The organism is Halorubrum alkaliphilum (assembly GCF_017873815.1).
In the GTDB taxonomy this organism is placed as follows: Archaea; Halobacteriota; Halobacteria; order Halobacteriales; family Haloferacaceae; genus Halorubrum; species Halorubrum alkaliphilum.
The window spans coordinates 1-56,851 of the sequence record NZ_JAGGKQ010000009.1 but is presented as its reverse complement, the minus strand read 5'-3'; the positions used below and the strand labels follow the sequence as shown (position 1 = coordinate 56,851).

Here is a 56,851-nt window from a genome sequence, read left to right as displayed (position 1 = left end):
TTCGGCGCGAGGTCCTCCGAGGTCATCAAGACGCGCTCGGAGCCGTTGACGATGAAGTAGCCGCCCGGATCGACTGGGTCCTCGCCGATGTCGATCAGCTCCTCGTCGGAGAAGTCAGCCATGTTACACTTGTTCGATCCGACCATGATCGGCATTCGGCCGACCTTCGTTTCGGTCGTGTCGACGACGGTCTCCGGCTCGTCCTCGCCGCCGCGCACGATGGACATCTCCATGAACACGGGCGCCGAGTAGGTGATGTTGCGCAGGCGGGCCTCCTGCGGGTACAGTAGTTCTTCGGAACCGTCGGCCTCTCGGACGCGGGGAGTGACCATCCGAACGTCGCCGAGTTCGACGTAAACGGGCTCTTGACCCTCCTTATCGCCGATGTCGGTCTCGATGGTCTCCTTCTCGTCGACGACCTCCTGCATGCCGCGGTCGAGGAAGTTGTTGAACGATCGGAAGTGGTGTTCGGCGAGCCGTTCATCGGAGAAATACTCGCGTGACACGGCGCGTCGGTCTTGTCTGTTCATGAGACGACTAGTCGGTACACGACCGCTTGATCGGTCGTGCGGGAGTTTCGGATGATCTTCACCACGTCCCCGACTTCGGCGTCGTCCGGGGTCGCGGGATCGGTGCGTTTGATCTTGGGCAGGTTCGTCTTTGTCACGTCGTACTCGTCGAGGACCGCATCGATCGCTTCCAGGTCGTCGATCAGAACGTGGTCCGGGACGAGTTCGTGTTGGCTTACGTCTACCATGGGTGCTGGTGGTGGGGAGAAGCTATCACGAGATACTACAGGCTGTTACTCGTTCCACTCGGATAAGACTTGTTAAGTACACGCCGTGCGCGGCTCACGGCGACCGAACGTCCCTTGTTCGCACGGTCGGGAGTGACACACAAAAACGTACCGCCTATCCATTGTCACGGCTCCCCATCCTCGTCGGCGATGACAAGCCTTATTTGCCAGACAGGGGTACGAACTGATGCGACGTGCCCGGATGGTGTAGTGGCCCATCATATGACCCTGTCACGGTCGTGACGCGGGTTCAAATCCCGCTCCGGGCGTTCCCGTTTTCGGGAACCGTCGCCAATGTTTGCCCGGATGGTGTAGTGGCCCATCATATGACCCTGTCACGGTCGTGACGCGGGTTCAAATCCCGCTCCGGGCGCTTCTGTCGACGCCGACTACAAGCGAGGAGCGGCAGCGACGAGCGAGTCCGGCGTCGACGAACGCAGATAAAGGGATTTGAACCAGGGAGTGAAGTGAGCGGAGCGAACGAAACGACCGAGGTTCAAATCCCGCTCCGGGCGTTTCGTTCCGATCAACGGTAGCAGTGAGCATCGTCAGTTACCCACGACTGAAGCCGTGGGCTTCCTCCTTGATTCCGTGTGACTGATACTCGACCCGGGTTCCGTCGTTCAGAGATCGAGCGCAGCTCGCAGCTCGGACACCAACTGTTCCGTCTGGGGATCAGGACGTTCGTCCTCGTCGAGGCTCACCGGGGAGCGACCGTCGTACGTCTCGTGGACCATCGACACGCCCTCGGCAAGCGTATCGAGACCGTATCCGCCCTCAAGAACGTACGCGGCCGCCGCGTCAAGCCGGTCGACGGCGTCGCGGAGCCGATCGGTCAACAACGCATATCCCTCAGATGAGACGCGCATCCGCGAGATTGGGTCGTGTCGGTGCGCGTCAAACCCCGCAGAGACGATGAGTAGGTCCGGATCGAACCGTTCGATCGCGGGCGCTATCGCCTCGTCGACCGCATGGAGGTAGTCCGCGTCACCGGCACCGGCCGCAAGCGGAAGGTTCGCCGTCGTTCCCTCACCCTCGCCGTGACCGGTCTCGCTCAGGTCCCCGGTGTCCGGATACAGGCCGTCCTCGTGGATCGACGCGTAGAACACGTCACCACGGTCATAAAAGACGTCCTGCGTCCCGTTCCCGTGGTGGACGTCCCAGTCGAAGATCGCCACTCGGTCGGCGAGCTCGTCATCGATCACGGACTGTGCCGCGACGGCCGCGTTGTTGAAGAAACAGAACCCCATCGCGTCGTCGGGGACGGCGTGATGTCCTGGCGGCCGCCCGATCGCGAACGGGGTCCGGCGGCCGTTCTCCCCGTCGAGTGCGACTTCAGCTGCCCACTGTGCGAGCCCCGCGGACGCCAGCGCAGCGTCCCACGTCTTCTCTCCGGCGACGGTGTCGGGATCCCAGTTGCCGCCGCCGTCCGCACAGAACGACTCGAGCTCGTCGACGTATCCCTCGTCGTGAACGGCGGTTACGGCGTCACGTTCGGCGGGCGAGGCATCGGTGTACTCGACGCCGTGCCGCTTTGCGAGTCCGCGACGGATCGCTCGGAGGCGGTCCGGGTTCTCCGGATGGCGCTCGCCCGTGTCGTGGGCGAGACACCGTTCGCTGTAGCCGAAGCGCATCTACTCGAACAACGCGAAGTACGTCTCGATGTCCTCGGCCTGTACCGTCCGTCGATCCGCATGCCGCGCGAGCGTCGCGGCGGCGCTCGCCACGTTGTCGGCGTAGTCCTCGAGGACGTCGGCCAACGCGATCCGCGCGTCGACGCCGACTCGATACCGGTCGTCGATGCGGAGCCGCGCGATCCGGTCGATTGGGGCGACGGGAAGGGACAGCTCCTCACGGGGGATCACCTGTCCGACGCCGAAATCCGAGGCCATCAGCGTCTTTCGACCGTCTTCGGTCGCGCGTTCGGCCGCATCGATCGCCAGTTCCGCGCCGTGTGACTGGATCCGTCGGGCCAGCTCCTCGGCGGCGTCAGCGCTGACGCGGAGCTCCTCGGCGTTCCGCCGGATGATCTGGTCGACGGGCGCGAACGGCAACTCGACGCTCATACACACAGACGCGTTCGTCCACCGTATAACGCTTTCCGTTACCGACGTTTGCGGGGAGAAACGACGGCCTCGTGGCGGCTCAACGGCTCGTTTGGCCGAGCAAACCGCGGGTTTTGCCCTACGGACTCGTGGACCGTGAGTGGGGAAGGCAGCGAGGGCGGGATGGCTAGAACACGTCGTCGGCGTGGATCGCTCCGTCTCGCTCCGCTCCGCGAACCGTCACTTCCTCCCCGAGCCGGAGGCTTTCGTCGGTCTCGACGCTCTTCGTTCGCTGTCCGTCGTCCAGCACGACCGGATCGCCGGTCTGAACGACCGTCCCGGTGAACTCGATGTCTTCGGTGGCCGCAGAGTCGGCCGTCACGGCCGCCGCGGGCCCGGCTCCCGCCTCGCCGGCGTCCACACTGCTGCTTCCGGAACCCGTGTCGGAACCGGTTTCCGAACCGGTCCCGTCGGAGAACGCTCCAAGTCCGCTTTCATCGGAGCTCCCTCCGGCGCTCGATCCGCTCCCGGGGCCGCCAGTCGAGCCGTCGGACGCCCCGCCGTTTCCGGCGGATTCGGCGTCCAGCACGGAGACCGTCGATCGCCAGTTGGCCGAGGCCTCGAGGTCGTCCTGCCAGCCGTCCTGTATCTCGACGTCAGTGAAGACGACGCGGTCGGCCAGCTCTATCTCCGTGTCCGCCTTGTCGCCCCACAAGGCGACTCGGATCTCCCCGGTGTCGTCCTTGATCCGGACGTTTCGCACCTGTCCCTCGGAGCCGTCGTCGCGATCGAAGGTGCGTATCGGGTCCGTCTCGATGACGCCGCCCGTGATATCGACCGTCCGGTCGATCTCCAGATCGCCGATGTCGGTTGTTTCCGGGACGTATTCGACGTCCTCGTCGACGCGCTCCAGCGTTCCGCGGTCGCCGACGTGCAACTCGAGGTCGCCGTCGCGCTCGCGGACGTAGCCGTCGCCGACCTCGACGACCTCGCCGGCCGCGAACTCCTCGGCGAGCTCGGCCTTCTCGTCCCACATCGTGACGCGGACGCGGCCGGTCTCGTCGCCGACCGTGAGGTTCGACACCTGCCCCTCCGAGCCGTCATCGCGGTCGAACGTGCGGACGGAGTCCGTATCGAGCACCTTGCCGACCAGATCGACATCGGACGCGCCCAGCGAGAGGTCCTCCACGCGATAGGTGTCAAGCACTTGAACGTCGATCTCGGCGTCGTCGTCCGTCTCGACCTTGTTCGCGCTCACTTCCAGTCCGCTGTACCCCTCTTTGGGGCGTCCCATGACCCGGATGACGTCGCCGACTTCGAGTTCTTCCGCGGCACCGACGGCCATCTCGTCCCAGAGGGCGACCCGAACGGAGCCGGACGCGTCCGCGACGTCGACGTTACACACCCGTCCCTCGCCGTCCTCGTCGTCGCGCTCGAACGTGCGGACGTCGCCGATGGAGGTGACCTTCCCCATGAACTTCACGTCGTTCATCCCGGGCTCGATATCGGCGATGGTGTCCGCCTCCTCGTCGCGCAGTTCGTGGGCGATGAGCATCGCCGCGGTCTCCTCGTCGGCGAGCCCGCCCATCTGCTCGACTTTGTCCTCGACTGCCGCCGCGAACTCCTCGAACTCGACGTCGGTATCGAGGTCCTCGTAAACGTCCTCTATAGCTCCCATACGCGTACCTCGTGGGTGGTCGACTTCGCGGATAAGCGTTGTCCTTGCGCCGTTTTCACGCCGTCAGCAGTCGGGGGGTCGGCCGGCGGCGACCTCGGTGGTTCTCCCGGTAGAGGCTCCGTTGATTCCCTCGGCATACCGCTCAGTGGGACCGGTTCAATATAAAAGCGTTCGCGCCGGGCCCGGGTCACTCGTCGGTGTCGGACGAGTCGGTGGCGACGACTTCACGGCCGTCCGCGTCGTCGTGGACGACCGTCACGGACTCCGGGAGACCCTCCGCGAACTCGGCGTCCACCTCGTAGCCGATGTCGGTCAGCGCCTGCGTACACATCTCGGTGGAGCCCGCGTCGTCGACTGCGGCGACGACGACTCGGAGCGCACCCTCGTCGGTCGTCGCCGTGCTCGCCAGTTCGACGCCGTGACAGCCGGTTTCGCCGAGAACCGTCCCCTCGACGTGAACTCCATCAGTCACGAACTCGATCGACGCCTCGCCCGCTGCTCCCGTTGCCCCCGGATCGGCCGCAGAAACCTCGACGTTCGTGATATCCGGGTCGCTCGCGGCGTCAACGCTCGATCCACCGTCTGCTCCGTCGTTCGACCCGTCCCCGTCCGAGCCCGTGTCGTCCGAGCCCGTATCGTCCGAGTCCGTGTCGTCGATCGGATCGGCGTCGGCGACACAGCCGGCGACCGACGCGACGGCGACGGCTGCGGTCGTGGCGAGGACGGCGCGCCTATACATACGGTCGATGACGGGTCAAGAGTATATAAGATAGGAGTGACACGAGCCGACACCCGTCGTTCCGGCCGGTCGTCGTAGAGGGGGATCGACCCCATGCGAGCCCCGAACACGGAGCCGCCGGACCGTAACCGTCTTAAGTATCTCCGAGATACACGTAGATGAGTCCTGGTAGGGTAGTGGACTATCCTCTTGGCTTGCGGAGCCAGGGACCGGAGTTCAAATCTCCGTCAGGACGTTTTCGGACACATCAAACGACGAGCGTCGCGAGTCGTGCGTGTGTCCGAAAACTCCGCGGAGATTTGAGCAAAAAAGTCGCAGCCGGGAGCGAACGCAGTGAGCGACCGGATCGTCTTTTCGAGTTCAAATCTCCGTCAGGACGCTCACTTCGCGGCTGTCTCACTTCGTTCGACAGCCGCGGCGTTCATGCCCTGACGTGCCCCACGCTCGCTTCGCTCGCGTGGGACTCCGTCAGGACGTTTTCGGACACACCAAACGACGAGCGTCGCGAGTCGCGCGCCCGTATTCATTTAAAAGAAATCCCGTTGCGATACGGAGTGGGGTTGTTTATAAGCGATCGAGCGCTGTTGCTGGCGTCAATTTATAAGTGCGCTCTTCTGTAGGAGATTGTTGATACAGCTCCATCCGTTGTAGTTTAACGCCTCACGCCAGCGCAGTCTCCTGATCTGAATATCGTTGGGACTACCTGTCAGAGAAACCCGGTGGCTACTGTGAGTTACCAACCACCGGATTCAGTGATTGTCGACCGGATCAAAAGAGCGTTTCCCTCTGATGAGTTGCGCGAGCGCGCTCGCGCAACGAATCTCGTCCAACGAGAGCGCAAGTTCGACACTGTTGCGTTGTTCTACACCCTCTCACTGGGTTTCGCTGCTGGATCGGATCGCTCTATTCAGACATTTCTCGAACGCTTCGTCGAAATGGCTGACTGTGACGAACTTGCTTATCCAACCTTCCACGGCTGGTTTTCACCCGCGTTCGTTGCACTCCTGCGAGAGATTCTCGATGACGCCATCGAGAATCTCGAACCGGGACAAACCGACCTCAGCGGACGTCTCGAACGCTTTCGAGACGTCCTTATTGTTGACGCCTCTATCGTCTCACTCTACCAAGACGCTACAGACGTCTACGCAGCGACTGGCGAAGATCAAGCTGGCGTGAAGCTCCACCTCACAGAATCACTCTCAACCGGACTTCCTACGCGTTTTCAAACGACTGACGCCAAAACGCAGGAACGGAGCCAGCTACCCACCGGCGAGTGGGTAGCTGGCGCACTCGTCTTACTCGATCTCGGCTTCTACGACTTCTGGTTGTTCGACCGTATCGACCAAAACGACGGCTGGTTCGTCTCACGTGTCAAAGATGATGCGAACTTCGAGATCGTCGAAGAGCTTCGCACATGGCGGGGAAACAGTATTCCACTCGAAGGCGAGTCGCTGCAGGACGTCCTCGACGACCTGCAGCGACAGGAGATCGACGCTCGGATCACCCTCTCATTCGACCGCAAGCGAGGGTCGGGCGTCAGCACGACCCGAACGTTCCGACTTGTCGGTGTGCTCAACGAGGACAGCAATGAGTACCATCTCTACCTAACGAATCTTGCCAGAGACAACTACCACGCGCCCGATATCGCACAGCTCTATCGGGCGCGCTGGGAGATTGAGCTGCTGTTCAAGGAACTCAAATCGCGCTTCGGTCTTGATGAGATCAATACGACGGATCCCTACATCATCGAAGCGCTGATCATCGTAGCGGCGCTCTCGCTGCTGATGAGCCGCGTTATTGTGGATGAACTCCGCAAATTAGACGCAAAGCGGCAGGGGAGCGACGACGACGCGACCGCGTCGTCGACGCGTCTCCCACGTCGTCGGTGTTCTCACGCGCTCGAACGTCACGCACACTTGGTCCAGCTGTACCTGATGCTGGATCTCGGGTATGAACTGCCAAATCTCGACGAATTGCTGTTGTGGTCGTCACGGGATCCAAATCCACATCGACCAAGATTACGTGAGCAGGTTGAGTCAGGCGAGTTCTGGTAGAAACTCGCCTGACAAGGCGGTCAGCCCAGACGTAAGTAGTAGCGACAGCTCTGGATCGGCGACGCACTCACCGGAGTGAGTGCGCCGCCTTCAGAGAGTGCCACAGATCTCATCATCCGAGACAGAAGAACATCCGTTCAGTTCCCCGATCACGCTTCATCAGCGATTCGACTCAACACCGTCTCGCTCAACTATCCGCATAAACACCGCCTTGACGCGCCGCTAAACTACAACAGATGGATACAGCTCAGTCGAACTCGAAGTGAGTGCTAAACCCCACGAAGATCGGTTTATGAGATGATTCTTGAACCGAAGACAAATCCGTCAAACCGCAAGAAGGCAGACCATCAACAATCATCTACACATGAGCGTATAAGTGATCAACGCCGTGGTGACGCGTTCACGACGCTGGTCGTTCGTTTATAAGTAGCTGAGTGTGGAACGACGGTGAGCACCTCCAAAGCCCGCCCGACCGCAACCGCACCGCACCTCACGCCGCCCCAGCCTCGTCACCGGCGGCTTTGCCGCCGGTTGCTAGCGAGAGCTCCGCTCTCGCCCTGTCGCTGGCGGTGACGCCACGGCTTCGCTCACTTATAAACGATCGTCGCCGCCGCTCACAGCTTTTAAACACGATCTCGTCGCCGTCGGCGATCTCGAACGATCGACTACAGAACGGTGAGTCCGCCAAGCAGGACCGCGAACCCGACGATCGCGATCCCGGTGATCGCGGTTCGGCGTGCTACCCGGTGGAGCCGATCGGCACGCTCCTCGAGGTCGCCGACGGCGGCGAGCATCGGGACGTCCTCGGTTCCGCGGAGCACCAGGTCGTCCCCCGTCTCGTCGAGCTCGCCGCGCACGAGCAGTTCGTCGCCGTCGCGGACGACGGTCGCCTGGTAGCGGTCCGGCGTCATCGTCCGCCGGCCGCTACTAAGAGTGACCTCGAAGCCGCTCAAGATCCCGTCCTCGCCGATCAGTCCCCACCGTTCGAGGCGGGCGTTGATCGGGTCGAGATCGCCGAGCCGAACGTCGAACGCCGGGTCCCCGAGATACAGGTTCGATGCCTCGAACGGGTCCGACTCGCTTCGCAGGAGGCCGGTCCCCTCGTCCGTGAGCGCGTCGGCGTCCACGTGGACCTCGTTCCAGTCCTGTGCGATCGAGAACGCTCCGGCCGCCAGCCCGCTCTCCGTGGTACGCCACGTCGATCCGCCCCGGTTCTTCGATCGCTTCTCGCGGACGCGCCACGCCCACAGCGCCGGGTCGCCGTCGGTCGTGTCTGCCTGCGCGGGCGGCGTCCGGTCGGGAAGCCCCGGGGCCGTCACCGAGACCGGTCCGCGGACCGTTGTCCCGACCCCGTCGTCGTCGAGCCGCTCGGCGTGTGTCGCGAGCTCGGTCGCGGTCCGTGCTCGATGGCGAGTGTTCCGAGCCCGTCGGATGAGGAGGAGCCCGAACGCCGCGACTATCGCCGCGAGGAGGAGTCCGCCTAGCGGCATCGTTCCTCGTTGCGAATCCCGTCGGTGGTCAGTGGAGGGCGCGTCATCGACGGTATCTGTCGGCGAGAGCTTCATAAACCTACTGACCGGACCGGGTCGAGCGACGCGATGACGACCGCGACGACCGGCCCATGACATTGTCACGCATAACCGGGGAATGATTAAGTCGGATACACGAATGTCGTAGAACACGTCCCGGCGGGACACCCGCCGGACACCGACCGATGACCGACCCGAACTCCATCCCCACCCCGACGCTCGCTCGTTGGCGGAACCTCGGGGATCGGGTGCTCGAGCCGGTCGTCGATCGCTCCGACACCCTCAACGCGTAACCCCCGGACGTGGGGGCGGAAGGGTCGCCCGTCGGAGCGGTCACGCCTTTCTCTCCCCCGAGTCCGTCACAGGCCCGGTAGCTCAAGCGGCAGAGCCTCGGGTGAGGAATCGACTCCCTCCCGGGCCCGTATGGCAGCAACACACTGCCGCGCGACCGACGTCACGCTCCGGCTTGAAATCCCCCGCGACGCCGCGGGCGATCTCCACGCCGGCGTCCGATCCAGACTCGCGCGCCACGACGACATCGAGATCCTCGACATCGACGTCGTCGGACTCCAACCCCGCCTCAACGACCTCACCGTGGAGGCCGAGGCATCGATCCGGCTCACACCGGACGCGGAGATCGCGGATCTCACCGGGATCGTCGGGATCCACGAAGCACAGCCGATAGAGACGGGCGGACCGTCCCGATAGCCACCGCTGACGCATCGACCCTTCGACGGTCTCGTCCGTTCGGGTTCGAGCGCCGCGGTCCTCACCGCTTATGTATCGCCGTCATCGACGGAACGACATGCCGGATAACGACGACGATCGCGGCGACTACGACCTTTCCGAGAACCGGGAGGCACTCGGAGCGCCCACCGATGTCGCCGTGGCGCTCCATGCGGGCTCGGCTCTGTTCAACGAGGGGTTCGTCCTCGCCGCCCACGACCCGTGGGAGGCCGCGTGGCTCCCGCTCGACGCGAACGGTGCCGTCGACGCCGGTGAGTACGGAGACGACGAGCGACTCCTCCACGGACTGATCGCGACCGCGGCGGCGACCCATCACGCGACCGACCGGAACTGGGCCGGTGCGGTCGGCTGTGCGGAGAACGCGGTCGACTATCTGACGCCGATCGAACCGCAGTACCGGGGTCTCGCGCTCGACCCTGTCCGCGAATGGTGCCGACGGCTCGCGGCCGACCCGGAAACCGTCGAGCGACGAGGGCGGCCGGATATCCGGATCGACGAGAGGGTCGTCGGCTTCGCCGATCTGGATCTGGCGGCGACGACGGTCGCCGCACCGGTCGTGGCCGAGACGGTCACGTCGGGTGAGAAGGGGGTCGTGTCGGCCGCGGCCGATCTCGCACGTGAGGAGTACGGAACTGGCCGGTCGACGATCGCGGAGCTCTTGTTTAGCTTTCTCCAGCACCCGGATTCTCGTCCGCAGATCGCCGCGAGACTCGCCGATCGGGTCGAACGTGCGGAGCGGAAACGCCGGGATGTCGACGATCTGTTCGAGTGAAATGGAGTGTACAAGAGAGGACTGGTGGCGCTACGACTCGTCGGTCGGCGGGTCCTCGACTCTCGGCTCGGTTTCGGCTCCCGACTCGGTTTCGGCTCGCGGCTCGCCCTCGAAGGTGTAGTCGGCGGAGTTGTCCTGCGGGTCGTAGCCGAGGACTTCCCGAGCACGCTCGATCGAGTAGTAGCGTCGGTCGTTGTTCGAGATCCCGTAGACGATCTCGAAGCCGTAGTCGGCCCGCAGACACCGGTCGAACAGATGGGCACAATCACCGTGTGAGAGCCACATCGCCTGCCCGCGCTCGTACTCGCGGGGCGGGTGATCCTTGGTGAGATTGCCGATCCGGACGCAGACGACGGACATCTCGTGTTCGTCGTGGTAGAGCCGCCCGAGCGCCTCGCCGGTCGCCTTCGAGACGCCGTAGAGGTTGCCGGGGCGGGGGATCTCGGTTCCGTCGAGCCGGTAGTCGTCGTCGGTCCGATAGAGGTCCGGCGTCCGATCCTCGGTCTCGTAGCCGCCGACGGCGTGGTTCGAGGATGCGAACGCGAACCTGTCGACTCCCTCCTCGGCGGCGACACGCATCACGACCTGCGTGCCGTCGATGTTGTTCCGGAGCACGGACTCCCACGGCGCGGTCTTCCGCGGGTCGCCGGCGAGGTGGATCACGGAGCCGACGCCCCGCATCGCGTCGCGGACGGCGTGTTCGTCGGTGATGTCGGCGACGTAACGGTCCGCCTCGGGCACCCCGTTTGGGACTTTCGCGGCCGGCAACGGCTCGCGGTCGAGCAGCCGCCAGTCGTACGTCTCACCGATACCGTTCAGGATAGCCTGACCGACCCGCCCGCCCGCGCCAGTGAGGAGGACCGGCTCGTCCATTCACCCTAACGTGGGCGTGAGGAGGGCATATATGACACGGTTCGGCCGAGAAGACGACATCGACCCGTTTCAGCCCTCGATCCGACCGTTTCGGGGTCGTCCGCCGTCGAGCGTTGATCGTCGAGTGCGACTAGGAGAGTTTCTGCCGCGAGACGGTTACGCCGGTCGGAGTTAAGACGATCTGGTCGTCGCCCTTCTGGACGATGTCGCCGTCGACCTCCTCGGCCACCTGACGCAGCTCGTCGATGATGTGTTCGACCGTGCGATCCGAGGTGGAGTGACGCGTGATGTCGGCGATGACGAAATCGCCGTCGTAGACGGCGTCTTTGATCGGGATGACGTCGCTCTGGTCGCCGATCTCTGCGATGTGTACCTGCATTCCCGTCTCCGCGCTCGCGTCGGCGAAGTCGTCCATATCGAGTTCGACGTAATCATCGACGGACCGGTTACCGCCCCCGCCGAGGATCTTCGTCATGATTCCCATGACACACACACGGTGAGGTCACACATTAGTTCTTACGTCAGACACGACCGATCCGGCCCGGCGCTACTCCAACTGCTCCTGCCACTCTCGGACACGCGCGAGCAGGTCGACCGGGGTCGTCTCCGCGAGGTCGACATCGTTCACCGCCTCGATCACCTCGCGAGCCGTTGGGTCGAGGGCGGCCTCCGAGCGCGCCGAGGGCGCTCCGTCGGCGGCCGCACGCGACTCCTCCGCGTTGCGGTCGCCGTTTCGCGCCGGGCGTCCGGTTCCGCTGTCTGATACGGTGCCGTCGGGATCGTCGCGTCCGCTCTCGAACGACCCTGATGAGAGGTCGAAGACGGCCTGCGTGGTCCCACCGTCGCCTCCGCCACCCGACCCCTTCGCTTCGATTGCCTTCTCCTCGCGAAGCCGGTCAAGCACCTCGTCCGCCCGCCCCACGACCGGCTCGGGGACCCCCGCCAGATCCGCGACGTGGACGCCGTATGAGCGGTTCGTCGGGCCCTCGCGCACCGTTCGGAGGAACGTCACCTCGTCGTCGCGCTCGTCGACGGCGACGTGGACGTTCGCGACCCGCGGGAGGTGGTCCGCCAGCGTCGTCAACTCGTGGTAGTGGGTCGCAAACAGCGTCCGCGCGCGCACCTCGTTGTGGAGGTACTCGGTCGCGGCCCACGCGATGGAGATGCCGTCGTAGGTGGCGGTGCCGCGGCCGACCTCGTCGAGGATGACCAAGGAATCCTCAGTCGCCGAGTGGAGGATGTTCGACAGCTCCTGCATCTCCACCATGAACGTCGACCGACCCTGCGCCAGCTCGTCGAGCGCCCCGACCCGGGTGTAGATGCCGTCGGCGAGTCCGACCGTGGCCGCCCGCGCCGGGACGAACGAGCCGGCCTGCGCGAGCAGCTGGATTAGCGCTGCCTGCCGCATGTACGTCGACTTCCCGCTCATGTTCGGGCCAGTGACGATCAGGAAGCCGCGCTCCGCGTCGAGTTCGAGGTCGTTCGGGACGAAGTCGGTCGTCCGCTCGACGACCGGATGCCGCCCGGCGTCGACGGAGAGCCGGCGCTCGTCCGTCAGCTCCGGACGTGTCCAGTCGTTACCGGCGGCGTGGGTCGCCAGCGAGGCGAGCGCGTCGATCTCGGCGAGCGCTCTGCCGGCGTCCTGTAGTAACTCGGCGTCCGCGGCGACGCGCTCGCGGAGCGCCTCGAATAGCTCGTACTCCAGCTCGCCGCGAGCCTCCTCCAACCGCATGACTTCGCGCTCACGCTCTTCCAACTCGTCAGTGACGAACCGCTTCGAGTTCTTCAGCGTCTTGATCTCGCGGTAGTGTTCGGGCACCCCGTCCGCGACCGACTTGCCGACTTGGATGTAGTAGCCGTCCGTCTTGTTGCGGTCGACGGTGACGTGGCTGAGCCCGTGTCGCCGCTTCTCGCGGTCGGCGAGCCCGTCGAGCCACTCGGTCACCTCCTCGTGGCGGGAGATCAGCTCGTCGAGCTCGTCGTCGTACCCCTTTTGTAACAGCCCGCCCTGTGTCTTCGTCTTCGGCGGGTCCTCGGCGAGCGCCTCCGCGAGCTCGTCGTAGCGGTCGCGAGCGCGCTCGCGGTCGACATCTCTAAGCGCCGTCGCGACCGGCGAGTCCGCGAGCGGCGTCCCGTCGATCGCATCGGCGAGCGCCGGCAGCAACGCGAGCGTGTCCCGCACGGAGAGGAGTTCGTGTGCGCCCGCGCTCCCGCTCGTCGCTCGCGCGGCGAGCCGTTCGAGGTCGTACGCGTCACCCAGCACCTCCCGGAGTCGGTCGCGCGCGAGCGTCGCACCGGCGAGCGCCTCGACCGAGTCGAGCCGGCGGTCGAGCGCGTCGCGGTCGCGTCGAGGGCGCGTGAGCCACTCGCGGAGGAGTCGCCCGCCTGCGGCGGTGACGGTGTGATCGATCGTCTCGAACAGCGATCCCTCGGTGTCGCCGCGCATCGTCTCCGTGAGTTCGAGGTTCCGCTGGGTCGTCGCGTCGACGTCGACGTGATCGGTGTTCTCGTAGGCGGTGAGCCGCGTCATCGACGCGAGCACGCCCGCGCCCGTCTCGTCGACGTACGAGAGCGCAGCACCCGCGGCCCGCGTCGCCAGCTCGGAGTCGAGTCCGACGCTGTCTGCCGTCTCGCTGCCGAACCGCTCGCGGACCGCGTGAGCCGCCCGGCCGGGGGCGAACGCCTCCGCGTCGAAGACGGAGACGGACCCGGAGAGGTCGTCGCGGACGGTCGCTAGAAAGTCGTCGTCGTTGCGGAGCGCCGGACCGGGGAGTATTTCGGCGGGATCGAACCGGTACAACTCGGCCCGGAGGTCGCTCCCGTCGGCGATATCCGTGACGAGGAACCGGCCTGTAGTGACGTCCGCGAACGCGACGCCGTAGGGGCCGTCGAAGCCGAGGGCGCCGCCTCCCCCGTCATCATCGTCGCGAACGACCGTCGCCAGATATCTGGCGTCGTCGTCGCTCGTCTCTAGGAGCGTTCCGGGCGTGACGACGCGGGTCACCTCCCGCGCGTGGCCGCCGTCGTCGGTCTCGTACTGGTCGGCGACGGCGACGCGGTAGCCGCGCTCGACGAGCGACTTCAGGTACGGCGTCAGCTCCGAGAGCGGGACGCCCGCCATCGGATACGACGACCCGTGCGAGGACTTCTTCGAGACCTTGAGATCGAGCTCGTCGGCGACGGTCTCGGCGTCCTCGGCGAAGAACTCGTAGAAGTCGCCACACTGCATCGCGAGCAGGTCCGCGTCGGTCTCCGCCTTGAGATCGAGGAACTCCCCGACGATCCCCGTAGCCATACCCGTACTCCCGCCGTCGGCGGCTAAAACCCTGCGGGTCGACTGGCGGGCGAGGTCGCAGCAGTCACGTGTCCATCGTCGTAGGGTTCACCGCACCGGGGCCCGATCCGACGTCGTACCCGCGTCGGATCGCCTCACCCATGTCGTCGACCGCAGCCGCGACTGCCTCCCCGAGGGGTTCGCCGTGTGCGAGTCTGGCGACGATCGCGCTGGAGAGGCTACAGCCGGAGCCGTGGGTCGCGTCGGTGTCGACGCGGGGGTTTCTCAGCCGATGAACGGTCGGTTCCGCCCCGTCGTCACCGGCGATCACGAGGGTGTCGACCACGTCGTCGGCGTCGCCCGCATCGTTGACTTCCCCCACGTTGCCCGCGTCGAGATGGCCGCCCTTGACGAGCGCGGCCGAGGCTCCACGGGCGACCAGTTCCCGGCCGGCGGCCGCCGCGTCCGCCGGAGTTTCGACCGGGCCGTCGACGAGCACCGCCGCTTCGTCAGCGTTCGGCGTGACGAGCGTTGCCTCGGCGATCAGGTCGTCGTAGGCAGCCTCCGCCGCGGGCGGGAGCAGGCGGTCCCCGGTCGCGGCCACCAGTACCGGGTCGACGACGACCGGCCCGTCGAACTCTGCGAGTCGACCGGTGACCGTTTCGACGGTCTCCGCGGTCGCAAGCATCCCGGTTTTGACCGCGCCGACGGGGTAGTCGTCGACGACCGCGTCGTACTGGTTCGCGACGTGGTCGGGCGGGATCGGGTGAACGTCGTGGACGCCGCGGCTGTTCTGGGCGGTCGTCGCCGTGACGACCGAGGTGCCGAAAACGCCGTGGGTCGTCATGGTCTTCAGGTCGGCCTGGATCCCTGCGCCGCCGCCGCTATCGCTGCCGGCGACGGTTACGGCGACGGGGGGCGTCACCGGATCGTATCGGCGTGACATACCCGGTGATGTTCGCCGATCATTATAAGCGATGTCGGTCGTCCGACTCTCCGTCCGCGTCGACGACGCGATACGACAGATAGACGCAGCCGAACGCGAGGACGATCCCGCCGATCACGTCGAGCAGCCAATGGATGCCGAGGTACATCGTCGACACGACGACCGACGCCGCCAACACCCCTGCGATCGGCGTCCAAGCGCGATACCGGTCACGGGTAAGGACGGCGAAGACGGCGGCCGTCACCGACAGCGACGTGTGGAGCGACGGAAAGACGTTCGTGGGTTCGTTGACTTCTCCCGTGAGGGACTGGATGTGCGGGTCGAACGTGTACAGAAGCGAGGTCACGAGTTCCGGCATCACGTTTCGGGGGCCGTGAGCGAACACGAGCGTGTAGACGAGGAGTCCGATCGCGTAGTTGAGCGTGTACGCGAGTATGAGCCGCTTCAGCATCGTCGACGACGGAAGCGCCGCGTACGCGAGGAACGGAAACGCGAGCAGGAACACGTAGCCGTACACGTACACCCACGAGAAGTACAGCGTCAGCTCCGGGACTGCGAAGGTCTGAAGCCACGCGACGAACTCGCCTTCGACCGCGTAGATGAACCCGGTCAACTGGAGTCCAACGAGCTCGGAGACGGACTGGAGCGGCCCTCGACCGACGGCACTGGCGACGAGTACGAGTAGCAGCGCGGCGACGTAAGACCGGGCGTCCCGAAGATGTCGAATCAGGTCCTTCGGGACATCGTAGAGCTGCCGGGGGCCGATGATGGCGACGCCCGCGACGAGCAGCATTGCGAACACCCAAACGAGAAGACGGAGCGCAACCGAGACGAGCGGGTCCATCAGCTTCGAGTTACCAGTTCGCCGCGTTCGTTGAACCAGTACCCCGCGTCCCGAAGCGCTTGTCGGACGCGCTCGGTGTCGAGCCCACCGTCCTCGCCGTCCCCACGGTAAAACGGATGGACGGGGTCATGACCGTCCGTCCACGTCAGATCGTCCGGGACCCACTCCGGCGACGCGTTCAGTACGGAGGCCGCCGGGCGAGCGTATCCGGTAAACGCGTCGTCGACGAGCGTCGCCTTGTCCACCAGCGAGGCGAGTATCTGGCGGAACTGGAAGTTCGAGAGCGGTGCCTGTCGAGTGTTGTATCCCACGTGATAGAACGCGGCAGATGGACCCGAAATGAGGGTAGCGTCCGCTTCGCGACCGATCCGAGGGACCGCGTCCGGACCGAGTTTCGATGCGGTACCGTCCGCGAAGCCGTCCCCGACCAACTGGACTGCGGCGACGTCGGACCCGACGACCTCGATCTCCAGACGGTCGAACACCGGTTTCCCGTGATACACGTCCGGGATCCCCTCGGTAGGATTCGGCGACGATCCGCCCGAGTCCTCGATCGAATCGGATCCGCCGTCCCCGTCGGATGTCTCCGCCTCCGTCTCGACCGCCGTCGCGTGCGGTTCGTCCCCACGAACGAGGAAGTGGTCGGGGTTCCGCTCGAAGGAGACGGACGCCTCGGCCGTCGAGTCGACGAACCGCATCGGTCCGCTCCCCACGGGGTCCTCGTTGTTCGACACCAGTGCCTCCGTCGTTCCCTCGTCGAACTCGAACCCGGCGACCGTCGCCGGGTCCGTCAGCTCGCTCCACACGTGCTCGGGAAGGACGGGGATCTGGAGCGCACGCTCGGCGACCGCCCGGTTCACGTTCTCGATCGATAGGTCGACCGTTACGTCGTCGACGACCGTCGAGTCGACGACCGTCGCGCTGCGGCCGCGGAACTGCGGTGCCGGGACGGCGGTTTCGGTCCCCCCCATCGACGTGTCTCGGAGGAACGCGTAGGTGAACGCGACATCGGACGCGGTTATCGGCGTTCCGTCGTGCCACGTCGAGTCACGGAGCGTGACCCGGAACGTCTCCTCGTCGACCCGCTCCCAGTCCCGGGCGAGCCACGGGACGACCTCGTCACCGTGGGTCTCGGCCAGACGGTCGTACAGAAGCGACGTGAACGTTCCGTGTCGGCGGTGTTCCGCCGCAATGGGGTTCCAATTGGTGGTGATCCGTTCGTCGGTCGTCGCGAGCTGAAGGGTCGGCGGGTCGTCGGACTCCTCCGAGTCCGCCTGCTCCAAGGAGAGGAGCCCGCCGAGCGAGACCGGACGCTCCGTGTCCCACCCGGTGAACGTCTCGGTTCGGACCGCACTGAGCGCGTCCGGAAAGGCAACGACGGTGAACGGCTGTAGATCACAGACCCGTCGCTGGAGTTCGGCGACGGACTCGCCGCGGTCCTCGTTGGGGACCGTTCGCTGTTCCTCAAGGAGGTCGTCGACCGCGACTTCGGTGAGTCCGAAGGGGTTCTGCCAGCCGGCTTCGGCGGTGAACCGCGAGTGTAACAGTCCGTACAGCGCGTCCGGATCGAACGGCTCGGCCTCCTTGTACTGGCCGACGTAGAGGTCGAAATCGTGGTTTATCAGCGTTTCACGCCGGATCTCGGTAGTGGCAACCGTCTCGATACGCGTCCCGATCCCGACGGCGTTCAGGTGTTCCGAGAGCGACCTTGCGATCCGGATCCCCACGGGGTCCGAGTCGGTGGGGAGGACGAGTATCTCCAGTACCAGTTGTGAGGACCGGTCTCGTCCCACGATGTTGCGGACGCGACCGATACAGCCGGCGCTCGCGGCAGCGACACCGATCCCTGCCAACGCCTCGCGCCGGCGTATCCCTTCCGCCATTGTTCATGCTGACTCGTCGCCGGAACTATATCAGTTCTGTGGTAAAAAACGGTGCGCTCCGGGAGGAAATCCGGACGTGTGCCGATCCGATCAGATAACGTCGGCGAGGGGAAGCGCCAGCCCGACCGCCCAAGCGAGCACGCCGGCGACGAGGATCGGACGATCCTTCGCGGCGCGACCGACCGCAACCAGCCCGAGTGCGGCGAGGATCGCCACCCGGTGGACGACCAAGTCCGCCGGGACGGCGACGCCGAGCGCCGCGAAGTCGAGCACGAACCCCGCACCGAGCCCGAGTACGACCCCGAGGAACGCCGCGGTGGGATCACAACGATCCGCCCCGATGAACACGAGCAGCGGGAGTCCGACGGCGATGACGAGATACAGCGGCGCGGCGATCAGCTTCGGCGCGATGGCGGGGTACGCGACCTCCAGCGCGACCCCCGCGGTCCGTACCGCGACGAACACCGCCGCGAGTGCCGTGCCGAGCACCGCGGCCTCGGCGTGACGACTCCCCTCCTGTCGGAAGCGGCCGGCGGTTTCGACGACCGCGTCGCGAGTCCGGCGGCGGAGGAGCGCGCCGGCGAGAGGGAGCAGTAGCGCCAGCTCGATGACCGATATCCATCCGTCGCTTAACCCGCCGTCGATGCCGCGATACTCCCGGCGAACGTCGGTCGCGAGGTCGCTCTCGATGAACTCGTCCTCCAGCCTGACCGCGGGGTCGTTGATCCCCGGTACCGTGTGACGCAGCCGGAACCAGTCGTAGTACTCCTCGTGTACCTGTACGGCGGTGTATGCGCTGTCGGGCGACTCGTACGCGCGGACGTGATCTCTGGAACCGAGGTACTCGCCGTCGTGGAGTTCGAAGGACTCGTCGACCCACTGACCGCCGTCGGGCCCGTCGAAGTACGAGTACCGGGTGGAGCCGTGTGCGTCGTCCCACTCGCGGACGACGATCTCACGGACCAGATCCGGGTCCGCGTCCGTCTCCTCCTCGTCGGTCTCCTCCCACGCGGTGTCATCTCCCGCTTCGAGCGCGTCACGGACCGCGTCCCCGTCATCGTGGAACACGACGTTGATCGCGAGGGTTCGACCGTCAACGGACTCGGTCCGGCTCGTGTACGGCCAGAGTTCGTGATCACCCTCGACCGCGATCAGCGACTCCTCGGGGACCTCCGCCGCCGGCTCGTCGGCAGTTCCACCGATGAATCCCGACACGATGAGCCCGAGGGCAACGGTGACGAGAAGCGCGATCGCGATCGTCTTCCGATCCATACCCCGCCGTCATGCGCTCCGAGGTAAAACCGCTTGCGGGAGCCACGATCGTTTCCGGTCCGGTTTCAGGGAGTCACCACGTCTCCACGTAGCCGTCTCGGACGTCCTCGGTACAGCCCTCGCAGTCCGGGTGTCCCGACTCGAAGCATACGGGTCGTCCCTCCGCGTCGACCGTCACGGACCGTTTCTCCGCGTGTCGCCGGCAGACGATCCGGGCACGGCCGTCGTCGTCGGTGGGGAGATCGTACAACTCCGGTCCGGGGTTCCGCCCCTCGGGGTCACCGCGCCCCTCGGCGTACGCCCGCTTTGCCTCCTCGAACTGGCGGCCGGCCTTCCGGAGTTGCTGGCGGATGACACGTTCGAGTCGGTCGTCCATACCCCACGTTCGGCCGCGTCGACCATAGGTCCGTTGGCGAGAGACGAATGGTCGGCCCCGCCGAGAGACGAACGGTCGTTCCGTCGCCGACGGTGGCGGCGTGAGACGGTTATACGGGATCCACCGTGGCCGTCCGCGACGCGCTCTCGGCGGACACCAGCGTCGACGCGTGTTGACGTGTCGCGTGGGAGAGTTCCACTTGTGTTGACGTGTCGCGTGGGAGAGTTCCACTTGAAACGGCGCCCGCGCGTGGCTGACGCGCGTCAGACGCTCTCCCCCGGCCCCGGCGAAATCCGTAGGGCGGACCGCGGAAACCCGACTGAGGCGGCCGGAGACCCGCCGTGAACCGCGTTCGATGTTCCACTTCCGCTACGGTCACGGGCGTTTTAATACCATGAGGAACCAATCGGCGTACGCCTCCCACTGAAACACGACCGGAGGCGAGATACCCATGAGCGAACTGCGACAGGAAGCGGAAGCGATCGCGGAACAGTTCTCGGACCACCTCGACGTGGGTCCCGACGAGATCGAAGAGCGGCTGGAGAACCTCGTCAACGAGTACCGCGTCCCCCTCGATGAGGCACGACGGAGCGTCACCAACAGCTACCTCGACGACGCGGGAATGGAACGCGACGAACTCGGCCGCGGCGGCAGCGAGCGCGTCCAGGTGAACGACATCGACGAGGACGAGCAGTGGGTCGACCTGCGCGTGGAGCTCGTCGACCTGTGGGAGCCGCGCAGCGACTCGATCGCACAGGTCGGCCTGCTCGGCGACGAGTCGGGGACGATCAAGTTCGTCGCCTTCGAGACCTCCGACCTCCCCGAGCTGGAGGAGGGGCAGGCGTACGAGCTCACGAACGTCGTCACCGACGAGTACGAGGGCTCCTACTCGGTGAAACTCAACCGAACGACGGGGATCACGGCGATCGACGAGGAGATAGAGGTCGGCGACAACGCCGACACCGTCGAAGGCGCGCTCGTCGACATCCAGTCCGGCTCCGGACTGATAAAGCGCTGTCCCGAGGAGGACTGTACCCGGGTCCTCCAGAACGGGCGGTGTTCCGAGCACGGCCAGGTCGAGGGCGAGTTCGACCTCCGGATCAAGGCCGTCCTCGACGACGGCGAGACCGTCACCGAGGTCATCTTCGACCGCGAGGCCACGGAGGATCTCACCGGGATGGGTCTCGAAGAAGCCAAGGACATGGCGATGGACGCGCTCGACACGACCGTCGTCGCCGAGGAGATGGCCGAGGACGTCCTCGGGCGCTACTACCGCGTGACCGGACCGACGTTCGGTCGGTACGTCCTCGTGGACGAGATGGAGGTGCCCGGGGCAGTGGACGTCGAGAGCGCGCTGATCAAAGCGAGGTCGATCTGAGATGAGCGAGAGCCAGTCAACCCCCACGAGAGAGGTCGCCCGGCGCGCGTTCGCAAGCGAGTTCAACGACGCCGGCTACACGTTCAAGGAGTCCGATGACGACCGAGCACCGGTCTATGCGCTGTTGCCGACGGGCGAGTCCGCAAACCGCGTCTTCTTCGTCGGTACCCTCACCGAGACGGAGGACGTCGGCGAGGACAGCGAGTACTGGCGGGGCCGTATCGTCGACCCCACTGGGACGTTCTTCACCTACGCCGGCCAGTACCAGCCCGAGGCCGCCTCGGAGCTCCGGGAACTGGAGGCACCCTCGTACGTCGCGGTCGTGGGCAAGCCCCGGACGTACGAGACCGACGACGGGACGATCCGCGTCTCCGTCCGACCCGAATCGATCACGGAGGTCGACGCCGCGGTCCGCGACCGCTGGGTCGCCGAGACCGCCGAGCGCACGCTCGAACGGGTCGCCGCCTTCGACGACGAGGGCAACGAGTACGCCCGCATGGCCCGCGAGGAGTACGATCTCGACCCCGAGACGTACAGGGCCGCCGCCCTGTCCGCACTGGAGGGACTCGCCGACGGCGACGGCGACGAACTCGCCGACGGCGGTAGTGTCGACTCCGACGCCGGCAGCGATGCCGACGACGACACGGACCGGATCGACGGCGAAGCCGCCGAGATCTGAGACGGGCGCAACCGAACGGTACGCGTTTTTATACGAAATCAAGGAGAATACCTGCGGCTTGAGCCGCAGGATGAATCCGACAACTTAGAATCAACCCACGTTCGACGCCTCAGTTCGAGTTTCCAATACGTAGTTTGAAGTTCAAAGACCCGGTATAAAAGGGTAAGGTCAGGTCGGAACGGAGCGGATTTCGAACGACCTTCGGAGGCGGCCTCGCCGCCACTCAATGAGACAATATCCGAAACGCCGACGCGGTGAACACGAATCCTCGAAGGGTTCGTCGCTGTGCCCGTCGGCCTGAGCAAGCCCGGCGATACCTCCGAGTCCGGCGACGTGCCAGCGACTTCCCACTGGCAAAAACAACAGTTGAAAGTCAACGACACCGAGGATAGGAGTAACGGCCAGTTGGCATGGCCAGACAGCCACCGTCACGATGGCTGGGTTAGATGGGGACTCCCGTGAAGTGGCGGCGTCCGTGGTTGCAAACCTGAAACTCCCACCGCTCGGGATTCCTCCGCCTTCAGGCGGAGGAGGATGTCAATTCTTGATGTCGCGACGACGCGAAGCGACGGCAAACCGCCGCCGAAACGACTGTCCGCGGTGGCGTGCCGGTTCGGGAATCACAAGGACGTATGACCGTGTGTTAGCGGTCCCTGAAATTAACGGTGTAGCCGTTTTCACGGAGTGCTTCGACGAGGTCGTCACCTCGCTCGATAGTGAACTCGTGGAACGAGTTGGTCGGGCTATCCGTAGAATACAGCTCCGAGTCGATGTTCTCCGGGATCTCGTTCTGATGGGTGTCCTCCTGAACGACGACCGATCGACTAGGGACGTGGTTGCGGTCGGGATCGTCTGTCATCTGGATACGTCACGTTCTATCGATTCGGGTATTTGAATTCCGATCCTCGTTTCGGTCGTCTCGGACGCGACGTGACTGAATACCCCTCGTCGGCGACACCCGAGTCTCCGTTATAAGGATCCCTTCGTGCTCGGCGTGTCGCTCCGGCGGTCGTCGAGCCGCGTCGCGTCGTCGAGCGCTCGCGCTAGCGATTTAAATAGAGCCTCGACCTCGTGGTGGGCGTTGTCGCCGCGTTCGATCGTCGCGTGAAGGGTGAGGTCGGCGTTCATCGCCAGCGAGAGCGCGAAGTGGTCCGCCATGACGCTCGTGAACTCCCCGACCGACTCCTGAGAGAACTGGCCGGAGAACTCGTAGTGCGGGCGTCCCGCGACATCGACGACGACGCTCGCGACCGCCTCGTCGAGCGGGACGCGGCGGTCGGCGTACCGCCGGATGCCGCGTTTGTCGCCGAGCGCCTCGTCGAACGCCTCGCCGAGACAGATGGCGACGTCCTCGACGGTGTGGTGGTCATCGATGTGGGTGTCGCCGTCACAGCGGACGGTGAGATCGAAGAGGCCGTGTTTCGCGAACGACGCCAACATGTGGTCGTAAAAGCCGACCCCGGTGTCGATCTCGCTGTCGCCGTCGCCGTCGATATCGAGCGTGAGATCGATCGTCGTCTCCGACGTCTCCCGCGAGACCGCGGCCGTCCGGTCGTGGTCGCTCATACCGGTTCGTTGCGGGCGACTCTTAAGGCCGTTGCGGGCGACCAGCACGCCCCGGGCGGGTGACGATAGGGCCGCTTCGGGAGCGGGGCCGGGTCGCTTCCCGACCGCCGGTGGCTATTTTTATCCGCCGACGGAAGGGGACCATGGCAACCGACGACGCCGGTCCCGAGGGCGCCCCGGAGCCACCGGTAGAACACGATGTCGATCCGGACGAGGGGGAGCTCGAACGGACGATCGGGCTAGTCGGGGGCCTCGCGATAGGTATCGGGACGATGATCGGCGCGGGGATCTTCGTGTTCCCCGGGCTCGCGGCCGAGAACGCCGGCCCCGCGGCGGCGCTCTCGTTCGCGATCGGGGCCGTCATCGCGCTGCTCGTCGCGCTGCCGGCCTCCGAACTCGCTACCGCGATGCCCCGGAGCGGCGGCGGGTACTTCTTCATCTCACGGGGGCTCGGCACCGGTCCGGGGGCGATCGTCGGCCTCGGGCTCTGGTTGGGTCTGGTGTTCGCGTCCGCGTTCTATCTGGTCGGGCTCGGCAGCTACGCCGGGCAGGTGTTCACGGAGGCGGGGATCGCGCTGCCGATCAGCCCCGCAGTGCCGCTGGGCGTGGCGTTCGGGATCGGGCTCACGGTGCTCAGCCTGTTCGGAACGGAAAACACTGCCTCGCTCCAGAACGCGATCGTGATCGTGTTGCTGGCCATTCTCACGCTGTTCCTCTCGTACGGGAGTCTGGACGCGCTCGGCGTGTTCGGTGCCGAGTCGACGCCGGAGCGGTTCTTCCCGCCCGGTGGCGTCCTGCCGGTTCTCCAGACCGCGGCGCTCGTGTTCACCTCCTATCTCGGGTTCGCACAGATCGCGACCGTCGCGGGCGACATCAAGGATCCGTCACGGAACCTCCCGCTGGCGATGGTCAGTTCCGTGATCATCGTCGGCGTGTTCTACGTCGTCACCATCTTCGTCGCGACGAGCGCGTTCGGGAGCGCTCGCCTCGGCGAGTTCGGCGAGACCGCGATGGTCGAGGTCGCCCGCGAGTTCGTCGGGTTCCCGGGCGCGCTCGCCATCGTCATCGCCGGGCTGTTGGCGACGTTCTCCAGCGCGAACGCCTCGATCCTGAGCGCCTCGCGGGCGGTGTACGCGGTGAGTAGCGACGAGATCATCCCGAAGGCGGCGAGCCAAATTAACCTGAAGTACGGCACCCCGCACGTGGCGCTGGGCCTCGCGGGCGGTCCGATCGTCGTGCTCACGGCGACCGGGCAGGTGGAGCTGCTCGCCGAGGTGGCGTCGTTCCTCCATCTCGTCTTGTACGGCCTGATCTGCGTCGCGTTGATCCAGTTGCGTCGCGAGAACCCCGAGTGGTACACCCCCTCCTTCGAGTGTCCGGCGGGATTCGCGGTCGCCGGCGTCGGCGCAGTCGCGAGTTTCGGACTCATCGCGTTCATGCAGCCGGCGTCTATCGGGGTTGGGATCATCGTGATGGCCGCCGCATACGGGTGGTACCGCTACTACGCGACCGATGTCGAACTCAAGGGTGACTTCTAAGATGACGAACACACAGACACCGACGGCCGACGAACAGTCCGGAACTGACGACGGACGGCAGGGCGAGGACGCGGAGCGACCGACGGTGCTTGTCCCGCTCGAAGTGCTTGAAGGAGAGTCGATGCCGGACGGCACCAGCGAACTCCTCGCGAACGCGCGCGTGATCCTGCTCGGCTACCACGTGATTCCCGAACAAACTGCGACCGAACAGGCGCGCGAGCAGTTCGGCGAGACCGCGATGAAAAAACTCGGCGAGTTCGCTGAACGACTCACCGCGGCGGGGGCAGCAGTCGAGACCCGGCTCGTGTTCACCCACGAAGAGCAGGCAACGATCAATCGTATTATCTACGAACACGACTGTTTGGCCGTCCTCGTCCCGAACAGTATCGACGATCCCGAGTCCGTGCTCGTCGCCGTCAGGGGGACCGTCGGCGTCGAGCGCACCACGCAGCTGATCGCCGGGCTGTTCGCCGGAACCGACGTTGGAGTGACGCTGTACCACATCCTTGGTCCGGAGGAGAACGAAGGGGACGCAGAGACGCTGTTGAACGGGGTACGGACGGATCTCGTCGAACGCGGGATGAGACCGGAGGCGGTCGCGACTCGGATCGAACAGACGGAGACACCGATCGACGCGATCGCCCGTGTCGGCGAGGAACACGACGCCGTGGTGATGGGAGAAACCGATCCGTCGGTGACGACGTTCGTCTTTGGAATGCCGTCCAAACAGGTCTCTGAGCGGTTTCTCGGCCCGGTACTCGTTGTTCAACGGGAGCGGTCGGAAGACGGCGATGAGGCAAACTGACTCACCGGTATCGGTCGGGTGACGCGGCTGTTCGGCGTGGGTCGCCCGCTGTCTCGTCGGGCCGTCGTGATCGGATCTGGCGGGCGACAACGACACGGATCGCGACGAGTACGGCGAGGACCGGCAGCAACACGCCGACCGGACCGGATCCACCGGCGATGACCAGTGCGCGTAACGCGAACACGCTGCCCAACGCGACCGCGTACGTGGCTGTCGCCGCGACGACCGTGCCGATCGCGACGACCGACAGGAAGGTTACGAGCGCGAGAGCATACTGCGCCGATTGGCCGGCCAGTCGGACAGCATCGGTTACGCCGCGACCGATGGACGCTCGCGAAATCGGTGGACGCTCGGCGTCGGAAGGGGCCGATAGTTGCGCTTCGTCCGGATTGAAAACCGGTTTGGGAGTGGTGTCGTCACCGTGGGTACCGGAGGCGAGTTCGACGGGGAACCGCTCGCCGTCGAGCACGGCGATCCCGCCGGGTCCGTACCCAACGGACTCGACGAGGCGAACGATCGGGAACTCGTCGGACCACGTGTCCGGCGGGTCGAACGCCATCGTGTGACGCTCGCCGGTCGTCAACACCTCGATCGGAACCTGGATCTGTCCCGCCTCGACGTACGGTTCGCTGACGACTTCCGCGGTCGCGTATCCGCGCTCGTTCGTGTACTCGTGTGCGCGGAGGAGCCGTTCGGTAGCGTCGTCGACGGTCACCGGCCGGTGCCTCCCGTAAGACCGCCGGTCTCCACTCCGGCGGGGCACTGACGCGCCGCTTCGATGACGACAGTCATGAGACGGTAACTATACACACACCACGTCGCGAGAGCGCTTAAATGTCACCCTAACGAATAGCTGAGCCGTTGTGCTTCCTGTCGCGCTCGACGGTCTCCATCACGCTCTTCGCGGTCGTTGTCACGCCCTTTGTGACCGGCGGGGATTAGCTCTCGTCCGCCGCGGCTTGTGCCTCCCGGAGTGTGAATTTACCCTCGTACAGCGCAGTACCGACGACGACTGCGGCCGCGCCCGCCCGTTTCAACGCGACCACGTCGTCGACCGTCGCCACCCCGCCGGAAGCGATAACCGGGATATCGACCGATTCAACGACCGCTTCGACCGCCTCTCGGTCGATCCCCTGTAGCTGCCCCTCGACATCGACGTTCGTGAAGAGAATCGCGCCCGCGCCGAGTGTCTCGTATCGCGCCGCCGCTTCGGCGGGTTTGAGACCCGTCCCCTCGGTCCAACCGCTCACGACGACTTCGCCGTCCTTCGCGTCGAGACTGACGACGACGCTACCGGGATGTGTTTCATCGATATCGGCGACTATCTCAGGGGTCTCGACGGCCGCAGTACCGAGGATCACGCGGTCGATCCCGGCATCGAGGAGGCCGCGGGCGTCGGCGGCGGTCCGGATGCCGCCGCCGAGTTGGAGGTCGATGTCGTCGTCGGTCACCTCGACGACCGCCTCGATGGCGGCGGCGTTGGCGCGTTCCCCCTCGAACGCGCCATCGAGATCGACGAGGTGGAGGGTTTGCGCGCCGGCGTCAGTCCAGCGTGCGGCCGCCTCCACCGGATCGCCGTACCGTTTCCCCGTGCCGCGCTCGCCGCCGACGAGCTGGACGACCGACCCGTCCTGGACGTCGACGGCCGGGATCACCTCGAATGACGAGAATCGCTGTGAGTCGGACATGATCCGTTCGGGGACGCGCCGCGGATTAAAGCGGTCGGTTGCGGTCCGAGCTCACTCGACGGAGGGAATGAGCGCGTCGATCGCGTCCGCGAACAGCACCGGATCCGCGGAGAGAACGTCGGAGTCGTCGACCGGATCCTCGAGGACCGCCTCTCCGTCCACGGGAGCGTCGATCGATCGGTCGACCACGTCGCTCAGCGGCTCGGCGGGATGTGCGCCGCCGGAGATGAGCACGTCGGAACCGTCGTGCCAGACCGCGAGTCGAGCGGTCATTTCCGCCACGTCGTCGATCGTCGTCGTCGATCCGTCCAGAAGCGGGACCTCCCAGTTGATACCGAAGCGGGCGGCGAACTCGCTGGTTGTGGCCGTGTGGCCGCCGTCGACCGTCGTCTCACCACTATCAACTCGCTCAACGTCGGTGACGCCGGTCCCGTGGAGCTGGTCGCGGAACGCCGCCTCGGCGGCCGCGCGAACCTCGCCCATCAGGCGATCCCGGCCGAGGCCACCGGGTAGCCCATCGAGTGCCGGGCAGAGGTCGATGCGTGCGGCGAAGAAGGTCACCGGCGACCCGTCCGCGTCGAACGCCTCGGCGACCGCCTCAGCCATATCGACGTACTCGTGGACGACGGTTCGTTCGAGCGCACGGACCGTGACCGGGCCGAACGTCTCCTCGAACGCGACGCTGTCGGACGTGTCGACCAGCCGCCAGTCCTCCTCGATGCTGTCGTCAGTGACGACCGGCTCGGGGACCTCGCCGTCGCGCGTTCCCAGACAGCCGGCCGTCGCGAGGACGCCGGCGGCCGCGCCCGCCGCGAGCAGTCGGCGTCTGGTGAGATCCGTCGAGCGAGTGTCGTTCATACGGACGGTGAGGCCCCCACGACGTAAATCGATATCGTCGTTCGTCCCGATCGATCGGGACGAACTATCGGACGCGACACGGATCCCTTATGTAACCACCAAGTACAACAACCAAGTAATGATAAACGGGTCGAACGCGGACGACGGCACGCACAGTCGACGGGAGTTCATCGCGCTCGGCGGCGCGGCCGGGGTGACCGGGCTCGCCGGGTGTAGCGCCGAGCCGGTGGACGACACGAACGGAGAGGGCAGCGGAAACGGTGACGAAAACGGAGTCGTCGGCGACGGAGACGACGATCGCGTCCTCACCGTCGGGACGTTCGGGTCGTTCGTCGACGCGCCCTCTATCAGCCCGGGTGAGTGGCTGAAAGACGAGTTCGAGAGCCGGTACGACGCCGAGCTCCAGTACGCAACGCCGGACAACGAGCTGAACTACTACGTCGAGCGTGCCGCCTCCGGGGCACAGATGGACGCGGACCTCTACGTCGGCGTGAACACCGAGGACCTCGTCCAGATCGACGAGGCGTACGACGGCGACCTGTTCGTCTCCGATCTCGAGGTCGACGGCGACGAGGAGATCCGCGACGGGTTGCGGTTCGATCCGTTCGGCCGTACCGTTCCCTACGACACCGGCTACGTCAGTCTCGTGTACGACAGCACGGAGACGGAGGCTCCGGAGACATTCGAGGGACTGCTGGAGGAGGAGCATCGCGGCGACCTCATCGCACAGAACCCGGGGAGCTCGACGACCGGGCTCCGGTTCGTGTTACATACGGTCCATCGGTTCGGCGACGAGGGCGAGTACGACTACCTCGACTTCTGGGCGGACCTCCAAGAGAACGACGTTCGCGTGACCGACGCGTGGGACGCCGCCTACACCTCCTGGTCGGAGGGTGAGGCCCCGATGGTCGTCTCCTACTCCACGGACCAAGTGTTCGCGAGTCAGGACGGCGCGGATCTGGACCAACACCAGATCCGCTTTTTGAACGACGAAGCGTACGCGACGCCGTCGGGGATGGCGCTGTTCGAGGACGCGGAGAACCCCGAACTCGCCCGGCAGTTCATGTCGTTCATGCTGGAGCCGGACGTTCAAGGCGAGATCGTCGAGCGCAACGTCTCGTTCCCCGCAACCGAGACCGCGGAGCTGCCCGCGGACTACGACGAGCTGGCCCACGAACCGGACGTTCCGGTGACGTTCGACTACGACGAGCTACAGGGATCGATGGAAGGGTGGGTCTCCGAGTGGGAGCGCCAACTCGCGGGCAACTGAGCTCGGATCCGTGAGCGACGATCCGGTTGACGACGACGGCACCCCTGACAACACCTCCGGCGACACCCGTGACGACGATCCGGAGGCGTCCGCCGCCTCCGGCCAGCGCCGCACGGCGCGTGTCAGGGACCGGCTGGAGCGACGCGTGTTGGCGGCGCTCGCGCTCGGGACGCTCGGCGTGTTGCTCGTCGTCTTCTACTATCCGGTCGCGACGGTCCTCGTCGAGTCGGTCGTCGTCGACGGCGTCGTCACGCTCGGCGTGTTCGTCGAGTTGCTTCGCGACCCGTTCTACTTCGGCGATCTTGCGCGGGTGTTCGCGGGCGAGAACCCACTGACGGTCGCCCGCGACTTCCTCGGGCCGGACAGACGGATCGGGATCATCGGCTTCACCGCCTATCAGGCGGCGCTGTCGACGCTCGTCAGCGTCGCGCTCGGCGTCCCGCTCGCGTACCTGCTCGCCCGCTTCGAGTTCCGCGGCCGCCGGACGCTCCGGTCGCTCACCATTCTCCCGTTCGTGTTGCCGTCGATCATGGTCGCGGTCGGGTTCGTCGCCACGTTCGGGCGGACCGGAACCCTCAACTCGGTGCTCGGCGCGCTCGGGCTCCCGCCCGTCGAGCTGATGTTCACGCTGGAGGCGATACTGATCGCGCACGCGTTTTATAATGCACCGCTCGTCGCGCGAGTGACGACTGCCGCGTGGGAGTCCGTCGACGCGAGCGCGATCGAGACCGCCCGGAGCCTCGGTGCGGGTCCGTTGCGGGCCTTTTACGACGTGGTCGCCCCCCAGGTGTACCCCGCGGTGTTGATGGGGGCGGCGCTGACGTTCGTGTTCACGTTCGGGACGTTCCCCATCGTGTTGGCGCTCGGCGGATTCCAGCTCGCGACCGTCGAGGTGTTCATCTACCGACTCGTCCGGGACCTGAACTACGCGGAGGCAGCAGCGCTCGCCGTGGTCGAACTCGTCATCTCCCTTGCGGTGTTGTTCGCGTACCTCCGATACGAGGCGAAACACACCGTTCAGTCCGGCGGCGTCAGACCGCTACCGCGCAAGCCGCTCGTTCCACCGGTGAACACGGTACGGGAGTGGCTTCCGCGAGCCGGCCTCGGCGTCTACGCCGTGGTCGCGTCGTTCGTGTTCATCGCGCCGATCGCCTCGATGATCCTCGCGAGCGTCACCGGCGGGGACGGGGCCTTGACGCTGGAGCACTACCGGTTCCTGCTTGACCGACAGGAGACCGGGGCGGCGTTTCAGGTCCGACCGTGGCCGGCGATCCGGAACTCGCTCGTTTTCGCGGCGGCGTCGGCGCTGGTTGCGCTGCCGATGGGCGTCGTCATCGCGGTGGTCACCACCCGCGAGTACCTCGGACGGAAGCTCGTTGGGACGCTCGCGATGGCCCCGTTCGCGGTCTCGGGTATTCTGGTCGGACTCGGGTTGCTTCGGGGGCTGGTGTTCGGCGTCGAGATCGGCGGGTGGCGGATCGCGATCGCCGGATCGGCCGCGATCGTCGCCGCACACGCGGTGTCGGGCTACCCGTTCGTCGTCCGAACGGTCGCGCCGGGACTGGAGTCGCTCGATCGGTCGCTGATCGAGTCAGCGCGAGCGCTCGGTGCGTCGCGCTCGCGTGTCGTCCGCGATATCGAGCTCCCCTTGGTGTGGCCGGGGGTCGTCGCGGGCGCGGCGTTCGCGGTCGCCATCTCGATGGGAGAGTTTACGTCGACGATCGTGCTCGCGACCGGGGCAGACGCGTACACGATGCCGATCGCCATCGAACGATTCATCGGTCGGCGGCTCGGACCGGCGACCGCGATGGGCGTGGTACTGCTCGTGGTGACCGCGATCAGTTTCGTCGTGATCGAGCGACTCGGAGGGGATTACAGTGGACTCTAATGGAGACGATCTATCGACGACGGCACGGAACCGAGCGCACGCCCCCGGACCGGACGCGCCGGTCGCGGTCGAGCTTGCGGGCGTGGCGAAACGCTACGACGGTGCGGTCGCCGTCGAGGACGTGAACCTGGAGATCCGCGAGGGCGAGTTCTTCACGCTCGTCGGTCCCTCGGGCTGCGGAAAGACGACGACGCTCCGGCTCATCGCCGGGTTCGAGACGGCGACCGAGGGGACGGTCCGGTTCGGCGGACGCGACGTTTCGGGGTTGCCGCCGGAGGACCGCGACGTCGGCGTCGTCTTCCAGAACTACGCGCTGTTCCCGCACATGACCGTCGGCGAGAACGTCGCGTACGGGCTGAACTTCGCGGACCCGCCCGGCGGCGTGACCCGCGAGGAGCGCGTCGCGGAGCTGCTCGAACTCGTTGACCTCCCGGGAACCGCCGACCGCGACCCGGACAGCCTCTCGGGCGGGCAACGACAGCGAGTGGCGATGGCGCGGGCGATCGCGCCCGGCCCCGACCTCCTGCTTCTGGACGAACCGATGAGCGCGCTCGACGCGCAGCTTCGCGAGCGGCTTCGCGTCCAGATCCGGACGATCCAGCGCGAGCTCGGTATCACCACCGTCTACGTTACCCACGACCAGGAGGAGGCGCTGGCGATCTCCGACCGGGTCGCGGTGATGCGTGGCGGGACACCGGACCAGGTCGCGCCGCCGCGGACGGTGTACAGGGAACCCGATTCCCGGTTCGTCGCCGAGTTCGTCGGCGACAACAACGTCTTTTCCGGAACCGCGGTGGACGCCGCCGGCTCGACCGGTAATGACGTCCTCGCGGTCGATATCGACGGGGAAACGCTTCGAGTCGCCACCGGACCGGGGGCGGACGGTACGGGCCGGGGCGACGAACCGAACCCCGACTCCGGCGACCGAGTGACGTTCTGCGTCCGTCCGGAGCATCTGGAGATCGACCGGTCCTCGAACGCGGTCCGGGCGACCGTCGAGAGCGCGGAGTTCCTCGGCGAGACGACCCGTGTCCACCTCGACTGGGACGGGACCCCGTTAGTGGTCAGAACGCGCGATCCCCTCACGGGAACTGTCGCCGTGGGCTTTCACCCCGACGACGCCCACGTGATCGACGTGGAACGATTATAAGTCAGACAGAGAGTGGACGGGGGACCCGCTCAGACGACTCGGTCGCCGTCGACGAACACGGCCTCGGGATCGCGCCACGCGTCGGCGTCCGAGTTGGGGTCGCCATCGAGAACGACCAGATCGGCGCGGTACCCCTCCGCAACGCGCCCGACGTCGTCGAGTCCGAGGAGGTCGGCCGCGTTGACGGTGGCCGCTTCGAGCGCGTCCGCGGGCGACAGGCCGTGATCGACCATCAACGAGAGCTCTCGGGGGATCCCCTCGAAGGAGTTGAACGGCGTTCCCGCGTCGGTCCCCATGGCGATCGGTACGTCGGCATCGAGCGCGTGTTCCCACGCGTCGCCGAAGCGTTCGGCGGCGTCCTCGGCCTTCGCAACCGCGTCCGCCGGAATCCCGGCCTCGATCCCGTTCTCGACGATGCCGCGGAGCGCGCTCGCGGTCGGCACCCAGTAGGTGCCGCGGTCAGCCATCATCTCGGCCGCCTCGCGGTCCATGAACGTCCCGTGTTCGACGCTCGTGATCCCCGCCTCGGCCGCGTTTTTGATGCCGACCTCGCCGTGGGCGTGGGCCGCCGTCGGAGTGCCGGTCGGCGCGGCCGCGTCGGTGAACGCCGCCAGCTCGTCGGGCGTCAGCTCGGGCGCGCCCGTCACCGCACCCTCGGTGAGCACACCGCCGGTCGCCATACACTTGAGCACGTCCGCGCCCGCCTTCAGCTGCTCGCGGGCCGCCTTCCGGACCTCGGCCGGCCCGTCGGCCTCGCGGCCGAACCAGTTCCCGTGGCCGCCGGTCATTATCACGTTACGCCCGCACGCGAGGACGCGCGGACCGTCGAGATCCCCCGCATCGACCGCCTCGCCGGCGTCGAGCGCGAGCGTTCCCCGACTCCCGAGGTCGCGGACGGTCGTGACGCCGGCCTCGACGGCGGCTTCGAGGTTGCTCGCAGCCCGGTAGCTCGCGGTGTAGTCGCTGTCGGAGACCGCGGTGGCGACGTCCGGGCGACCGTCCATCATCAGGTGGACGTGTGCGTCGATCAGTCCGGGCGCGACCACGTTTCCCGACACATCGATTTCGGTCGGTTCGGCGTCGGTTGCGTCTGCTTCGGCGGCAGCAAGATCCGTGTCGTTCCCGACCGCGACGATCTCGCCGTCCGCGACCGCAACGTCTGCCTCGCGTGTCCCATCGACATCTGCGACTCGTCCGCCTTGGAGTACGTACATAGCGCGTGATGACGCGTAGATCCCGTAAGCGATCGGGTAGCGGTAGTTCGGCGGCGTGTGATCGGCTGACCTGAGCGGCTCCACGAGATACACCCGCATATATAAGCCGGTGGCCGAAGACGACGAGGGTATGGCAAACAGTGACGATTCTTCGGGCGGATTGTACGAGCGGCGTATCGGAACGCCGACGACGAACGACGAGGTGAACGGCTACTGGCTGTTCGCGTTCGGTGTGCTGGTCGGGCTGGTGGGGGTCGTGGTGTTCTTCCTCACCGAGCCGGCAACGACCGCACGCGGGATTGGTTACGCGCTTGCGGCGCTCGCACCACCGTTCGTCATGCTCGGAGCGGTTATCCGGTTCCCGCTTCGGCGAACAGGGACGACTCTCGGCTATCTCGGCGCGATAGCGAGTTTCGGTGCCGTCGTCTGGTTCGTGAGCATCTTCCCCGGCGGCTGGCTCACGGCATCCGGCGATCTCGGCGTGATATCGTTGTACGCGGTCGGACTCGCGCTCGTCGGGCTCGCAGGTGCCGTCGTCCCATTGCTCTCGGACCCGGTACACGATGACTACGAGCGGATGCGATCGGAGACGAGCGAGACCGCCGCGGAGCGGGACGCGACGAGCGCGGAGCTGGAGTCGACCCGCGAGGAGCTGGCCGCCGCGGAGGAGCGTGCGGACGACCTCGACGCAGAGGTAGCAGCCGCCCGCGCCGAGACGGCCGCGCTCCGCGAGAGCAAGGCTCGGTTCGAGCTATTCGAGGACGCGGGCGGGAAGCCGCGCTGGCGGCTCCGCCACCGCAACGGCAACGTCATCGCTACTTCCGGACAGGGATACAGCAGTCGCGGAAAGGCCCAACAGGGACTTCACAGCGTCCGGCGAAACGCGCTCGGCGCGGGACTATTACGGATCGAGACGGCCCCCGAGGAGGCGGGGACCGCCGCCGTCGACGACGGACCGGAACCGGAGGACGCGGCGGAGCCCGGCGTGGCGATCCCCACAGAAGACGACGCGGCCGAAAGTGAGGCCACGTTCGAGCTGTTTGAGGACGACGCGGGTGAACACCGCTGGCGGCTCCGTCACGACAACGGGAACATCATCGGCGACTCCGGCGAGGGGTACGCCTCCAGATCTAACGCAAAACGGGCGCTCGGGCGAGTCCGCGAACACGCCGCAGCCGCCGACTACCTCCGCGTCGACCCCGCCGCGTTCGAGCTGTTCCGCGACAAGGGCGGCCAGTACCGCTGGCGGCTCATCCACGAGAACGGGAACATCATCGGTGACTCCGGAGAGGGCTACTCCTCCCGGTCGAAGGCTCGGCAGGGGCTCGACAGCGTGCGGTCAAACGTCGCCGACGCGCCGGTCGAGGACCTCGACGAGAGCGACGGAGACGACACGCGAAGCGCACCCGCGACGTTCGAGCTGTACGAGGACAACGGCGGGGAGTACCGCTGGCGGCTCCGCCACCGCAACGGCAATATCATCGCCGACTCCGGTGAGGGGTACACCTCGAAAAGCGGCGCGAAGGATGCGATCGAACGCGTCCGCGAGTACGGTCCCGACGCCCACGTGCTTGACGCCGGAAGCGCGGCGTTCGAGATATACGAGGATGCCAGCGACGAGTGGCGCTGGCGGCTCCGCCACCGTAACGGCAACATCGTCGCCGACTCCGGCGAGGGGTACACCTCGCGGTCGGCCGCGGTCGACGCCGTCACGAGCGTCAAGCGGAACGCGCCGGGTGCCGCCGAGGAAACGGCCTGATCGGCAGGTCCGTCAACGGTGCGGTTCGGTCGCGCCTTTTAATCGGGTCGGCTGCGAGAGAACCGATAATGAGCCGGATCCGGGTGCTGAGCTACAACGTTCGGTACGACAATCGAAACGATCATCACGACGCGTGGTATGCTCGCCGCGACGGCGTGCTCGGTCTGGTCCGGTTCCATCGTCCCGATGTGGTCGCGTTTCAGGAGCCGTTGCCCGCACAACGGGCTGACCTGCGCGAGGGGCTTCCGGAGTACACCTTCGTCGGTCGCGGCCGGGAGCCCGGCGGCGACGGCGAGGGGTGTCCGATCGGCGTTCGAACCGACCGGTGGCGCGTCGTCGACGACGGTACTTTCTGGCTCTCGGAAACACCCAACGATCCCTCAACCGACTGGGACGCAGCCCACCCGCGGATCGCGACGTGGGCGATGGTGGAGCCACGAGAGTCGCCCGACGGGCCGGCCGCTCGCGGAACCGAACCGCTGTTGATCGGTAACACCCACTTCGATCACGTGAGTTCGCGAGCGCGCCGGGAGTCGGCTCGGTTGCTCGCCGAACGGATACCACAACTTGCGGCAGGGGGCGGGGACCCCGGAGACGCGAGTAGAGATGTTGTGCTCGTCGGCGACCTCAACACCACCCCGGGGTCGGAGCCACACCGGATCCTGACCGGAGCAGTCCCGGACACAGACTCCGCGGAACGGCGGGCCGACCTCCGGGACGCCGTCGCCGATGCCGAGATTCGACACGGCCCGACGACGAGCGTGACGGACTTCGTGCGACTGATCGATGACCGGCGGATCGATCACGTCCTCGTCTCTCCGGGCATCGAGTCAGAGGCCGCGGCGACGCTCGCCGACCGCGACGACCGCGGACGGTATCCCTCCGATCACCTTCCCGTGCTCGCTCGGCTCCGTCGTCACTCGGCCGCGTCGGCGTCGTCCGCCCCGTCAGGTCCACCCTCGTCGTCAGAGTAGCGTTCCAGCACCGTTTCGTACCCGCGTTTCGCCGTCTCGAACGTCTCCCGGAGGTCGGCGACGGGCGTCTCCGTCGCGTCGACCCGAAGGTCGTTGTAGTAGGGGTCCGAGAGCTCTCCGTCCTCGGTGGTCGTCACCTTCAGCGCCGCCGACTGGACGACGAGATCCTCGCGCTTGTCGCCGCCCGCCTCGTGGCCCGCCTCAAGCGCGTCGATCAGTCGCTCGGCGAGAGGGATCTCGGCGTGGGCGGTCGACTCGTAGGCGGCCGCGACGTCGTCGATCACGTCTTCACCGGTCAGCAGGTTGCCTGCGACGGTGTAGTTCTCGCCGACCGTGTGGCCGTACCAGTCGTTACACGCCTCGCCGGAGAACGCGAACGTTCCCTCAGCGTCGACGCCGTGGAGCTGTCGCTGCTCGCGCCCCTCATCGGCGTTGAGGAGGGCGTCGAGCGCGTCCTCGACCGCGAGACCGTCGCCGAGGTACGCGATCCCCTTCCGACCGAGTTCGACGTTGACGAGCGACTGCGTCGCGATCGCCCCGTCCGGCGAGGCGAACGGACACAGCGTTCCGACGCCCGGCAGGCGGGTGGTGACCGCCACGCCGAACCGGACCTGATCGTTTCCCTCGTCGTCGGTGTACCGCTCACGAACACAGATGCTGAACGTCACGAAAGAGTGTGTGTCGGCCGACCGCAAAAGGGTACCCAACAGCGGTGTCGGTACCGGTTTGTGAGGGACACCGACCAAAGCAGCTACACCGGGCCTGCTGGGATGACCGAGACGAACTCTGGTGTCGATTTCACGGCTAGTATATAAAAACCGGTGAGGAACTCGAACCGCTCGGACGACGTGATCGCGTTCAGGCGGGCGGACGCCAGAGATAGTTGAATGGTAACACCCGACATCCTTATGCGTGTGAATCCCTACCATATATATAGCCTCGGATACGGGCCGAAACGGCGGTCACCCGCGTGGCCAGTCCCGATGGCGTGTCAGTCGTGACGTCGAGAACGACGAGTTGGGTCGGCGAGCCACGCGTCCGTCGCGACTCGAACCGTCTGTCCCGCCGTTGCGACCTGGGCCGACAGTTCGGGTCAGTCGGCGCCGTCTCCGAGAAGTCAACACATGTCAGAAAGACAAACTCTCGAACGAATAAGCGAGGCGTACCGGACGTCCGTGCCGGACGACCTCCGGGAGTCCCGGTCGTTCGACTGGTACCTCGAAACGCTATACGACGACCCTGCCATCGCCCGCAACGCCCACCAGCGTGTCGCCGACATGTTCGACCACTACGGGACCCGCTACGACGAAGAGGCGGGCGTCGTGGAATACGCGCTCGCGGCCGATGACCCGCTCCACGACGGAGCGAACGTCTTCTACGGACGCGAGATCCACGAAGCGATCCACGAGTTCGTTAATAAGGTGAAATCCGGCGCACGAGGACTCGGACCTGAAAAGCGGATCAAACTCCTCTTGGGGCCTGTCGGCTCCGGAAAATCGCACTTCGACTGGCTCACTCGGCGTTACTTCGAGGCGTACACCCGCGAGGACGCCGGCCGGATGTACACGTTCCGGTGGGTCGACCTCTGTTCGGTGATCGACGACCAAGACCCCGGCGACGACACGGTTCGGTCACCGATGAACCAGGATCCGCTGGTGTTGCTTCCGAAAGAACAGCGGGCGGGAGTCATCGACGAGCTCAACGAGCGGCTCGACGCCTCCTACACGCTCCGAAACGACCAACATCCCGACCCGGCCTCGGAGTTCTACCTAAACGAGCTGTTGGCCCACTACGACGACGACCTTCAGGCGGTGTTGGAGAACCACGTCGAAGTGATCCGCCTCGTCGCGAGCGAAAACCGCCGAGAGTGTATCGAGACCTTCGAGCCGAAAGACAAGAAGAATCAGGACGAAACGGAGCTCACCGGCGACGTGAACTACGCGAAGCTCGCGGTGTACGGCGAGTCGGACCCGCGTGCGTTCGACTACGCCGGCGCGTTCTGTAACGCGAACCGGGGACTGTTCTCCGGCGAGGAGCTGCTCAAGCTCCAGCGGGAGTTCCTCTACGACTTCCTCCACGCCTCACAGGAGTCGACGATCAAGCCGAAAAACAACCCGCGGATCGATATCGACCAAGTGATCGTCGGCCGGACAAACATGCCGGAGTACCGCGAGAAGACCGGCGACGAAAAGATGGAAGCGTTCAACGACCGCACCAAGCGGATCGATTATCCGTACGTGTTGGAGTACGAGAGCGAAGCGGAGATCTACCGAAAGATGCTCGACAACGCGGACGTGCCGAACGTCGACGTCGAGCCACACACCCTGAACATGGCCGGGCTCTTCGGCGTGTTGACCCGGCTGGAGGAGCCCACCGACGAGACGGTGACCCTGTTAGAGAAGGCGAAGGTGTACAACGGCGAGCTGGAAGACGAGGAGATCGATCGCCGAAAGCTGCGGGAGGACGCCGCCGAGTCCGCCGATATCGGCGAGGGAATGGACGGAGTTTCCGCCCGATTCATCGGCGACGAGATCGCGGAGGCGATCATGGACGCGACACACCGTGACCGCTCGTATCTCTCGCCGTTATCCGTCTTCGACCACTTCGAGGCAAACCTCGGCGGACACGGATCGATCGCGGCCGAGGATCTCAACCGCTACGAACGACTCCTCGACACAGTGCGCGAGGAGTACCGCGAGCGCGCGATCGAGGACGTGAGACACGCCTTGGCGTACGATGTCGACGAGCTTCGTCGACAGGGAGAAAAGTACATGGACCACGTGATGGCGTACATTGACGACGCAACCGTCGACGACGAACTCACGGGACGAGAGACCGAGCCCGACGAGACGTTCCTCCGTGCGGTCGAAGAGCAACTCGACGTGCCGTCGGATCGGAAAGACGACTTCCGTCAAGAGGTGTCCAACTGGGTCTCCAGACGGGCGCGTGAGGGACGCGATTTCGACCCGCAGGATAACGACCGGCTTCGACGGGCGCTGGAGCGGAAACTGTGGGAAGACAAGAAACACAACATCAACTTCTCCGCGCTGGTCTCGGCGACGGACCTCGACGACGAGGAGCGGAGCGCGTGGGTCGACGCGCTCGTCGAGCGCGGCTACTCCGAGGACGGAGCCGCCGAGGTGCTCGAATACGCGGGCGCAGCGGTCGCCCGCTCCGAGATGGCCGATGACGGTGACTGACCGATGAGCGATACGAGACGACGGGCAGCCGGCGAGGTTCGGCAGGTGATCGACGCGACACGGCAGGCGTCCGGCATGGTTCGAGAGGTGATCGGCGCAAAGGAGGTGACCGGCGAATGAACGACGAGGATCCGGGCGGAGAGACGTTCCGTCGGCGGGCGGACGAAACGCTCAGGGAGGCGTACGATCCGCCGATGAGCCTCGACGCGTACGTCGACCACGTCCTAGAGAACCCGACTGCCGCCGCCTCCGGCGCTCGATACGTCCTCGCAGCCATCGAGTCGCAGGGAACGCGCACGGTGAGCGAGCGGGGAGAACAGCTCGACCGCTACCGGTTCTTCGACGACCCGTTCAACGACGGGGAACACGCCGTGCTCGGCAACACCGCAGCGTTGAACGCGTTCGTCGACGACCTCCGAGCGGCGGCCGCGGGACGCGGAAACACCGAAAAGATCACCTGGATAGATGGACCGACCGCAACCGGGAAGTCCGAGTTCAAGCGGTGTCTGGTGAACGGACTCCGAGAGTTCTCGAAGACATCCCCCGGTCGCCGCTACACCGTGGAGTGGAACGTCACCGGGACGAACGAGTCCGCGCGGTCGCTGTCGTACGGAACCGGCGGCGACGCCGCGGCGTGGTACCGCAGCCCCGTCCAGAGCCATCCGCTGTCGGTGTTCCCGGCCGATGTTCGAGAGTCCATCGCCGACGCGGTCTCCGCGGAGGCGACGTACCCGATCGCTGCGGATATCGAGCTCGATCCGTTCAGCCGTGAGGCGTACGACCACCTGGAGTCGAAGTACCGCGAGGAGGGACGACACGACCTCTTCTCTGCGGTTACCGACCGTGATCACCTGCGTGTGACGAGCTACGTCGTCGATGTCGGGCAGGGGATCGGTGTGCTTCACGCCGAGGACGACGGGACTGCCAAAGAGCGGCTCGTCGGGTCGTGGATGGGCGGAATGTTGCGTGAGCTCGAATCGCGGGGTCGGAAGAACCCGCAGGCGTTCAGCTACGACGGCGTCCTCTCACAGGGGAACGGCGTCGCGACGATCGTCGAGGACGCGAGCCAGCACGCGGATCTCCTCCGACGGCTCCTCAACGTGCCAGACGAGAATCGGGTCAAATTGGACAAGGGGATCGGGATGGATCTCGACACGCAGCTCATCATCGTGTCAAACCCGGACCTCGACGCCGAGCTCGATCGGCACGCAGAGAAGGAGGGATCTGACCCATTAAAAGCGCTCAAGCGTCGGCTCACGCGCCACGAGTTCCGGTACCTCACCGACCGCGGACTCGAGGCTGCGCTCCTCCGTCGGGAGATCGGCGACCGGAACAACGTGCGCGGGATAGGTGGTGAGTCGAGCGAACACGACGGTGGACGGGCGGCGTTGACGACGACTGTACGTGATGACGACGGCAACGTGAGACGCCGCGAACTCGCACCACACGCGATCGGTGTAGCAGCGCTGTACGCGGTCGTAAGCCGGCTTGAGGCGGACGATCTTCCGGCCTCGCTTGACCTCGTGGAGACCGCACGGCTGTACGAGGACGGCGAGCTTCGGCGCAACGACGAGGTACTAACGACTGACGATGTCGAATTCGGCGACAACGACGGGCGAACCGGGATTCCAGTCACCTACACCCGAGACGTTATCGCCGACCTGCTGAGTAGTGGGAGCGACAGGAGTCACCCGGAACTCGCCGTTGAAGATGTCGTTACCGCGGAGGACGTGTTGGAGGGAATGCGTGACGGGCTGGCCGACGCTCCGGTGTTCTCGCACGCGGAGGTCGTCGAGTTCGAGAGCCGGTACACCCCCGTCGTCGAGCGACTTCGGGAGCTTCAGCGAGCCGATGTCGTCGACGCCGCGCTGGCTGCCGAAACCGTGCCGGCGGACACGGTCGCCGAGTACGTCGAGCACGTGTACGCGTGGGATGCGGACGAGCCGGTCGAGACGGATCGGGGTGGGGAGGCCCCTGACGCACTCGTGATGAAGGTGTTCGAGACGGAGACGCTCGGGCGGTTCGACGACGCTGACTACCGAGGGACCGAGCCGACCCCGGCGGTTGCCGAGTTTCGACGAGAGCAGGTGATCCGCGCGCTCACCAGATACGCGTGGCGGAACCGCGGCGACGAGTTCAGCGTCGACGATGTCGACCTCGGCGAGATTCCCGAGCTGAAAGCGGTGCTGGAGGCGAACGACCTTGCGGATCTGAAACGACGGTTCCCGGAGCTCGACCCGGCCGAGTGGGCCGACCCGCCGGCAAACACCGAAACCGAGCGAGTGAAATCGGCGACCATCGAGCGACTGACCGAGGACGGATACAGCCGGGCGTCCGCGGAGCTGACGAGCCGTGCCGTGATGCGAGACGTTCGGGAGGAGTGGGCCGCGCTGTCCGACGACGGTGAGTCAGACGATGAGACGTATCGTGGATCACCGACGACGCTCGACGGGGGTGGCGGCTAATGGGACTTCCGGAGGACCGCGAACGGTTCCACGAGGTGGGCGAGGCCCGCCGTGAGGACCTCGCGGAGTTCATCAGTCACGGTGACCTCGGCGGGTCGGCCCCTGATCGAGTTCGGATCCCGATCAAGCTGGTCGACCTACCGTCGTTCGAGTACGACCGCCGGGAGATGGGCGGCGTCGGACAGGGAGAGAGCGGCCAACCACAGCCGGGGCAGCCAGTCGATCCGGAGCCGGGTGACGACGACGCCGAGGGTGAGCCCGGTGAGGAAGGCGGTGACCACGAGTACTACGAGATGGATCCCGAGGAGTTCGCCCGCGAACTCGACGAGGAACTCGGGCTCGACCTCGAACCAAAAGGGAAACGCGTCGTCGAGGAGACAGAAGGCGATTTCACTGACACCGCTCGCGCCGGGCCGAAGGGGTCGCTCGATGTCGACGAGTTCTTCAAACGCGGCCTGAAGCGTCACCTCGCGACGGATTTCGATGGATCCTACGTCGAGGAAGGGTTGTTCGTCGACGGTGCTGGGGTTGATGCGGTGTTCGAGTGGGCACGTGAGTCGAGTGTTCCCGTGTCGCGTGCGTGGATCGCCGACGCGGCAGCGACGATAGCAGCCGAACACGGCGACCCGGTCGAGGCGCTCGATCGCTGGGAGTCGTTCGAAGAACTCGAAGCGAACGTCGAGCGCGAGACGGTTAGCCAGCGCATTCGACGGGACGGCCTCGACAGCGTTCCGTTCCGTCGGGAAGACGAACGGTTCCGCCATCCGGAGGTCATCGAAAAACGCGAGCGCAACGTTGTTGTCGTGAACGTCCGCGACGCGTCTGGGTCGATGCGAGAGACGAAACGCGAACTCGTCGAGCGGGTGTTCACGCCGATGGACTGGTATCTCACCGGGAAGTACGACGCCGCCGAGTTCCGATACGTCGTTCACGACGCCGAGGCCTGGGAGGTCGACCGCGAGGAGTTCTTCGGGATCCAGTCCGGCGGCGGAACCCGCATTTCCAGCGCGTACGACCTCGTCGAGGAGATTCTCGAAGAGTACCCGTACAGCGAGTGGAACCGGTACGTGTTCGCCGCCGGCGACTCGGAGAACGCCGGCAGCGACACCCAACAGAACGTGATTCCACGGATAGAGTCGATCGACGCGAACCTCCACGCCTACGTCGAGACCCAGCCCGGGGGAACGACGCGGAACGCCCGCCACGCCGACGAAATTGAGGAGGCGCTGGGAGATCGCGGTAACGTGGCCGTGGCCCGCGTCGGCGGCCCGGAGGACGTGACGGATGCGATATACGAGATACTCGATACGGAGGGGAACGACGAATGAGAGACGACAGACTCGAAGCGAAACGGGAGGCGGAAACGCTCGACGAGCCGGCCACCGAGGCGAGGGCACTCGCCGAACGCCTCGGACTCGACCCGTACCCGGTGCGATACTGGGTGGTCGGCCACGACGAGATGAACGAACTCATCGCATACGGCGGGTTTCAGCGTCGATACCCGCACTGGCGGTGGGGGATGAACTACGAGCGGCAACGGAAGAAGGACCGGCACGGACTCGGAAAAGCGTTCGAGATCGTCAACAACGATGACCCAAGCCACGCGTTTTTACAGGAGTCGAACACCGAAGCCGACCAGAAAGCTGTCATCACCCACGTCGAGGCACACGCCGATTTCTTCGCGAACAACGACTGGTTCGGACTGTACGCCGACCGCGGCGCGGACGGTCCAAACGCGGCCGCACGGCTTGAGCGGAACGCCGACCGGTTGGCGGCGATCGGGCGACGGGCCGATGTCGACCGCGACGAGGTCGAACGGCTGATCGACGCGGTGAGCGCACTAGAGGATACGATCGACCAACACAGCCCGGTGGACGCCGCCCGAGGTCCGGCCAAGACGGAACGGGACGACGACCTCGATAAACCGGCGGCGGAGCTGGAAGCCCAGATCGAGGAGCTCGACCTCTCAGATGCGGTCAGACGCGACGTGTTCGACGACGAATGGCTCGAAGCGCAGGAAGACGGCGTCGAGCCCGAGGAGCCGCGACCGGACGTGCTCGCGTTCCTGCGGGACCACGGGAAGCGATACGACCCGGACACGGGGAAGGCCGTCGACCGTGAGCCGTGGGAGACAACCGTCATCGACGCGATCCGCGAGGAGGCGTACTACTTCGCGGGCCAGAAGGTGACGAAGGTGATGAACGAGGGATGGGCGACGTACTGGGAATCCGTGATGATGGGCGGCGAGGGGTTCGCCGGCCCCGACGAGTTCCTCACGTACGCCGACCACATGTCTCGGGTGCTTGGCTCACCCGGCCTCAACCCGTACAAGCTCGGCTTCGAGCTGTGGACACACGTTGAGCTTCAGGCGGCCCGTCGCGACGTGATCGACAAGCTGCTGCGTGTCGAGGGGGTGACACCGAAGAACTTCCACTCCGAGATCGATCTCGACGAGGTGCTGACGGCGCTGGAACCAGATCCGGCGATCGCTGGTGCGGGCCCAGCAACCCTCGATGAACTGGCCGAGTTGGCCGCCGCAGGCGACCCGCGAGTCGACGCCGAAACGGTCGACCGGGCCCTGTCCGCTCGCGACGGTGACCCCGAGACTGCTCCCGACATCGAGCAGTACCCGTGGAAACTACTCACGTACGAGGGACTCGCGGAGCGCCACTACGCGCTCTCACGGCCGGAACACCGGAGCGCGCTCCGAAACGTGTCGCGATCGACGGTAGCAGAGCAGGCACGGTACATGTTCGACGTTGACCGGTACGCGAGTGTCGAGGCAGCGCTCGAAGCCGTCGACCGGACCGCCGGATGGGAGCGGATGTACGAGGTGCGCGAGAGCCACAACGATGTCACGTTTATTGACGAGTTCCTCACCGATGAGTTCGTGCGGAACCGGAACTACTTCACCTACGAGTACAGCCACGCAGGCGAGGAGTTCCGTGTCGGAAGCGTCGACGCGGACGACGTAAAACGGAAGCTGCTCCTCCAGTTCACCAACTTCGGGAAGCCGACGATCACCGTACTCGACGGCAACTTCAAGAACCGGGGCGAGCTGCTTCTCGGTCATCAGTACAACGGAGTCGCGCTGGACGAGGCGCAGGCGAAGGCTACCCTCAAGCGCGTGTTCGAACTGTGGGGTCGGCCAGTTAACCTAGCGACGATCCGTACGGAGTACACCGAACAGGAAATCAAACGCGCACAGCGTCGGGACCGCGAGCCCGACGGAACGGAGGTCGGCGTCCGACTCCAGTACGACGGCGGCGACGTGACGGAACACGACCTCGACCCGGATATCAAGGCGCGGATTGCCGCCGAGGAGGTCGATTACGATACGAAGCCCGACGAGTGGCTGGCGTGAGACGAATGGGACGCAGGACGAAGACGCATCCCAGCCAGTCGGTGTTGGACTTATATCATTGAGGCACTACCTACCAACATGGTCGGCGTCGGAGACCGGGTGGATACACACGACGGTGAGCAACCCCCGGTCCGAAGCGTCGAACGAGATGAGGAGACTAGAACCCGTGAAACGGAGGTGCCGCTCGCGTTTCCCGAGCGAGACCCCGATTCGCTTAGCGACACCACGGAGCTGTATCTGATGCGGCGGCACGCTGCGGACGACGGGAGTGTAACGGTACAGGTGCTCAGTTGGGAGCGCGACGATGACATCGTTCGCGTCGAGTACAGTCTGCCGACGGGAGCGAGGCAACGCGATCGGTATCGGTGGCCAACGCCCGGTCGATACGAGGAGAGCGACTTCATCGGTCTCGTACGTCGCCTCGGCTACGCGCCCGGGGCCGCGGAGCACATTGCTGGGGAGTTCGCCCGGGCACGACACGAGAACGGTCGCTGGCGGATCGTGACCGGACGCGAGACGTGGGGAGGAAGAGCGCCACGAACGGAGGAGACCGGGGGGCCATCCGATGCGACAGCAACCGACTCAGTGCGTCTGACAAGTCGATTCGCGCCGTCGTTCATGCCGGCGGTTCGCGCCCGTCTGGAGGATATCGATCCGATGGACCTTGGAACGGTGTCGGTACTGCTCGTCTTCCTTTCGGTCGTCCTGCCGGCGGCAGCAGCGGTCGTAGCCGGGGGACTCACCGCGACAATCGCAGCGCTCGGAGCGCTACTGTTCGGCGGAGCGGTCGTCAGCCTGTGGCTATCGATCGTTATCGCGGCCACGTGAGCGAAACGTCGTTGTGGACGCCGCTATGACAAGTCCGCGATCATCGCCGACACGTACTCCGTCTCGTCCTCGTTGATCCCGTGACCCATCCCCTCGTAGAGTCGGGTCTCGACAGCAGCGCCGAGCGCCTCAAGCACCGCTTCGGTCTCGTGGACGCGCTCCTTCGGAATATGGGGATCGACATCGCTACAGCCGAGAAACGCCGGGGTCCCGGCGAGCGGGTCGACGTCGTCTCCGACATAGTCGTCGACGACGACGCTGTCACCGATCACGCCGCCGCTCAGCGCGGCGAGCCCGCCGTATCGGCGGGGGGTCCGAGCGACGAACTCACTCGCGAGACACGCACCCTGTGAGAACCCGGCCACGGCGACGCTTTCGGCGTCGATTCCGGCGTCAACAGCCGTTTCGACCGCGTTTCCGACCGCCTCCAGCCCCGAGCTCCGGCCGGGTTCGTTCTCGGCGACCGGCGAGAGAAACGAGTTCGGATACCAGGTGTTCCCGGCAGCCTGTGGGGCGAGCAGGGCGACGTCGTCGCCGGCGACCTCCTCGCCGAACCCGAGGATGCTACGGGCGGTCGCGCCACGTCCGTGGACGAGGACGAGCGCCGCTGCCGCCTCGTCGACCGTTGCTCCGCCCGTGACGAGCGGCTGGTCACCGTGCGGGTCGTCGCCGCTGTGGGGGGTTCGACGGCTCATACGCCGACCCCCGAGTCCGCGTCGGGAAGGTCGTACTTGTTGACCGGAAGCCCGAGCTCTTCCAAGGCTGCCTCCATGTGTCGATCCTGTGCGAAGTCCGCGCCGTCCTCCTCCCGGAGCCGCTGGGCGGTCGCAAACACCTCGCCCTTGCGGTCGTCGGGAATCTCGTACTTGTCCGAGGAGAGTTCGATGACGAGCCCGTTGTTGTCCTGTGTGTAAATGGAGTGGAATATCCCTCGGTCGAACACGTTGTACCCCTTGCCGGCGTCCTCAAGCGCGCGCATGATGTCCTCGTACTCGTCGGGATCGACGCTGAAACAGAGGTGGTGGACGGCCCCCGTTCCGGCTCGCTGACCGCGTGCCGACGGGCGATCGTCGCTCACGAAGAACGTCAGGATCCGGCCGTCGCCGGTGTCGAAGAAGAGGTGCGTCTGTGAGGGGTCGTCCAAGTTCGGCTGCCGAAGGACGAGCGGCATCCCGAGCAGATCGCGATAGAACGCGATGGTGTCCTCCTCGTTGCTTCCCCAAACCGTGACGTGGTCGGTTCCGGTAGTGTGAAACGGTGCGTCAGGTTTCTCCGGCGTCACTGGTGCCGCGTCCTCGTTGCTCATACGTAGAGATAGGACCGTACCCGGATAAATCCGGGAGAGACCGGGAGGTGATCGGCTGACATCCGTGTTATCGGCCCGGAGCGCGTCGTTTATGATCCGCGAGCCCGTTCGAACGCCCATGATGCTCCCGACACACGTGCTGGTCGGGATGTCGCTCGCGACCCCCGTCGCACTCGCGGTCCCCGGGGTCGCCCCCGCGGTCATCGCCGGCGCGGTCGTCGGCAGCATCGCCCCCGACCTCGACGTCGTCGCTCACCATCGACGGACCCTCCACTTTCCCACCGGCTACGCCGTGGCCGCGATCCCGGCTACCGGCGTCGCGGTCGTTTCCCCGACGTCAACGCTCGTCGGCATCGCGGCAGGCGTCGTCGCCGCCGCGGTACACTGTCGAATGGACGTTTACGGCGGAAGTCACGAGCTTCGCCCGTGGGAACGGAACACCGACCACGCCGTGTATGACCACGTCCGCGGGGATTGGCAGCCGGCGAAACGATGGATTCGATACGACGGATCCGGATCCGATCTCCTCGTCTCGCTTGTCGCAGCGATACCACCCGCGTTGCTTCTCTCCGGATCCGCCCGTACGGTCGTTATCGGCGCGCTCGCCATTGCGCTCCTATACACCGCGTTCAGACGCCGAATACCGGATCTCGTCGACGCGATGAGCGATCGGATCGGTCACGGATCGTGACGGCTCTCCCCAGAGCGCGGACCCGTCGGAACGACGGGAACGGCCATACCGAACAGGGTTTATTCGCGCGCCCATACGGGACGCGTATGGAGTTCCTGCTTCACGCCGGACACGAACACCCGGCAACGCTATGGATCGCCGTTTCAGCCGTCATCTCATTCGTTCTCGGCATCGGAGTCGGCGCGTTCGGAACCGGACGCCGCAGTGCGGAAGGGGACGATCACGTCGGCGAGTCCGACGGAGAGTAGACGGAAAGGTCCTTCTTCTGATACGTGGACCGGTAGACCGCCGGAATCCCGGTGGCTACTCGTCCGTCCAGACATCGGGCGCGACTCCGAGCGATCGGACGACGGTCGGATACCCGAACGCGATGACCGCCACGACGATGAGCGACTGCCAGAGCTCCAGCGGACCAACGATACTCTCAATGAGCGTAAACGACACGAACAGGACGACGAGTATCACCGCCCAGTGTGGTGCCAACTGGCGCAGTCTCCCCACGGTCGAGGTCATGCCACCAATAACGACAGCGAACGGTAGTGAGTATCGATCGAAATCGAAGCTATCCGCTCAGTAGCGCGACGGCATGAACGCCATCCCGACGAGGACCATCGCGGACAACACACTGATTATCACCACGCGCCACAGCCCATCACCGTACTGATCGAACTGCTCTATTTGAGCGATCTGTGCGTCGTAACTGTCGATGTCGGTCGAGAGCGTGAGCGTCGAGGCGTCGGGGAAATGAGCCATGAACTCGGTATCACCGATCGTGACCATGGATTCCTGTTCGACCCCTATCGTTAGCGTCTCCGGACCCATCCAGACGACAGTGACCTCGTCGGACGTGACCGAATCCACGGTGACCGTCACGTCGTTGTACGCGAGTTCGTCACCCACGTCGTACGAGCGCTCCTCGGGTGCAGGGAAGTACTCATCCGGGCTCACGAGCCGCGTGTCACCGTCCTCATCGGTGACGACGACGAACTCCTCGCCGTCACGGTCGACCGTTTCGTTATCGGCATTCGGATCCTCCGCCAAGAGCGCCTCGAAGTCCTGCTCCTCGACGAGCGCGAACGAGTCCGCATCATCGATCCGAACGTTCCACTCGCGGTCGTCGACCTCGACGATCGACCCGTTCGCCCACGTCTCGGACTGTTCGGCCGTCCGTTCACGCTCGATCTGACCGGTTATTATCTCCCCGAGTTCGTCGTCCTCCTCAACAGTGATGGCGGTGAGCGTATATTCGTCCCCCTCGACCGTGAACGAGTCACCCTCGGACAGCTCGTGGTCCGGGTTATCGAACGCGACCTCCGGAGACTCGCCCGTCACCACGAGAACACCGGCTACGCTCGCGACGAGCAGGAAGAGCGCGACGTATACGGCTACAGCGCGTCGTTGCATGGTTCGTCTGTGGTTCAGGCCCCGTATAACGGTTACTAACGAGTAGTGCGCAGTCGATTCCAGCCGTCGATCCGGCTCGGAACGCGTTCAGGCGATCGGAAACGGTAATTAAAGCCAAGGGCCAGCTAATAGGCGGTGTTTTATATATTAGAACTACTAACTCGAAGTTAATATTTTAGATTAGACCTATCTCAGCCCCTAAAACGACGTTCTACAAGATCCTATGCTCGCTTATCCCTACATTTGTGTTCCCGTACTGAAACTAGTGAGGTCGTCGATGCGTTCTTCGAGGGCCACAATCTCTTGGCGGAGCTCGTCGGACTCCGGGTCGCCACTGGCCGCAAGCCGGTCCTTCAATCCCTGTAGTCTCGATTCTTTGACATCCTCGTCTACTTCCGCTTTCCGGACGTATTCGCTCTCGTCGACCTCGTAGACGTCCGTTTCCGAGATTCCCGTCACTTCCAGTGCCTCGTCTACCTTCTTCGAGTCGATGCTCGTGACACGCTCGCGGTCGATCCCTGCGTCTTCCAGTGTGGCCAGTACGTCTTCTTCGTCTTTCAACGAGCGGTTGCGACGCGATGTCCGCTGAACCGAGCCGTACTGCCCGTGGACTGGCTGATCGTGGTGGAGGCGATCGAGTAACACGTCGGCGATGTCCTGACGGAGGTCGTTCGCGTTCCGCTGGACGTCCGAGCAAAGCGTGTAGAGGTTCACCAGTGCCTCCGTCTCCAATGCTGTGAGGTCAGAGATGTCCTGCCGTTCTAGCGCATCGATGAGAAGAAGCGCATCGGAGTATACATCGACCCCATCGGGTTCGACACGGTCGTTTTCGGCAGACGCTGACTCGTCACTCAGAAGTTGCGTATCGGTCCCATCCTCTTTTTCGACGGCGACGACCTGTTCTTCGTCTATCTCGAACCGCGGATGTAGGCTCAGTACTGCCGGATACGCGCGGGCATCGGGCGGGAGCCGGTCGATTTCGAATACACCGTTCGAGTCCCGGATTCGGCGGTAGAGGGTCTCGAACTGCTCGCGCTTGAGCGGGCGACGCTCTCCCGTGTCGTCGAACGTAACGACGACGCGGTGTTCCTGTACGTCCGTAACGCGGAACGTATCGTGTGAGAGCGGTGTGATGAATTCGGCATCGTCGGGCAACTCGTCAAGTTCCTCGAGCAACGTGTGCCAACTGGCGCTGAACGGCATAGAAACGGGTACGGCCGCTTGACTGAAAACGTTCAAGACCGTCGGCGTTCAGTTCTCGAAGAGATCACTGAACGGACGTATATCACTGATATCGATGACGAGTGGATCGTTGGCGCAGTCAGCCGCCTGATCGCCGGGAGCCGTCGGGACTGTCCCGTCGAACTGCTCGGCAGCGGTCACTACCTCGGGCGCTAGGTCGGCAGTAACGTACGGAATCTCGATCAGTTCGGTTTCGGTCGCCGCAGCGACTGAATCCAACGACTCGTATTCCTCGTGCAAATTGCTGATTCCTTGCTGCCCGAGGCCGTGGATATCCGAGAGCGCCATCCAGAAGTGGCGGCGGTGGTCCATCTCACGTTCGACCCGTGGCATAGCACGTTCCAGCCAATCACGAGCGTCCACAGCAGCCTCAGCCAGGTCCTCGTCGAACGCTGCGTTGACTCCAAACGCATCTCGTTCGGCTACGTACTTGATCGATAGCTGGCGCGCGCCGTCCATCGGCCGGTCGATACTGGGGTCGTAGCCGGCGAGATACGTGAAGATGACTGCGTTCGATGTTGGTGCCGAGTCAGGTTTCGATCCTGTGAGTGTCTTGAATAGCGCACTCTCCAGCGGGTCGTCAGATCGGAACGACCCAGATAACGGTTCGAGAAGGCCACGAACCCATCCCGAGGGAAGATCCAGGGCGAGAAACGGGTCAAGTTCGTCTACGTGCGAAATCGGAGCAGCCATTGCGCTCACCAGATTGTTGTCCGAACAGTTAGATAAGAAGTTCGCTCGCCGAGGGCGACGAATCGAGGACCGTATCTCTATATGCGCGCACGCAGTATTAATGGGGAAGTGAACGAGTTCATCGAGCGGGTACAGCAGCGCGATTATTACCGCGATCAGATCCAGTTCCAGCGGGAGATTCCCGCTCGCAGCCCCGTTACTCGGTCCTGTGAGATGGAGCCCCAACTTGCGGACTACCTCATAGACCGGGGTATCGACGAACTCTACGAACACCAGACCGATGCAATCGAAGCGGTTCGCGACGGGCAGAACGCCGTACTCGCGACGCCGACAGCGAGCGGGAAGAGCCTCGCGTACACGATTCTCGCTATTGAGCGTGCTCACCACCACGACGGACGGACGCTGTATATCGGTCCACAGGTCGCGTTGATCAACGACCAGGAGTCGACGCTGTCCGAGTTCGCTGTACCGTTCGACGATATCTCTGTGAGCCAGTATACAGGCTCCCTCGATTCAGACGAGCGTCAGCAGGCACGTGACGAAGACCCAGACATCGTCTTGACGACGCCGGATATGCTCCACTGTGGGCTGCTCAGTCACGCGAGCGACATCTGGCGAGCGTTCTTCGAGTCACTGGACCTCGTGGTCGTCGACGAAGTCCATGAGTACCGCGGTGTCTTCGGCAGTCACGTCGGTCTCGTCTGCCGCCGGCTGTCGCGGATCTGTGACCGTCTCGGTACCGACCCGCAGTTCGTGTGCTGTTCTGCAACGATTGGAAACCCACGGAAACACGCGGCGACGATTACCGGGCAATCAACCGACTCGTTCGTCCTTGTCGATCAAGAGGCCAGTGAAACCGGTCCCACTCACTGGCTCTTCTGGCAACCACCGGAATATGACGAGAGTGATTCACCGGTCGGTGCGGGGCAGCGCCGCTCCCACCACGGCGAAACCATGCGGCTGTTCGTCGATCTCGTGATGCGAGGCTATCAGACAGTAGTGTTCACGCGCGCGAGGCAGACGGCAGAGCGGTACGCCACCATCAGCAGCGACACGCTCGCAGAGCGCGGGAAGGCTGACATCGCCCAGAGCGTGACTGCGTACCACGCGGGACTGCGTGACGACCGGCGGGGGACGATCGAGACTACCCTACACTCCGGTGACTGTGCTGGTGTCTGGAGTACGAGCGCGCTGGAACTCGGCGTCGATATCGGAGCCCTTGACGCCGTACTGTTAGACGGGTATCCCGGGACACAGATGGCGACGTTCCAGCGCGCGGGTCGCGCCGGTCGCGGGACCGACCCGAGCCTCGTCGCACTCATCGCAAGCGAAGACCAACTCGACCAGTACGTGATCAAGCATCCCCGGGAGCTGTTCGATCAGACGCCGGAACGTGCCGTCGCCAACCCTTCGAACTCGCACCTCTTGCGACTACACACGCATGCCGCGGCCATCGAACAACCGCTCCGAACCACCGACGAGACGTATTTCGGTCCGGCGTTCCCCGACCTCGTCAGTACGCTCACGGACGAGGACAAACTGGCCCGACGGCAGACATCACAGGGACTCGAATGGCGACGGACCGCTAGCGGACGGACAGTGAACCCGTACGAACAGGGGCTCCGAACTATCACAGAGCGCACCGTTACCCTACAGGTTAGAGGGGGAACTACTGACGAACTCGGGGAGTTGCCGCTCAACGCGGCACTGCGAGACGTACATCCTGGTGCTATCTACCATCATCAGGGACAGAACTACGAAGTCCAGTCGCTCGATCTAGACCGCGACGTGGCGTGGCTCGCCGAAACAGACAGCGACTACCAGACCCGCGTCCAGTACGAGGAGTCAATGACGATCGGGAGAGATATCGATACTAAACCACTAGCGACGCGAGATGATGTTACTGTTCACTTCGCGGACGTGACCCGGAGAAAACGGGTCACCGGCTTCCAGCGGCGCGACCACAGAACTGGTAAGATCTTGAGCGAGGAGTCCCTCGACCTGCCCGAGACGACGCTCTCGACCCGTGCACTGTACGTGACGCTTCCACCGGGACTCAAACGCCTGATGCAGACGATGTCCGGATCTTTCGAGGGTGGTCTCCACGCCGTACAGCACGCGCTCGTCGCCACGTTCCCACTCGTCATCCTCTGTGACCGGCGCGATGTCGGGAGTGTCTCGACAGCTGAACACCCACAGACCGAAACGAGCGCGCTGTTCATCTACGACAGTTACCGCGGTGGTGTCGGACTGGCCCGCAACGGATACGAACACGTCGAGAAACTCTTTCAGCACACGTGGGAACTGCTCGCTGATTGTGGATGTTCCAACGGTTGTCCGGCATGTATTCAGTCACCGCACTGCGGCCGGGCGAACGAACCGCTCGACAAGCAACTCGCGGCGACGATCACAATGGCGCTGGCCGATCCGAGCCGGCAGACTACCGATTCGGCACCAGAATCAAATTCTACGACCGCGTCGGAAGATGGTACATGAATGTCGATAGGGATACCGTCCGGAATCGAAGCACCGATGCGGTGTTCGAGCGCGGGGTGAACTACCGTGACGAGGGACGCATTCAGCAACTGGATCGATTCGACGATCTTGTGACTGCGAGCGTCAGTGGATCGAAGTTGTACGACGTGACGATCGAGTTCGGCCCACGGAGCGTCGACACACAGTGTACCTGTCCGTACGAGGAGAGCGGCGACTGTAAGCACGTCGTCGCGGTACTACTTGACATCGCCGCCGGTCCGCCACAAGACGAGAGCGGTCGCGTCGGACCAGTTTTGGACAACGTATCGGCCGACGATCTGCGAGGATTCGTCCGTGACGCTCTCGCCGAACACCCTGAGTTGCGCGAGCAGTTTCTCGCACGCTTTGGCGACGACCACGCATCGGTCGAGGAGTATCGAGAGGAAATCGCGCAACTGTTCGAGCAACATGCTGACCCGGTCGTGTTCGAAGCCATCGATTTCTCCCGGTTTTTCCAGATCGCCGAGCAGTACCGTGACCGCGACCGGTATCTGGCTGCTGCGACCGTCTACCGAGCGGTGTTCGAAGAGATCGACAAGAAGTACAACTGGATCGACGGTGCTCACAACCACTACGCGAAGACTATCCAGACCGCACTCAACGGATACGCCGACTGTATCTTGGCGACCGATCCGACTTCCAAGGAGTTCGACACGTACGCTGGCGTGCTGGAGAAGCGAGCGACGACGGAGCCTCGAATCAACGACGAGCAGTTCTGGCGCGCACTCGACGATCTGGAGGAGCGATACGAATCGTAACGCCGTCGAACTCTCGACACCCGAAAGCCTTGATACCGGCATGCCATACTGTCTCGTCATGAGCGACGTAGACCAATACAAGACCTATCGGGAGATCGGAACACAACTGAACAGCGACATCCTCGAAGCGTACTCTGACCGCGAGTTGATCGTAGAAACCGCATCGGAACTGGACGTCGAATTCGACGGACCGAACCTAGCCTACGAATTCGAGTCCCAGATGCCGGCCCACTTCGAGTTCGCGCTGTACGACTACCGCCGAGACGGGACCACCGCCGCGGAACGCTACCTCGAAGCGGAGCGCTGGGAGAACGAAACCGAACGGGACATTCTCGAATCCACCATCGACGCTGACCCCTCGCTGTTCGAGGTCGAATCCGTCAGCGAGTCAGGACCCCGTCTGACGGTAACCGACTTGCTGAACGACGGAGAAGAACGCACGCTGTTAGATATCAATCTCAGCCGAACCGCAGAGCCGGGGGTCGTACTGTTTTTCAGACCCGTTCGCTATGGCGAGGTTACGACGACCTCAGGCGTCTCGTTTCCGTTCCCCAGCGAGGAGAAGATCAACCTTCTTGAGGAGTACGACCGTCGAGTAGACCCGAACGAGGGGAAAGCGGTGTCCCGGCAGCGGTTCGTCACGTTCCACGACCTGTATCGTGACCATGGCATCTACATCCAGTACCGTGATCAGCAATGAGCGAGCCAACAGACCGATTCGCGATCGAGATCGGAACCGGAACAGTAGTACATATCATCGATATGGATGCTGATCAAGGTGAGAGAAACTCTCGTTCCTCGTTCGGTATCGGTGGTCCTGGGGAGATGATGTGTAGCCGCGGTAACCGGCATCCGCGCCCACAACATGTCCCAGTATCGGAGTTTCTCGCCGGCCTCGATATCGACAAAGATGGCTTCGAGGGTGATGCGCCCGACGAAATCTGCTCGTATTGCTGGTCGAACACTCGGGGCGCTGTCGGGACCGAGCGGGACCAAACTGGCGACAATATATCTGAGCGGATAGGAACCGTCGGCTATCGACTCCGATGGAAGCAGAAAGGCCGTGCACGAGACGAGTGGTACGATATCGTCGTCGGACCGGAAACAACGATGGCGGAACTGGATAGACTCGTGTGTCGGTTCAGTACGCTCGATGATTTCCATCTCCGGATGTACGGGCTCGAAGACGAATACTTGGATTCCAGTCTCAACGTGATTCCCGACCACCAGTACGAGAAAGCAGGCGACCGGTCGTACACCAGAGCAAGTGAGATGACGATTGCAGATGTCGCCGAGCGTGCGACACTCTGGGATGACGACAGACTCAGCATGATCTATGATTTCGGCACGCCGTCGCACTACTACTGTATCGTCAAAGAGGTCTACGAGCCTGCGGAGGTTGATGAAGTTCTTGAGCGTGATGACGTGATTACATCGACTGATACGGCCGCGATTGTCCGGGAGAAGCGGCCATGACCGAGAAAACGGATGAAGAGCGAAACAAACGCATTCGGAGAGAGGTACTCACAGATGCCTATAATGCGCACGAGATGGCTATTAGCTGGTGCTACCACCTCGAACGTCAGATGTCTTTCCCCTTCCAAGCGCGGTGTATAGAGGAGCGGACGATCTCCCCACTGCGAGCGGACGAAGCGGTACCGGTCGTTGGAATGACCGTACGTGTTTACCCCGAGGTCTCGACAGCCGGCACAGCGTGAGCCCGTGAGATAACCTCATTATTGCTGACGACTCGACGAAGTTCTTCGTATG

Annotated in this window: 52 protein-coding genes and 3 tRNA genes (1 of these 55 cut by a window edge); 27 read left to right on the top strand and 28 right to left on the bottom strand. The window is 64.7% G+C overall.

Annotated elements, in window-relative coordinates; all coding sequences use genetic code 11:
* Both J2751_RS07820 and J2751_RS07815 read right to left on the bottom strand, forming a co-directional pair.
* A protein-coding gene (locus J2751_RS07820) for a DNA-directed RNA polymerase subunit B'' (protein ID WP_209484850.1) crosses the window boundary here: on the bottom strand, positions 1 to 530 show its 5' end (the start). Its footprint begins 1,036 nt before the window's first position; 530 of the gene's 1,566 nt are visible here — the first part of the coding sequence; it begins with the start codon at positions 528 to 530; its stop codon lies beyond the left edge, outside the window.
* Positions 527 to 757, bottom strand: coding sequence for a DNA-directed RNA polymerase subunit H (locus J2751_RS07815; RefSeq protein WP_209484848.1), 231 nt, complete (start codon positions 755 to 757; stop codon positions 527 to 529). The genes J2751_RS07820 and J2751_RS07815 overlap by 4 nt, the downstream gene beginning before the upstream one ends.
* Before the next feature lie 235 nt (positions 758 to 992).
* Between J2751_RS07815 and J2751_RS07810 the strand changes: the two genes are divergently transcribed.
* Together J2751_RS07810 and J2751_RS07805 are read left to right on the top strand one after the other, a co-directional pair.
* A tRNA-Asp gene (locus J2751_RS07810) sits at positions 993 to 1,065 on the top strand.
* A 31-nt stretch (positions 1,066 to 1,096) separates the two neighbouring features.
* Positions 1,097 to 1,169, top strand: a tRNA-Asp gene (locus J2751_RS07805).
* A 250-nt stretch (positions 1,170 to 1,419) separates the two neighbouring features.
* Here J2751_RS07805 and J2751_RS07800 read toward each other — a convergent pair.
* The 4 genes from J2751_RS07800 to J2751_RS07785 form a co-directional block, all read right to left on the bottom strand.
* Complete coding sequence (locus tag J2751_RS07800; protein WP_209484846.1) at positions 1,420 to 2,430, bottom strand: histone deacetylase family protein; 1,011 nt, start codon at positions 2,428 to 2,430, stop codon at positions 1,420 to 1,422.
* Positions 2,431 to 2,862, bottom strand: coding sequence for a histone (locus tag J2751_RS07795; protein WP_209484844.1), 432 nt, complete (start codon positions 2,860 to 2,862; stop codon positions 2,431 to 2,433). It abuts the gene before it with no gap.
* Between the two features lie 166 nt (positions 2,863 to 3,028).
* The gene (locus J2751_RS07790) at positions 3,029 to 4,519 is read right to left on the bottom strand and encodes a single-stranded DNA binding protein (protein WP_209484842.1); all 1,491 of its coding nucleotides are present in this window, start codon (positions 4,517 to 4,519) and stop codon (positions 3,029 to 3,031) included.
* A 187-nt stretch (positions 4,520 to 4,706) separates the two neighbouring features.
* Positions 4,707 to 5,258, bottom strand: a complete 552-nt coding sequence (locus J2751_RS07785) for a hypothetical protein (protein WP_209484840.1) — start codon at positions 5,256 to 5,258, stop codon at positions 4,707 to 4,709.
* A gap of 162 nt (positions 5,259 to 5,420) precedes the next feature.
* Here J2751_RS07785 and J2751_RS07780 point away from each other — a divergent pair.
* Positions 5,421 to 5,493: transfer RNA gene (locus tag J2751_RS07780), tRNA-Arg, on the top strand.
* 484 nt (positions 5,494 to 5,977) lie between these two features.
* Complete coding sequence (locus J2751_RS07775) at positions 5,978 to 7,312, top strand: IS4-like element ISH30 family transposase (RefSeq protein ID WP_209484838.1); 1,335 nt, start codon at positions 5,978 to 5,980, stop codon at positions 7,310 to 7,312.
* A gap of 665 nt (positions 7,313 to 7,977) precedes the next feature.
* On the opposite strand, the gene J2751_RS07770 is transcribed toward J2751_RS07775, so the two are convergent.
* Positions 7,978 to 8,802, bottom strand: coding sequence for a hypothetical protein (locus J2751_RS07770; protein ID WP_209484836.1), 825 nt, complete (start codon positions 8,800 to 8,802; stop codon positions 7,978 to 7,980).
* Positions 8,803 to 9,264: 462 nt separating this feature from the next.
* Here J2751_RS07770 and J2751_RS07765 point away from each other — a divergent pair, with 462 nt between their 5' ends.
* On the top strand, positions 9,265 to 9,549 hold the full coding sequence (locus J2751_RS07765; protein ID WP_209484833.1) for a hypothetical protein: 285 nt from the start codon (positions 9,265 to 9,267) through the stop codon (positions 9,547 to 9,549).
* 97 nt (positions 9,550 to 9,646) lie between these two features.
* On the top strand, positions 9,647 to 10,360 hold the full coding sequence (locus J2751_RS07760) for a DUF309 domain-containing protein (protein WP_209484831.1): 714 nt from the start codon (positions 9,647 to 9,649) through the stop codon (positions 10,358 to 10,360).
* A 30-nt stretch (positions 10,361 to 10,390) separates the two neighbouring features.
* Here J2751_RS07760 and azf read toward each other — a convergent pair whose 3' ends face one another.
* From azf to J2751_RS07720, 8 genes are all read right to left on the bottom strand, one after another.
* Entirely contained in the window at positions 10,391 to 11,233 is an 843-nt protein-coding gene (azf, locus tag J2751_RS07755; RefSeq protein WP_209484829.1) for an NAD-dependent glucose-6-phosphate dehydrogenase Azf, read from the bottom strand.
* A 130-nt stretch (positions 11,234 to 11,363) separates the two neighbouring features.
* Positions 11,364 to 11,717: a cell division protein SepF gene (locus J2751_RS07750; protein ID WP_209484827.1), complete on the bottom strand. Its 354-nt coding sequence runs from the start codon at positions 11,715 to 11,717 to the stop codon at positions 11,364 to 11,366.
* 63 nt (positions 11,718 to 11,780) lie between these two features.
* Positions 11,781 to 14,528, bottom strand: a complete 2,748-nt coding sequence (gene mutS / locus J2751_RS07745; RefSeq protein ID WP_209484825.1) for a DNA mismatch repair protein MutS — start codon at positions 14,526 to 14,528, stop codon at positions 11,781 to 11,783.
* 64 nt (positions 14,529 to 14,592) lie between these two features.
* The gene (thiD, locus tag J2751_RS07740; RefSeq protein WP_209484823.1) at positions 14,593 to 15,453 is read right to left on the bottom strand and encodes a bifunctional hydroxymethylpyrimidine kinase/phosphomethylpyrimidine kinase; all 861 of its coding nucleotides are present in this window, start codon (positions 15,451 to 15,453) and stop codon (positions 14,593 to 14,595) included.
* 22 nt (positions 15,454 to 15,475) lie between these two features.
* Positions 15,476 to 16,297, bottom strand: coding sequence for a phosphatase PAP2 family protein (locus J2751_RS07735; protein WP_209484821.1), 822 nt, complete (start codon positions 16,295 to 16,297; stop codon positions 15,476 to 15,478).
* Positions 16,297 to 18,180, bottom strand: coding sequence for an ABC transporter substrate-binding protein (locus J2751_RS07730; protein ID WP_209484819.1), 1,884 nt, complete (start codon positions 18,178 to 18,180; stop codon positions 16,297 to 16,299). Before J2751_RS07730 ends, J2751_RS07735 begins: the two co-directional genes overlap by 1 nt.
* A 90-nt stretch (positions 18,181 to 18,270) precedes the next feature.
* Positions 18,271 to 19,452, bottom strand: coding sequence for a hypothetical protein (locus J2751_RS07725; RefSeq protein ID WP_209484818.1), 1,182 nt, complete (start codon positions 19,450 to 19,452; stop codon positions 18,271 to 18,273).
* A gap of 73 nt (positions 19,453 to 19,525) precedes the next feature.
* Positions 19,526 to 19,828, bottom strand: coding sequence for a DUF7091 family protein (locus tag J2751_RS07720; RefSeq protein ID WP_209484815.1), 303 nt, complete (start codon positions 19,826 to 19,828; stop codon positions 19,526 to 19,528).
* A gap of 451 nt (positions 19,829 to 20,279) precedes the next feature.
* Here J2751_RS07720 and J2751_RS07715 point away from each other — a divergent pair, with 451 nt between their 5' ends.
* Both J2751_RS07715 and J2751_RS07710 read left to right on the top strand, forming a co-directional pair.
* A complete protein-coding gene (locus J2751_RS07715; protein ID WP_209484813.1) occupies positions 20,280 to 21,206 on the top strand; it encodes a replication factor A in 927 nt (308 codons plus the stop codon).
* 1 nt (position 21,207) lies between these two features.
* Positions 21,208 to 21,885, top strand: a complete 678-nt coding sequence (locus tag J2751_RS07710; RefSeq protein WP_245202677.1) for an RPA family protein — start codon at positions 21,208 to 21,210, stop codon at positions 21,883 to 21,885.
* 643 nt (positions 21,886 to 22,528) lie between these two features.
* On the opposite strand, the gene J2751_RS07705 is transcribed toward J2751_RS07710, so the two are convergent.
* Both J2751_RS07705 and hisB read right to left on the bottom strand, forming a co-directional pair.
* Complete coding sequence (locus tag J2751_RS07705; RefSeq protein WP_209484811.1) at positions 22,529 to 22,744, bottom strand: hypothetical protein; 216 nt, start codon at positions 22,742 to 22,744, stop codon at positions 22,529 to 22,531.
* Between the two features lie 110 nt (positions 22,745 to 22,854).
* Entirely contained in the window at positions 22,855 to 23,451 is a 597-nt protein-coding gene (gene hisB / locus J2751_RS07700) for an imidazoleglycerol-phosphate dehydratase HisB (RefSeq protein WP_209484809.1), read from the bottom strand.
* Positions 23,452 to 23,594: 143 nt separating this feature from the next.
* Here hisB and J2751_RS07695 point away from each other — a divergent pair, with 143 nt between their 5' ends.
* Positions 23,595 to 24,989, top strand: a complete 1,395-nt coding sequence (locus J2751_RS07695; protein ID WP_245202676.1) for an APC family permease — start codon at positions 23,595 to 23,597, stop codon at positions 24,987 to 24,989.
* 1 nt (position 24,990) lies between these two features.
* A complete protein-coding gene (locus J2751_RS07690; RefSeq protein ID WP_209484807.1) occupies positions 24,991 to 25,794 on the top strand; it encodes a universal stress protein in 804 nt (267 codons plus the stop codon).
* A gap of 1 nt (position 25,795) precedes the next feature.
* Here J2751_RS07690 and J2751_RS07685 read toward each other — a convergent pair whose 3' ends face one another.
* The 3 genes from J2751_RS07685 to J2751_RS07675 form a co-directional block, all read right to left on the bottom strand.
* Positions 25,796 to 26,509, bottom strand: coding sequence for a hypothetical protein (locus J2751_RS07685; RefSeq protein ID WP_209484805.1), 714 nt, complete (start codon positions 26,507 to 26,509; stop codon positions 25,796 to 25,798).
* Between the two features lie 223 nt (positions 26,510 to 26,732).
* Positions 26,733 to 27,482 (bottom strand): 1-(5-phosphoribosyl)-5-[(5-phosphoribosylamino)methylideneamino]imidazole-4-carboxamide isomerase, encoded by a 750-nt coding sequence (gene hisA / locus J2751_RS07680; protein WP_209484803.1) that lies wholly within the window; start codon positions 27,480 to 27,482, stop codon positions 26,733 to 26,735.
* 51 nt (positions 27,483 to 27,533) lie between these two features.
* Positions 27,534 to 28,340, bottom strand: coding sequence for a hypothetical protein (locus J2751_RS07675; protein WP_209484801.1), 807 nt, complete (start codon positions 28,338 to 28,340; stop codon positions 27,534 to 27,536).
* A gap of 118 nt (positions 28,341 to 28,458) precedes the next feature.
* Here J2751_RS07675 and J2751_RS07670 point away from each other — a divergent pair, with 118 nt between their 5' ends.
* The 3 genes from J2751_RS07670 to J2751_RS07660 all read left to right on the top strand — a co-directional run bounded on the left by J2751_RS07670 (position 28,459) and on the right by J2751_RS07660 (position 32,648).
* Positions 28,459 to 29,610: a thiamine ABC transporter substrate-binding protein gene (locus J2751_RS07670; RefSeq protein WP_209484799.1), complete on the top strand. Its 1,152-nt coding sequence runs from the start codon at positions 28,459 to 28,461 to the stop codon at positions 29,608 to 29,610.
* Positions 29,611 to 29,755: 145 nt separating this feature from the next.
* Entirely contained in the window at positions 29,756 to 31,498 is a 1,743-nt protein-coding gene (locus tag J2751_RS07665) for an ABC transporter permease (protein ID WP_394357376.1), read from the top strand.
* A complete protein-coding gene (locus tag J2751_RS07660; RefSeq protein ID WP_209484795.1) occupies positions 31,488 to 32,648 on the top strand; it encodes an ABC transporter ATP-binding protein in 1,161 nt (386 codons plus the stop codon). Before J2751_RS07665 ends, J2751_RS07660 begins: the two co-directional genes overlap by 11 nt.
* A gap of 29 nt (positions 32,649 to 32,677) precedes the next feature.
* On the opposite strand, the gene J2751_RS07655 is transcribed toward J2751_RS07660, so the two are convergent.
* The gene (locus J2751_RS07655) at positions 32,678 to 33,862 is read right to left on the bottom strand and encodes a metal-dependent hydrolase family protein (protein WP_209484792.1); all 1,185 of its coding nucleotides are present in this window, start codon (positions 33,860 to 33,862) and stop codon (positions 32,678 to 32,680) included.
* Positions 33,863 to 33,992: 130 nt separating this feature from the next.
* On the opposite strand from J2751_RS07655, the gene J2751_RS07650 reads away from it, so the two are divergent.
* Positions 33,993 to 35,621 (top strand): YegP family protein, encoded by a 1,629-nt coding sequence (locus J2751_RS07650; RefSeq protein ID WP_209484790.1) that lies wholly within the window; start codon positions 33,993 to 33,995, stop codon positions 35,619 to 35,621.
* Between the two features lie 68 nt (positions 35,622 to 35,689).
* Entirely contained in the window at positions 35,690 to 36,595 is a 906-nt protein-coding gene (locus tag J2751_RS07645) for an endonuclease/exonuclease/phosphatase family protein (RefSeq protein WP_209484788.1), read from the top strand.
* On the opposite strand, the gene J2751_RS07640 is transcribed toward J2751_RS07645, so the two are convergent.
* On the bottom strand, positions 36,538 to 37,263 hold the full coding sequence (locus J2751_RS07640; protein WP_209484786.1) for a DUF1028 domain-containing protein: 726 nt from the start codon (positions 37,261 to 37,263) through the stop codon (positions 36,538 to 36,540). The two genes, J2751_RS07645 and J2751_RS07640, sit on opposite strands and share 58 nt — an antisense overlap.
* Positions 37,264 to 37,719: 456 nt before the next feature.
* On the opposite strand from J2751_RS07640, the gene J2751_RS07635 reads away from it, so the two are divergent.
* The 5 genes from J2751_RS07635 to J2751_RS07615 all read left to right on the top strand — a co-directional run bounded on the left by J2751_RS07635 (position 37,720) and on the right by J2751_RS07615 (position 46,452).
* Positions 37,720 to 39,795, top strand: coding sequence for a PrkA family serine protein kinase (locus J2751_RS07635; RefSeq protein WP_209484784.1), 2,076 nt, complete (start codon positions 37,720 to 37,722; stop codon positions 39,793 to 39,795).
* A 116-nt stretch (positions 39,796 to 39,911) separates the two neighbouring features.
* Positions 39,912 to 42,260 carry a kinase anchor protein gene (locus J2751_RS07630; RefSeq protein ID WP_209484782.1) on the top strand — a complete coding sequence of 783 codons (2,349 nt, stop codon included), beginning with the start codon at positions 39,912 to 39,914 and terminating at the stop codon, positions 42,258 to 42,260.
* On the top strand, positions 42,260 to 43,588 hold the full coding sequence (locus J2751_RS07625; protein WP_209484780.1) for a DUF444 family protein: 1,329 nt from the start codon (positions 42,260 to 42,262) through the stop codon (positions 43,586 to 43,588). Before J2751_RS07630 ends, J2751_RS07625 begins: the two co-directional genes overlap by 1 nt.
* Positions 43,585 to 45,624: a SpoVR family protein gene (locus J2751_RS07620; RefSeq protein WP_209484778.1), complete on the top strand. Its 2,040-nt coding sequence runs from the start codon at positions 43,585 to 43,587 to the stop codon at positions 45,622 to 45,624. The genes J2751_RS07625 and J2751_RS07620 overlap by 4 nt, the downstream gene beginning before the upstream one ends.
* Positions 45,625 to 45,702: 78 nt before the next feature.
* Complete coding sequence (locus J2751_RS07615) at positions 45,703 to 46,452, top strand: hypothetical protein (RefSeq protein WP_209484776.1); 750 nt, start codon at positions 45,703 to 45,705, stop codon at positions 46,450 to 46,452.
* Positions 46,453 to 46,475: 23 nt separating this feature from the next.
* Here the strand turns inward: J2751_RS07615 and J2751_RS07610 are convergent, their stop codons facing one another.
* The gene (locus tag J2751_RS07610; RefSeq protein ID WP_209484774.1) at positions 46,476 to 47,147 is read right to left on the bottom strand and encodes an alpha/beta hydrolase; all 672 of its coding nucleotides are present in this window, start codon (positions 47,145 to 47,147) and stop codon (positions 46,476 to 46,478) included.
* Positions 47,144 to 47,758, bottom strand: a complete 615-nt coding sequence (locus tag J2751_RS07605; protein WP_209484772.1) for a VOC family protein — start codon at positions 47,756 to 47,758, stop codon at positions 47,144 to 47,146. The genes J2751_RS07610 and J2751_RS07605 overlap by 4 nt, the downstream gene beginning before the upstream one ends.
* A gap of 118 nt (positions 47,759 to 47,876) precedes the next feature.
* On the opposite strand from J2751_RS07605, the gene J2751_RS07600 reads away from it, so the two are divergent.
* Together J2751_RS07600 and J2751_RS07595 are read left to right on the top strand one after the other, a co-directional pair.
* The gene (locus tag J2751_RS07600; protein WP_209484770.1) at positions 47,877 to 48,449 is read left to right on the top strand and encodes a metal-dependent hydrolase; all 573 of its coding nucleotides are present in this window, start codon (positions 47,877 to 47,879) and stop codon (positions 48,447 to 48,449) included.
* Between the two features lie 86 nt (positions 48,450 to 48,535).
* A complete protein-coding gene (locus J2751_RS07595) occupies positions 48,536 to 48,697 on the top strand; it encodes a hypothetical protein (RefSeq protein WP_209484768.1) in 162 nt (53 codons plus the stop codon).
* Between the two features lie 55 nt (positions 48,698 to 48,752).
* Here the strand turns inward: J2751_RS07595 and J2751_RS07590 are convergent, their stop codons facing one another.
* The 4 genes from J2751_RS07590 to J2751_RS15775 all read right to left on the bottom strand — a co-directional run bounded on the left by J2751_RS07590 (position 48,753) and on the right by J2751_RS15775 (position 52,061).
* Positions 48,753 to 48,962: a hypothetical protein gene (locus tag J2751_RS07590; RefSeq protein WP_209484766.1), complete on the bottom strand. Its 210-nt coding sequence runs from the start codon at positions 48,960 to 48,962 to the stop codon at positions 48,753 to 48,755.
* Positions 48,963 to 49,019: 57 nt separating this feature from the next.
* Positions 49,020 to 49,853, bottom strand: a complete 834-nt coding sequence (locus J2751_RS07585; protein ID WP_209484764.1) for a hypothetical protein — start codon at positions 49,851 to 49,853, stop codon at positions 49,020 to 49,022.
* A 237-nt stretch (positions 49,854 to 50,090) separates the two neighbouring features.
* Positions 50,091 to 51,056: a PD-(D/E)XK nuclease family protein gene (locus tag J2751_RS07580; protein WP_209484762.1), complete on the bottom strand. Its 966-nt coding sequence runs from the start codon at positions 51,054 to 51,056 to the stop codon at positions 50,091 to 50,093.
* A 48-nt stretch (positions 51,057 to 51,104) separates the two neighbouring features.
* On the bottom strand, positions 51,105 to 52,061 hold the full coding sequence (locus J2751_RS15775) for a hypothetical protein (RefSeq protein ID WP_321168646.1): 957 nt from the start codon (positions 52,059 to 52,061) through the stop codon (positions 51,105 to 51,107).
* On the opposite strand from J2751_RS15775, the gene J2751_RS07570 reads away from it, so the two are divergent.
* From J2751_RS07570 to J2751_RS07550, 5 genes are read left to right on the top strand one after another with little or no spacing between them, the layout of a single operon-like run.
* Positions 52,002 to 54,284: a DEAD/DEAH box helicase gene (locus J2751_RS07570; protein ID WP_321168644.1), complete on the top strand. Its 2,283-nt coding sequence runs from the start codon at positions 52,002 to 52,004 to the stop codon at positions 54,282 to 54,284. The two genes, J2751_RS15775 and J2751_RS07570, sit on opposite strands and share 60 nt — an antisense overlap.
* Positions 54,281 to 55,081 (top strand): SWIM zinc finger family protein, encoded by an 801-nt coding sequence (locus J2751_RS07565; protein WP_209484758.1) that lies wholly within the window; start codon positions 54,281 to 54,283, stop codon positions 55,079 to 55,081. The genes J2751_RS07570 and J2751_RS07565 overlap by 4 nt, the downstream gene beginning before the upstream one ends.
* Positions 55,082 to 55,139: 58 nt before the next feature.
* Complete coding sequence (locus J2751_RS07560; RefSeq protein WP_209484756.1) at positions 55,140 to 55,781, top strand: hypothetical protein; 642 nt, start codon at positions 55,140 to 55,142, stop codon at positions 55,779 to 55,781.
* Positions 55,778 to 56,557, top strand: coding sequence for a hypothetical protein (locus J2751_RS07555; protein ID WP_209484754.1), 780 nt, complete (start codon positions 55,778 to 55,780; stop codon positions 56,555 to 56,557). Before J2751_RS07560 ends, J2751_RS07555 begins: the two co-directional genes overlap by 4 nt.
* Positions 56,554 to 56,799, top strand: coding sequence for a calcium-binding protein (locus tag J2751_RS07550; RefSeq protein ID WP_209484752.1), 246 nt, complete (start codon positions 56,554 to 56,556; stop codon positions 56,797 to 56,799). Before J2751_RS07555 ends, J2751_RS07550 begins: the two co-directional genes overlap by 4 nt.
* Positions 56,800 to 56,851: the final 52 nt, after the last annotated feature.

Excerpts from the sequence above, each read along its gene's own strand:
- J2751_RS07815 (WP_209484848.1), bottom strand. The coding sequence starts at position 757 with ATGGTAGACGTAAGCCAACACGAACTCGTCCCGGACCACGTTCTGATC.
- J2751_RS07800 (WP_209484846.1), bottom strand. The coding sequence starts at position 2,430 with ATGCGCTTCGGCTACAGCGAACGGTGTCTCGCCCACGACACGGGCGAG.
- J2751_RS07795 (WP_209484844.1), bottom strand. The coding sequence starts at position 2,862 with ATGAGCGTCGAGTTGCCGTTCGCGCCCGTCGACCAGATCATCCGGCGG.
- J2751_RS07790 (WP_209484842.1), bottom strand. The coding sequence starts at position 4,519 with ATGGGAGCTATAGAGGACGTTTACGAGGACCTCGATACCGACGTCGAG.
- J2751_RS07785 (WP_209484840.1), bottom strand. The coding sequence starts at position 5,258 with ATGTATAGGCGCGCCGTCCTCGCCACGACCGCAGCCGTCGCCGTCGCG.
- J2751_RS07770 (WP_209484836.1), bottom strand. The coding sequence starts at position 8,802 with ATGCCGCTAGGCGGACTCCTCCTCGCGGCGATAGTCGCGGCGTTCGGG.
- J2751_RS07765 (WP_209484833.1), top strand. The coding sequence starts at position 9,265 with ATGGCAGCAACACACTGCCGCGCGACCGACGTCACGCTCCGGCTTGAA.
- J2751_RS07760 (WP_209484831.1), top strand. The coding sequence starts at position 9,647 with ATGCCGGATAACGACGACGATCGCGGCGACTACGACCTTTCCGAGAAC.
- azf (WP_209484829.1), bottom strand. The coding sequence starts at position 11,233 with ATGGACGAGCCGGTCCTCCTCACTGGCGCGGGCGGGCGGGTCGGTCAG.
- J2751_RS07750 (WP_209484827.1), bottom strand. The coding sequence starts at position 11,717 with ATGGGAATCATGACGAAGATCCTCGGCGGGGGCGGTAACCGGTCCGTC.
- mutS (WP_209484825.1), bottom strand. The coding sequence starts at position 14,528 with ATGGCTACGGGGATCGTCGGGGAGTTCCTCGATCTCAAGGCGGAGACC.
- thiD (WP_209484823.1), bottom strand. The coding sequence starts at position 15,453 with ATGTCACGCCGATACGATCCGGTGACGCCCCCCGTCGCCGTAACCGTC.
- J2751_RS07735 (WP_209484821.1), bottom strand. The coding sequence starts at position 16,297 with ATGGACCCGCTCGTCTCGGTTGCGCTCCGTCTTCTCGTTTGGGTGTTC.
- J2751_RS07730 (WP_209484819.1), bottom strand. The coding sequence starts at position 18,180 with ATGGCGGAAGGGATACGCCGGCGCGAGGCGTTGGCAGGGATCGGTGTC.
- J2751_RS07725 (WP_209484818.1), bottom strand. The coding sequence starts at position 19,452 with ATGGATCGGAAGACGATCGCGATCGCGCTTCTCGTCACCGTTGCCCTC.
- J2751_RS07720 (WP_209484815.1), bottom strand. The coding sequence starts at position 19,828 with ATGGACGACCGACTCGAACGTGTCATCCGCCAGCAACTCCGGAAGGCC.
- J2751_RS07715 (WP_209484813.1), top strand. The coding sequence starts at position 20,280 with ATGAGCGAACTGCGACAGGAAGCGGAAGCGATCGCGGAACAGTTCTCG.
- J2751_RS07710 (WP_245202677.1), top strand. The coding sequence starts at position 21,208 with ATGAGCGAGAGCCAGTCAACCCCCACGAGAGAGGTCGCCCGGCGCGCG.
- J2751_RS07705 (WP_209484811.1), bottom strand. The coding sequence starts at position 22,744 with ATGACAGACGATCCCGACCGCAACCACGTCCCTAGTCGATCGGTCGTC.
- hisB (WP_209484809.1), bottom strand. The coding sequence starts at position 23,451 with ATGAGCGACCACGACCGGACGGCCGCGGTCTCGCGGGAGACGTCGGAG.
- J2751_RS07695 (WP_245202676.1), top strand. The coding sequence starts at position 23,595 with ATGGCAACCGACGACGCCGGTCCCGAGGGCGCCCCGGAGCCACCGGTA.
- J2751_RS07690 (WP_209484807.1), top strand. The coding sequence starts at position 24,991 with ATGACGAACACACAGACACCGACGGCCGACGAACAGTCCGGAACTGAC.
- hisA (WP_209484803.1), bottom strand. The coding sequence starts at position 27,482 with ATGTCCGACTCACAGCGATTCTCGTCATTCGAGGTGATCCCGGCCGTC.
- J2751_RS07675 (WP_209484801.1), bottom strand. The coding sequence starts at position 28,340 with ATGAACGACACTCGCTCGACGGATCTCACCAGACGCCGACTGCTCGCG.
- J2751_RS07670 (WP_209484799.1), top strand. The coding sequence starts at position 28,459 with ATGATAAACGGGTCGAACGCGGACGACGGCACGCACAGTCGACGGGAG.
- J2751_RS07655 (WP_209484792.1), bottom strand. The coding sequence starts at position 33,862 with ATGTACGTACTCCAAGGCGGACGAGTCGCAGATGTCGATGGGACACGC.
- J2751_RS07650 (WP_209484790.1), top strand. The coding sequence starts at position 33,993 with ATGGCAAACAGTGACGATTCTTCGGGCGGATTGTACGAGCGGCGTATC.
- J2751_RS07645 (WP_209484788.1), top strand. The coding sequence starts at position 35,690 with ATGAGCCGGATCCGGGTGCTGAGCTACAACGTTCGGTACGACAATCGA.
- J2751_RS07635 (WP_209484784.1), top strand. The coding sequence starts at position 37,720 with ATGTCAGAAAGACAAACTCTCGAACGAATAAGCGAGGCGTACCGGACG.
- J2751_RS07630 (WP_209484782.1), top strand. The coding sequence starts at position 39,912 with ATGAACGACGAGGATCCGGGCGGAGAGACGTTCCGTCGGCGGGCGGAC.
- J2751_RS07625 (WP_209484780.1), top strand. The coding sequence starts at position 42,260 with ATGGGACTTCCGGAGGACCGCGAACGGTTCCACGAGGTGGGCGAGGCC.
- J2751_RS07620 (WP_209484778.1), top strand. The coding sequence starts at position 43,585 with ATGAGAGACGACAGACTCGAAGCGAAACGGGAGGCGGAAACGCTCGAC.
- J2751_RS07615 (WP_209484776.1), top strand. The coding sequence starts at position 45,703 with ATGGTCGGCGTCGGAGACCGGGTGGATACACACGACGGTGAGCAACCC.
- J2751_RS07610 (WP_209484774.1), bottom strand. The coding sequence starts at position 47,147 with ATGAGCCGTCGAACCCCCCACAGCGGCGACGACCCGCACGGTGACCAG.
- J2751_RS07605 (WP_209484772.1), bottom strand. The coding sequence starts at position 47,758 with ATGAGCAACGAGGACGCGGCACCAGTGACGCCGGAGAAACCTGACGCA.
- J2751_RS07600 (WP_209484770.1), top strand. The coding sequence starts at position 47,877 with ATGATGCTCCCGACACACGTGCTGGTCGGGATGTCGCTCGCGACCCCC.
- J2751_RS07595 (WP_209484768.1), top strand. The coding sequence starts at position 48,536 with ATGGAGTTCCTGCTTCACGCCGGACACGAACACCCGGCAACGCTATGG.
- J2751_RS07590 (WP_209484766.1), bottom strand. The coding sequence starts at position 48,962 with ATGACCTCGACCGTGGGGAGACTGCGCCAGTTGGCACCACACTGGGCG.
- J2751_RS07585 (WP_209484764.1), bottom strand. The coding sequence starts at position 49,853 with ATGCAACGACGCGCTGTAGCCGTATACGTCGCGCTCTTCCTGCTCGTC.
- J2751_RS07580 (WP_209484762.1), bottom strand. The coding sequence starts at position 51,056 with ATGCCGTTCAGCGCCAGTTGGCACACGTTGCTCGAGGAACTTGACGAG.
- J2751_RS07570 (WP_321168644.1), top strand. The coding sequence starts at position 52,002 with ATGGAGCCCCAACTTGCGGACTACCTCATAGACCGGGGTATCGACGAA.
- J2751_RS07565 (WP_209484758.1), top strand. The coding sequence starts at position 54,281 with ATGAATGTCGATAGGGATACCGTCCGGAATCGAAGCACCGATGCGGTG.
- J2751_RS07560 (WP_209484756.1), top strand. The coding sequence starts at position 55,140 with ATGAGCGACGTAGACCAATACAAGACCTATCGGGAGATCGGAACACAA.
- J2751_RS07555 (WP_209484754.1), top strand. The coding sequence starts at position 55,778 with ATGAGCGAGCCAACAGACCGATTCGCGATCGAGATCGGAACCGGAACA.
- J2751_RS07550 (WP_209484752.1), top strand. The coding sequence starts at position 56,554 with ATGACCGAGAAAACGGATGAAGAGCGAAACAAACGCATTCGGAGAGAG.